General features: G+C 66.4%; 54 protein-coding genes and 4 pseudogenes (1 of these 58 cut by a window edge). 25 read left to right on the top strand and 33 right to left on the bottom strand.

Annotation, left to right across the window (positions count from 1 at the left end; genetic code table 11):
• Positions 1-96: 96 nt before the first annotated feature.
• The 6 genes from OQ789_RS15850 to OQ789_RS15875 form a co-directional block, all read right to left on the bottom strand.
• Positions 97-627, bottom strand: coding sequence for a maleylpyruvate isomerase family mycothiol-dependent enzyme (locus OQ789_RS15850; protein WP_324686937.1), 531 nt, complete (start codon positions 625-627; stop codon positions 97-99).
• Complete coding sequence (locus tag OQ789_RS15855; protein WP_324686938.1) at positions 620-1,081, bottom strand: MaoC family dehydratase; 462 nt, start codon at positions 1,079-1,081, stop codon at positions 620-622. Before OQ789_RS15855 ends, OQ789_RS15850 begins: the two co-directional genes overlap by 8 nt.
• On the bottom strand, positions 1,078-1,608 hold the full coding sequence (locus OQ789_RS15860; RefSeq protein ID WP_324686939.1) for a MaoC family dehydratase: 531 nt from the start codon (positions 1,606-1,608) through the stop codon (positions 1,078-1,080). Before OQ789_RS15860 ends, OQ789_RS15855 begins: the two co-directional genes overlap by 4 nt.
• A 13-nt stretch (positions 1,609-1,621) precedes the next feature.
• Positions 1,622-2,047 carry a nuclear transport factor 2 family protein gene (locus OQ789_RS15865; protein ID WP_324686940.1) on the bottom strand — a complete coding sequence of 142 codons (426 nt, stop codon included), beginning with the start codon at positions 2,045-2,047 and terminating at the stop codon, positions 1,622-1,624.
• 75 nt (positions 2,048-2,122) lie between these two features.
• A complete protein-coding gene (locus OQ789_RS15870) occupies positions 2,123-3,700 on the bottom strand; it encodes an AMP-binding protein (protein WP_324686941.1) in 1,578 nt (525 codons plus the stop codon).
• A gap of 13 nt (positions 3,701-3,713) precedes the next feature.
• Entirely contained in the window at positions 3,714-4,823 is a 1,110-nt protein-coding gene (locus tag OQ789_RS15875) for an aromatic ring-hydroxylating oxygenase subunit alpha (RefSeq protein WP_324686942.1), read from the bottom strand.
• Positions 4,824-4,916: 93 nt separating this feature from the next.
• Between OQ789_RS15875 and OQ789_RS15880 the strand changes: the two genes are divergently transcribed.
• Entirely contained in the window at positions 4,917-6,221 is a 1,305-nt protein-coding gene (locus tag OQ789_RS15880; RefSeq protein ID WP_420716126.1) for a cytochrome P450, read from the top strand.
• A gap of 22 nt (positions 6,222-6,243) precedes the next feature.
• Here OQ789_RS15880 and OQ789_RS15885 read toward each other — a convergent pair whose 3' ends face one another.
• Together OQ789_RS15885 and OQ789_RS15890 are read right to left on the bottom strand one after the other, a co-directional pair.
• Complete coding sequence (locus tag OQ789_RS15885) at positions 6,244-6,435, bottom strand: ferredoxin (RefSeq protein ID WP_324686944.1); 192 nt, start codon at positions 6,433-6,435, stop codon at positions 6,244-6,246.
• Positions 6,436-6,453: 18 nt separating this feature from the next.
• On the bottom strand, positions 6,454-8,847 hold the full coding sequence (locus tag OQ789_RS15890; RefSeq protein WP_324686945.1) for a CoA transferase: 2,394 nt from the start codon (positions 8,845-8,847) through the stop codon (positions 6,454-6,456).
• Positions 8,848-8,941: 94 nt separating this feature from the next.
• Here OQ789_RS15890 and OQ789_RS15895 point away from each other — a divergent pair, with 94 nt between their 5' ends.
• Together OQ789_RS15895 and OQ789_RS15900 are read left to right on the top strand one after the other, a co-directional pair.
• Positions 8,942-9,763, top strand: a complete 822-nt coding sequence (locus OQ789_RS15895) for a FadR/GntR family transcriptional regulator (RefSeq protein WP_324686946.1) — start codon at positions 8,942-8,944, stop codon at positions 9,761-9,763.
• A 19-nt stretch (positions 9,764-9,782) separates the two neighbouring features.
• Positions 9,783-10,499 (top strand): SDR family oxidoreductase, encoded by a 717-nt coding sequence (locus OQ789_RS15900; protein ID WP_324686947.1) that lies wholly within the window; start codon positions 9,783-9,785, stop codon positions 10,497-10,499.
• Between the two features lie 3 nt (positions 10,500-10,502).
• On the opposite strand, the gene OQ789_RS15905 is transcribed toward OQ789_RS15900, so the two are convergent.
• Positions 10,503-11,363 (bottom strand): LLM class flavin-dependent oxidoreductase, encoded by an 861-nt coding sequence (locus OQ789_RS15905; RefSeq protein ID WP_324686948.1) that lies wholly within the window; start codon positions 11,361-11,363, stop codon positions 10,503-10,505.
• 70 nt (positions 11,364-11,433) lie between these two features.
• Here OQ789_RS15905 and OQ789_RS15910 point away from each other — a divergent pair, with 70 nt between their 5' ends.
• The 7 genes and pseudogenes from OQ789_RS15910 (at position 11,434) to OQ789_RS15940 (ending at position 19,103) form a co-directional block, all read left to right on the top strand.
• Positions 11,434-12,504, top strand: coding sequence for an acyl-CoA dehydrogenase family protein (locus OQ789_RS15910; RefSeq protein ID WP_324686949.1), 1,071 nt, complete (start codon positions 11,434-11,436; stop codon positions 12,502-12,504).
• 5 nt (positions 12,505-12,509) lie between these two features.
• A complete protein-coding gene (locus OQ789_RS15915; protein WP_324687098.1) occupies positions 12,510-13,607 on the top strand; it encodes an acyl-CoA dehydrogenase family protein in 1,098 nt (365 codons plus the stop codon).
• A complete protein-coding gene (locus OQ789_RS15920) occupies positions 13,604-14,761 on the top strand; it encodes an acyl-CoA dehydrogenase family protein (protein WP_324686950.1) in 1,158 nt (385 codons plus the stop codon). The genes OQ789_RS15915 and OQ789_RS15920 overlap by 4 nt, the downstream gene beginning before the upstream one ends.
• Positions 14,758-15,693: an acyl-CoA dehydrogenase family protein gene (locus OQ789_RS15925; RefSeq protein ID WP_324686952.1), complete on the top strand. Its 936-nt coding sequence runs from the start codon at positions 14,758-14,760 to the stop codon at positions 15,691-15,693. The genes OQ789_RS15920 and OQ789_RS15925 overlap by 4 nt, the downstream gene beginning before the upstream one ends.
• Positions 15,690-17,186 (top strand): class I adenylate-forming enzyme family protein, encoded by a 1,497-nt coding sequence (locus OQ789_RS15930; RefSeq protein WP_324686953.1) that lies wholly within the window; start codon positions 15,690-15,692, stop codon positions 17,184-17,186. Before OQ789_RS15925 ends, OQ789_RS15930 begins: the two co-directional genes overlap by 4 nt.
• Before the next feature lie 77 nt (positions 17,187-17,263).
• Positions 17,264-17,722 carry a DUF2834 domain-containing protein gene (locus tag OQ789_RS15935; protein WP_324686955.1) on the top strand — a complete coding sequence of 153 codons (459 nt, stop codon included), beginning with the start codon at positions 17,264-17,266 and terminating at the stop codon, positions 17,720-17,722.
• Positions 17,723-17,959: 237 nt separating this feature from the next.
• Positions 17,960-19,103, top strand: a pseudogene (locus OQ789_RS15940) (IS3 family transposase).
• A gap of 23 nt (positions 19,104-19,126) precedes the next feature.
• Here OQ789_RS15940 and OQ789_RS26015 read toward each other — a convergent pair.
• The 3 genes from OQ789_RS26015 to OQ789_RS15950 form a co-directional block, all read right to left on the bottom strand.
• Positions 19,127-19,480, bottom strand: a complete 354-nt coding sequence (locus tag OQ789_RS26015; protein ID WP_420716129.1) for an SRPBCC family protein — start codon at positions 19,478-19,480, stop codon at positions 19,127-19,129.
• Positions 19,481-19,580: 100 nt separating this feature from the next.
• Positions 19,581-20,054: a nuclear transport factor 2 family protein gene (locus OQ789_RS15945; protein ID WP_324686957.1), complete on the bottom strand. Its 474-nt coding sequence runs from the start codon at positions 20,052-20,054 to the stop codon at positions 19,581-19,583.
• Complete coding sequence (locus OQ789_RS15950) at positions 20,051-20,617, bottom strand: hypothetical protein (protein ID WP_324686958.1); 567 nt, start codon at positions 20,615-20,617, stop codon at positions 20,051-20,053. Before OQ789_RS15950 ends, OQ789_RS15945 begins: the two co-directional genes overlap by 4 nt.
• A gap of 275 nt (positions 20,618-20,892) precedes the next feature.
• Between OQ789_RS15950 and OQ789_RS15955 the strand changes: the two genes are divergently transcribed.
• From OQ789_RS15955 to OQ789_RS15965, 3 genes are all read left to right on the top strand, one after another.
• Positions 20,893-21,924 carry a hotdog fold thioesterase gene (locus OQ789_RS15955; RefSeq protein ID WP_324686959.1) on the top strand — a complete coding sequence of 344 codons (1,032 nt, stop codon included), beginning with the start codon at positions 20,893-20,895 and terminating at the stop codon, positions 21,922-21,924.
• A 91-nt stretch (positions 21,925-22,015) separates the two neighbouring features.
• Positions 22,016-23,221, top strand: coding sequence for an amidohydrolase family protein (locus OQ789_RS15960; protein WP_324686960.1), 1,206 nt, complete (start codon positions 22,016-22,018; stop codon positions 23,219-23,221).
• Between the two features lie 93 nt (positions 23,222-23,314).
• Complete coding sequence (locus OQ789_RS15965; RefSeq protein ID WP_324686961.1) at positions 23,315-23,695, top strand: hypothetical protein; 381 nt, start codon at positions 23,315-23,317, stop codon at positions 23,693-23,695.
• Here OQ789_RS15965 and OQ789_RS15970 read toward each other — a convergent pair.
• Genes OQ789_RS15970 through OQ789_RS15980 form a run of 3 tightly spaced genes read right to left on the bottom strand, consistent with a single transcriptional unit; the run spans position 23,643 to position 25,968 of the window.
• A complete protein-coding gene (locus OQ789_RS15970; protein ID WP_324686962.1) occupies positions 23,643-23,966 on the bottom strand; it encodes a hypothetical protein in 324 nt (107 codons plus the stop codon). The genes OQ789_RS15965 and OQ789_RS15970 overlap by 53 nt on opposite strands.
• A 1-nt stretch (position 23,967) precedes the next feature.
• Positions 23,968-25,458 (bottom strand): molybdopterin-dependent oxidoreductase, encoded by a 1,491-nt coding sequence (locus OQ789_RS15975; protein WP_324686964.1) that lies wholly within the window; start codon positions 25,456-25,458, stop codon positions 23,968-23,970.
• A 12-nt stretch (positions 25,459-25,470) separates the two neighbouring features.
• Positions 25,471-25,968, bottom strand: a complete 498-nt coding sequence (locus OQ789_RS15980) for an oxidoreductase (protein WP_324686965.1) — start codon at positions 25,966-25,968, stop codon at positions 25,471-25,473.
• A gap of 259 nt (positions 25,969-26,227) precedes the next feature.
• Between OQ789_RS15980 and OQ789_RS15985 the strand changes: the two genes are divergently transcribed.
• Entirely contained in the window at positions 26,228-28,195 is a 1,968-nt protein-coding gene (locus tag OQ789_RS15985; protein WP_324686967.1) for a SpoIIE family protein phosphatase, read from the top strand.
• Here OQ789_RS15985 and OQ789_RS15990 read toward each other — a convergent pair.
• The 3 genes from OQ789_RS15990 to OQ789_RS16000 form a co-directional block, all read right to left on the bottom strand.
• Entirely contained in the window at positions 28,192-29,427 is a 1,236-nt protein-coding gene (locus OQ789_RS15990; RefSeq protein WP_324686969.1) for an acyl-CoA dehydrogenase family protein, read from the bottom strand. The genes OQ789_RS15985 and OQ789_RS15990 overlap by 4 nt on opposite strands.
• A gap of 10 nt (positions 29,428-29,437) precedes the next feature.
• Entirely contained in the window at positions 29,438-30,589 is a 1,152-nt protein-coding gene (locus tag OQ789_RS15995) for an acyl-CoA dehydrogenase family protein (protein ID WP_324686970.1), read from the bottom strand.
• A gap of 214 nt (positions 30,590-30,803) precedes the next feature.
• Positions 30,804-31,763: an alpha/beta hydrolase gene (locus tag OQ789_RS16000; protein WP_324686971.1), complete on the bottom strand. Its 960-nt coding sequence runs from the start codon at positions 31,761-31,763 to the stop codon at positions 30,804-30,806.
• Between the two features lie 332 nt (positions 31,764-32,095).
• On the opposite strand from OQ789_RS16000, the gene OQ789_RS16005 reads away from it, so the two are divergent.
• Both OQ789_RS16005 and OQ789_RS16010 read left to right on the top strand, forming a co-directional pair.
• Complete coding sequence (locus tag OQ789_RS16005; RefSeq protein ID WP_324686972.1) at positions 32,096-33,328, top strand: cytochrome P450; 1,233 nt, start codon at positions 32,096-32,098, stop codon at positions 33,326-33,328.
• The gene (locus OQ789_RS16010) at positions 33,325-34,482 is read left to right on the top strand and encodes a Zn-dependent alcohol dehydrogenase (RefSeq protein WP_324686973.1); all 1,158 of its coding nucleotides are present in this window, start codon (positions 33,325-33,327) and stop codon (positions 34,480-34,482) included. The genes OQ789_RS16005 and OQ789_RS16010 overlap by 4 nt, the downstream gene beginning before the upstream one ends.
• 19 nt (positions 34,483-34,501) lie before the next feature.
• Here OQ789_RS16010 and OQ789_RS16015 read toward each other — a convergent pair whose 3' ends face one another.
• From OQ789_RS16015 to OQ789_RS16025, 3 genes are all read right to left on the bottom strand, one after another.
• Positions 34,502-34,642, bottom strand: coding sequence for a hypothetical protein (locus tag OQ789_RS16015; RefSeq protein ID WP_324686974.1), 141 nt, complete (start codon positions 34,640-34,642; stop codon positions 34,502-34,504).
• Between the two features lie 89 nt (positions 34,643-34,731).
• Complete coding sequence (locus OQ789_RS16020) at positions 34,732-35,952, bottom strand: cytochrome P450 (RefSeq protein ID WP_324687099.1); 1,221 nt, start codon at positions 35,950-35,952, stop codon at positions 34,732-34,734.
• An 11-nt stretch (positions 35,953-35,963) separates the two neighbouring features.
• Positions 35,964-36,986, bottom strand: a complete 1,023-nt coding sequence (locus OQ789_RS16025; RefSeq protein ID WP_324686975.1) for an LLM class F420-dependent oxidoreductase — start codon at positions 36,984-36,986, stop codon at positions 35,964-35,966.
• 96 nt (positions 36,987-37,082) lie between these two features.
• On the opposite strand from OQ789_RS16025, the gene OQ789_RS16030 reads away from it, so the two are divergent.
• Positions 37,083-38,579 carry an acyl-CoA carboxylase subunit beta gene (locus OQ789_RS16030; protein ID WP_324686976.1) on the top strand — a complete coding sequence of 499 codons (1,497 nt, stop codon included), beginning with the start codon at positions 37,083-37,085 and terminating at the stop codon, positions 38,577-38,579.
• 34 nt (positions 38,580-38,613) lie between these two features.
• On the opposite strand, the gene OQ789_RS16035 is transcribed toward OQ789_RS16030, so the two are convergent.
• The 6 genes and pseudogenes from OQ789_RS16035 to OQ789_RS16055 all read right to left on the bottom strand — a co-directional run bounded on the left by OQ789_RS16035 (position 38,614) and on the right by OQ789_RS16055 (position 42,134).
• Positions 38,614-39,723: a TIGR03857 family LLM class F420-dependent oxidoreductase gene (locus OQ789_RS16035; RefSeq protein WP_324686977.1), complete on the bottom strand. Its 1,110-nt coding sequence runs from the start codon at positions 39,721-39,723 to the stop codon at positions 38,614-38,616.
• Complete coding sequence (locus tag OQ789_RS16040) at positions 39,720-40,100, bottom strand: nuclear transport factor 2 family protein (protein WP_324686978.1); 381 nt, start codon at positions 40,098-40,100, stop codon at positions 39,720-39,722. The genes OQ789_RS16035 and OQ789_RS16040 overlap by 4 nt, the downstream gene beginning before the upstream one ends.
• Positions 40,100-41,245: a PHB depolymerase family esterase gene (locus OQ789_RS16045; RefSeq protein WP_324686979.1), complete on the bottom strand. Its 1,146-nt coding sequence runs from the start codon at positions 41,243-41,245 to the stop codon at positions 40,100-40,102. Before OQ789_RS16045 ends, OQ789_RS16040 begins: the two co-directional genes overlap by 1 nt.
• A gap of 18 nt (positions 41,246-41,263) precedes the next feature.
• A pseudogene (locus OQ789_RS26020) lies at positions 41,264-41,464 on the bottom strand (cyclohexanone monooxygenase); the annotation flags it as partial.
• Positions 41,465-41,515: 51 nt separating this feature from the next.
• Positions 41,516-41,677, bottom strand: a pseudogene (locus OQ789_RS26025) (NAD(P)-binding protein); the annotation flags it as partial.
• Positions 41,664-42,134, bottom strand: a complete 471-nt coding sequence (locus OQ789_RS16055) for a nuclear transport factor 2 family protein (protein ID WP_324686981.1) — start codon at positions 42,132-42,134, stop codon at positions 41,664-41,666. The gene OQ789_RS16055 and the pseudogene OQ789_RS26025, both read right to left, overlap by 14 nt.
• A gap of 83 nt (positions 42,135-42,217) precedes the next feature.
• On the opposite strand from OQ789_RS16055, the gene OQ789_RS16060 reads away from it, so the two are divergent.
• The 8 genes and pseudogenes from OQ789_RS16060 (at position 42,218) to OQ789_RS16095 (ending at position 50,177) form a co-directional block, all read left to right on the top strand.
• Positions 42,218-43,225 (top strand): Rieske 2Fe-2S domain-containing protein, encoded by a 1,008-nt coding sequence (locus OQ789_RS16060; RefSeq protein ID WP_324686982.1) that lies wholly within the window; start codon positions 42,218-42,220, stop codon positions 43,223-43,225.
• Complete coding sequence (locus tag OQ789_RS16065) at positions 43,222-43,851, top strand: isochorismatase family protein (RefSeq protein ID WP_324686983.1); 630 nt, start codon at positions 43,222-43,224, stop codon at positions 43,849-43,851. Before OQ789_RS16060 ends, OQ789_RS16065 begins: the two co-directional genes overlap by 4 nt.
• Positions 43,848-44,468, top strand: coding sequence for a PaaI family thioesterase (locus OQ789_RS16070; protein WP_324686984.1), 621 nt, complete (start codon positions 43,848-43,850; stop codon positions 44,466-44,468). The genes OQ789_RS16065 and OQ789_RS16070 overlap by 4 nt, the downstream gene beginning before the upstream one ends.
• 8 nt (positions 44,469-44,476) lie before the next feature.
• Positions 44,477-46,141, top strand: a complete 1,665-nt coding sequence (locus OQ789_RS16075; RefSeq protein WP_324687100.1) for an acyl-CoA synthetase — start codon at positions 44,477-44,479, stop codon at positions 46,139-46,141.
• A gap of 39 nt (positions 46,142-46,180) precedes the next feature.
• Positions 46,181-46,333 (top strand): annotated as a pseudogene (locus OQ789_RS16080) (acetoin dehydrogenase); the annotation flags it as partial.
• A 244-nt stretch (positions 46,334-46,577) separates the two neighbouring features.
• Positions 46,578-47,786: a cytochrome P450 gene (locus tag OQ789_RS16085; RefSeq protein ID WP_324686985.1), complete on the top strand. Its 1,209-nt coding sequence runs from the start codon at positions 46,578-46,580 to the stop codon at positions 47,784-47,786.
• Positions 47,787-47,808: 22 nt separating this feature from the next.
• Positions 47,809-49,023: a CaiB/BaiF CoA-transferase family protein gene (locus OQ789_RS16090; protein WP_324687102.1), complete on the top strand. Its 1,215-nt coding sequence runs from the start codon at positions 47,809-47,811 to the stop codon at positions 49,021-49,023.
• Positions 49,020-50,177: a thiolase family protein gene (locus OQ789_RS16095; RefSeq protein WP_324686986.1), complete on the top strand. Its 1,158-nt coding sequence runs from the start codon at positions 49,020-49,022 to the stop codon at positions 50,175-50,177. The genes OQ789_RS16090 and OQ789_RS16095 overlap by 4 nt, the downstream gene beginning before the upstream one ends.
• Positions 50,178-50,209: 32 nt before the next feature.
• Here the strand turns inward: OQ789_RS16095 and OQ789_RS16100 are convergent, their stop codons facing one another.
• From OQ789_RS16100 to OQ789_RS16125, 6 genes are all read right to left on the bottom strand, one after another.
• Complete coding sequence (locus OQ789_RS16100; RefSeq protein ID WP_324687103.1) at positions 50,210-50,800, bottom strand: class I SAM-dependent methyltransferase; 591 nt, start codon at positions 50,798-50,800, stop codon at positions 50,210-50,212.
• An 87-nt stretch (positions 50,801-50,887) separates the two neighbouring features.
• Complete coding sequence (locus OQ789_RS16105) at positions 50,888-52,081, bottom strand: acyl-CoA dehydrogenase family protein (protein WP_324686987.1); 1,194 nt, start codon at positions 52,079-52,081, stop codon at positions 50,888-50,890.
• The gene (locus OQ789_RS16110; protein ID WP_324686989.1) at positions 52,082-53,128 is read right to left on the bottom strand and encodes an acyl-CoA dehydrogenase family protein; all 1,047 of its coding nucleotides are present in this window, start codon (positions 53,126-53,128) and stop codon (positions 52,082-52,084) included. It lies immediately after the preceding gene.
• 2 nt (positions 53,129-53,130) lie between these two features.
• Positions 53,131-53,961 (bottom strand): amidohydrolase family protein, encoded by an 831-nt coding sequence (locus OQ789_RS16115; protein WP_324686990.1) that lies wholly within the window; start codon positions 53,959-53,961, stop codon positions 53,131-53,133.
• Positions 53,958-55,583 (bottom strand): acyl-CoA synthetase, encoded by a 1,626-nt coding sequence (locus OQ789_RS16120; protein WP_324686991.1) that lies wholly within the window; start codon positions 55,581-55,583, stop codon positions 53,958-53,960. Before OQ789_RS16120 ends, OQ789_RS16115 begins: the two co-directional genes overlap by 4 nt.
• Before the next feature lie 31 nt (positions 55,584-55,614).
• On the bottom strand, positions 55,615-56,476 hold the 3' portion of the coding sequence (locus tag OQ789_RS16125; protein WP_324686992.1) for an amidohydrolase family protein. The gene runs 338 nt beyond the window's last position; only the last 862 of its 1,200 coding nucleotides appear in the window; its start codon lies off the right edge, out of view; it ends in the stop codon at positions 55,615-55,617.

Consider the following 56,476-nt stretch of genomic DNA (forward strand, 5'->3'; position numbering starts at 1 on the left):
CAACAGATGCCGTCGAAGAAGACACGACCACATCCTCGCAGCCACCCCCGACAAAAACCGGCCGCGCCCTCAGACGTGACGGGCGGCTGCTGTCCCCTATGACATCTCCGGCCTCCACCGCGGGTTGCGGCCAAGCCGTGCCAGAAGCCTTGCCTGCACATCGATGTCATCGCTCGCCCTGACCGGGGCATTGAACATGCCGGAGGCCAACAGGGCCTGAGGGTCCGCCGGTAAGCCGGCGTAAAACACTTCACAACACCCAGGGTCCAACCGATCGTCGGCACCCACCGCGCGGGCGAGGTCCCAGGTGTGCACCAGGACATCACGGGTCAGGTTCGGGATCAGCCGGTACTCGTCGAGCCGTGTCGCCGCGCCAGATTCAAGGGCCTCCGCCAGTGACTCATAGGTCAACTGCCATCGCGTCTGCGGGTCGTCGCGCGGCCGGAAGGGCTTCAGCCCCAAAGGCCGCAACAACAGGACGTCGTGAAAACCGATGACGTGCTCGAGCACATCGCGAGCGGACCACGCATCACACGGCGACGGGCGATCCCACTTGCCGTTCGCGGCGACGACCGCCTCTCCGAAGCGACGGCACACCGACAAGTGCAGTCCGGCCGCGTCATCCATTGCCGTCATCGAGGGATTCGGGCACCTGCAAGGTCAGCTCGACCGGACAGCACAGCGCGCCATGCTGATTGGTGACCTGGACTTCGACGTCGATCAGGCAGCGCGGCGGCTGCACCGAGGTGTCCCGCCGCTTGGCCACGGCACGGCCCCGGCCGATCATCGTGTCGCCGGCATACACCGACCCGGCCAGCCGCATGGACCGGCGCACCACCCGCGACCCCGGTCCCGCCCAGTCGGTCGCGACGCGGTCGGCGAACCCGGCCAGGTGCATCGTATTGACGTAGATCGTCGGGTTACCTTGAGCCCGAGCGTAATCCGGATCGAAGTGGCCGGGGAAATAGTCCCATGTCGCTCCGGCGTTCTGTACCACTCGCTGGTAGTCGATGTGGTCGATCACCTCGGGCAGGTCGACGGGAACGGTGATCTGGTGCCAGCCCAAGCCGTCGCCGCTCACGTGGACTCCCCCGGCGTGAACCGGAACAACGTGTTGCGGCAGGTGGCCACCACGGTCCCGTCCTGTCGGCGATAGGTCTCCAGCGTCTCGACGAAATGGCCGACCCCCAGCCGCGTGCGCTTTTCCGGTGACACCGAAACCAGCTCGTCGACGACGGTCAACACGTCGCCTTCGACGATGGGCTGGGGAAACTCAACCTCGTTGGCCGCGTTGATGAATGTGGTGCCCGGCAACGGCACCCGCAGCGCGATCAGCGACGCCGCCCTGCGACCTCCGGGCTGCCACGGCGGTGCGATGAGCCAGCCCATCAGCAGCGCCGGCGGCGCCAGCAGTCCTCCCCAGCGCAGCCGGGCGAATTCGGAATCCCAATACGAGCGGTTGCCGTCGCGGACCATCGCGGCGAACAACTGGATGCGCGCCGCGCTGACCGCGGTGGCCGCGGTGCGGGGCTCGCCTTTCGTGCCGACCATACGCAGCGCATCGTCGTAGGTGCCAAAGGCCAGCCGCTGACTGAAATCCTGATCCACGTATCGGTGCCGCTCACATGACGAGCGGATGGCGGCTCGGGGTCGAATCCCATTGCAACGTACGGGAAGTGAAATACCAGTCGCCCCGCTCGTAAATCAGCGTGTCACCGAACACCCCGGTGGCCCGCAGCACCGTGTCGCCGTACATGGAGGCGTAAAGCACGGCGACACAATGCTGGGTCGCGTTGACTCCGTCGACGCGGATTTCGTGATCGACCGTGACCAGTCGCTGGCCATCCCCGCCGTCGAAGGCCGAACGCAGGTCGTCGAAGAACTCGCCGTCGCGGGTGTAGCTGGCGCCGGAATGGCGGAATGTCGAAATCCAGCGGTCGCGGTCGCCATCCGAAAATGCCTGATTGTGCCGCGCATTCAGGTTCAGGATGGCTGCGCGTGCGGTGGCGGCTTGGAGCATTTGCTGCTCCTGATAGGTCATGGTCATCGCTTTTCCAGCCTCTCCGGGAGATAACTGCCAACCGCTGGGCCGACGGGGCCTCTTGGCTGACATTAGTGGAACCTAACGACTGACGACATACCCTCGGCTTTCACGATCCCACGTGCCCGCGGTGACGCCCCGTTCGCGCAACAAGTCTTTGCGTATCCGGCCGATCGCATTCTTCGGGAGCTCGCTGACCGTCTCCACGAATCGCGGCACGCAAAAGTAGGGCATGCGTGCCGCGCAGAAGTCCAGCAGCTCCACAAAATCCAGTGTGGCGCCGGGACGCAACACGATGACCATCAGGACGTCGTCCTCTCCCAGCCCGCTGGCCACGCCGACCGCCGCGGCCTCCGCGACGGCGGGATGGCGCATGACAACGTTCTCCACTTCGACCGAGGAGATGTTTTCACCGCGGCGCCGCAATGCATCCTTGAGGCGGTCCACATAGGTCAGGTTCTGGTCTGGGTCGAGTCGTCCCAGGTCGCCGGTGCGAAACCAGTCCGGATGCGGCTGTATCCGCGGATCGGCGCCGACGTAGCCTTCGCTCATCACGTGCGGATACCTGGGCCGGCAGGCGATCTCGCCCACGGTGTCGGCGGGCAGTGGGTTTCCCTGTTCGTCGAGGATGCGTACGTCGAAATTGGGATTGGGCCGTCCCGAGGTGCCGGGGAGCCCGGCGTCGTGCAGCGCCTTGACGGCGAGGGGGAACGCCTCAGTGAGCCCGTACATCGTGACGATGCGGCAGCCGTAACGCTTTTCGATGTCGCGGTAGGAATTCGCGTCGATCGGTGCGGCGGAAATGAACCGCAGCGGCAGGCGTGCGTCGCGCGGATCCGGGGATAGGTTGTGCAGCATCGAGACCATGGCCCCCGCGCCCGCGAATCCGATGGCACCCTGGGCACGTATGTCGTCCCACACCTCGCTCGGGTGAAAAGCGGCGGCCAGTACCGTCGTTGCGCCGACCAGCAGGGGCGCCAATATGCTGGGCGCCGCGCTGAGATGAAACAGGGGCATCGCCGTCCAGAGCACTTCGCCCTCGCGAAATTCCCAGGCCGTCGCGACCGTCGCGGCGACCGAAAACAGGTACTGCCACGTCGTGGCAACCGCTTTGGAAGGGCCGGTGGTGCCCGACGTGTAGAACAGGCAGGCGAGATCGTCCGCCCTAGCGGCGCTGCCGGCCGCCGCACCCTGACGCAGCGTCGCGGTCAATGAATCACCAAGAACTACAATATCTTTCAGGGTATCCACCCCGGCGGCGACCTCCGCGACTCGGGGTTCGCGATTGGCGTCGGTCAGCACCACCTTTGCCCGTGACAGCCGGAGGGCGTGCAGCAGGAAGTCGTCCTTGTTCGCGGCATTGATCGCCGCGCTCACGGCCCCGATCCGCGCGGCGCCGAGCCAGAAGTACACCCATTCCGGGCACGTGCCGGTGAACAACGCGACACGGTCGCCCGGCCCGACACCTAAGTCGGTCAACATCTTTGCCGCCGCACAGGACCGCTGGCGCATCTGCTCGAAAGTCACCCCGGCACCGGCGATGGACATCATCACGCGATCGGGATATTGCCGCGCGCGGCGATCGAGCACGGCCGGGACGGTGAAACCGTCGACGCCGAAATCGGAGGGCCGCGCCGGGCCGCTGCGGTCAGCGCACATCAGGCTGCTCTGATCAGGCTTTGGCGGCCGCCGGATCGGGCCGGCCGTCCGGGCCGTAGCCGAAGTCGGAGGGCGACGGTTCCTCGCCCGGGTAGAAGCGATGCGCCCAGCGGCGCAGGGCCGCATAGTCGTGCGCCTCTTCGGGGGCCAGGTTCGGCTTCTCCAGATATTTCATGTTCTCCCAGGTGAAGAAGTCCTGTTTGATGACCTCTTGCTGGAGGGCGAGGAAGCGAGCGGCGCGTCCGGTGGGCACGTCGCCGCTGTCGCCCGGTTCACGCACGGAGGCCTGCGTGTAGAAGTAGTCGGTGTAGTCCTCGTCGACGGGCGTCTGGCCGGTGACCTGCACGGTGGCCACCAGTTCGCTGGGGAAACGCACCACACCCAGGCCCAGCGAGTAGTTGTCATAGATGATCTTGGCGTCGACCGGGCCGTTCGGGGTCAGCCAGGTCTGCGCCCGCCCACCGCCGAAATGGGCGTTGACGGTGGCGTGCAGGTGATACCCGGCCACCTCGAACGACGCCGTGGTGGCCGGATTGGCGGCCTTGTGCACGTACTGAACGTGGTACGGGTCGGCGGCGTTTTCGATGATCATCTGCGGGTGCACCTTGACGCGGTTGAGCATCTGGGTGTGCGGGTGCAGCGGGTAGTACTCGTTGGTTTCCAGTTCCGGCAGCACCGGCGGCTGCCAGTACGGCGCCCGGCCATGCCGCTCGTGCCAGGCCAGGATGAAGCCGTACCACTCCATGCTGGGATAGGTCCGGATGCGGACGTTGTTCTTGCAGCCGATCTTGCTGTAGGGAATCAGCGCGTTCGTTCCGTCACCGCGCCACTGCCAACCGTGCCACGGGCAGACGATGTTTTCGCCCTCGACGGTGCCCCCGACCCCGAGGTTGGCCCCGAGGTGCTGGCAGTAGGCCTCCATCACGTGGACCTGGCCCGACTCGGTGCGGAATAGCACCAACTCCTCGCCGAAGTAGTGGGCGCGCCGGACCTGGCCGGGAGCCAGGTCGGTGCCGAAGGCGACGATGAACCAGCCCGTCGGGAACCGGTAGGTCGACAGCGCGATGCCGGCAGGCCCGAACTCCCGTTCCGACGGGTCTGTTTCTGGAATCGTATTGGTCACGAGAACTCCGTTTCCCACGCGACCGGGCGCGACTGGACCGCTCTTACCTCACCGCGTTTCGACGACTAAAGTCTATTTTTACTATTTTAGACATTGAACGTCAACGCGGCGCGGACCTGTGCCCGCGTGGTGCCCGAGCCGATGGGGGTTCGCATGACGGCCGCTGCAGTGGACCTTTCCGACTTCGCCTTGTGGCGTAACGGTTTTCCCGACGAGCTGTTCGCCGAATTGCGGCGCACCAGGCCGCTTTTCAAGCACGACATGACGCCGGGTGTCGCCGCCACCGTCCAGCGGCAATTCTGGGTCGCCACCAGACACCGGCACGCGGTCCGCCTGCACCGCGACACCGAGTCGTTCACCGCGGCCGACGGCCCGCTCATTCAGCCGGTCGCCATGTTCTCGTCGTTCCCGACCATCATCACGTTGGACCCACCGGATCTGAACAAGCGCCGCAAGCTGATCTCCAACGCGTTCAACCCGCGAGCGATCGCCAAGCTGGAGGACGGCATCCGGGCGCGGGCGGCGCGGATGATCGACAGCCTGCTCGCGCGCGGTGGCGGGGACTGGATCGAGGACGTCGCCGACGCGGTGCCGATGACCGTCATCGGCGACATCATCGGCATCCCCGACGAGGACCGGCCGCGGGTGTTCGACATCTTCGACCGCATCCTGGCGGCGCTTGCGCCCGAGGCGCGCCCGAGCGGGCACGCAGAACTCGAGCTCTTCGGCTCGGTCTTCGAATACGCGATGGAGCTCACCGCCGAAAAGCGGCGCAACCCCACCGACGACATCTGGAGCACGCTGGCGTCCGCGGTGATCACCGGTGACGACGGCGAGCAGTTCAGCCTGCCCGAAAACGAACTCGAGTTCTTCTTCTTCGTTCTGGCCTTCGCCGGTAGCGACACCACCAAGAACGCGTTGGCCATCGGGCTGCAGGCGTTCGTCGCCAACCCCGAGCAGGTGGAACGGTATCGCGAGAACGAAGGCCTGCGGCCCTCCGCGGTCGAGGAGGTGCTGCGCTGGGCGTCACCGGTGGCGTACTGGACGCGTACCGCAAAAATCGACGTCGAGATGGACGGTCAGCACATCGCCAAGGGCGAGCGGGTGGTGTCGACGCTGCGTTCGGCCAACCGTGACGAGGAGGTCTTCGAGAACCCGTTCACTTTCGACATCGGCCGCCAGCCCAACCCCCACGTGGCGTTCGGGGGCGGCGGACCGCACCACTGCCTGGGCGCGATGCTGGCCCGGGCCGAACTGCGCGCAGTTCTCGACGAGTTGCTGTTGCGCTGCGATGAGATCGAGATCGGCCCGGCGAAAGTGGCCCATCCGAACCTGGCCACCAACATGTCGATCTACGACGCGATGGCGATCAAGCTGACCGAGCGGCGGGCCGTCTGAGCGGCCGCGGTCGTCGGGCGGATCAGTCCTGCAACCACAGCGCGGCCTTGGGACATTGGTCCACCGCGGCGCGCACGTCGATTTCCAGGCGCGCCGGCACCGGCCCCTCCGCGATCTGCACCACATCGGCGTCGCCCAGCTCGAACACTTCCGGTGCCAGCGATTCGCAAAAGCCGTTGGCCTCACACAAGTTCTCGTCTACCGTCACCCGCATCGAATGCCCTCCACTTCTCTACAGGCCCTTGGGTCGGGTCCCGATCACGCCGCCGGCCGCGAGGCGCGCCAGTTCTTCGTCGGTCAGCCCGCACCGATAGCCCAGGACCTCCTCATTGTGCTCGCCCAGCTTCGGCGGCGGCCGCCGCAGCCAGTTGTCCTGACCGGCGAGCCGGGCGAAGGGCGGGCACGGGTACAGACCGAGGCCGGTACTCGCATGATGCAGCGGCTCGAAGAAGCCGCGCGCACGCAGCTGCGGGTTGTCGGTGACGAGCGACGGTGACACCGCCGGAGCCGCGGAAACACCCGCGTCCGCCAACAGCTCCACCGTCGGCTCAAGGGGCTGCCCGGCGAACCAATCCGCCAGCCCGCGATCGATTTCGTCGGCTCGGCTGCGGCGACCGGCGACGGTGGACAGCCCCTCGTCGTCGCGCCAAGCCCGTCGATCCATCACATCCACCAGCGCCCGCCACTGCGCATCGTCGCCGACGGTGATCGCGATCCAGTCGTCCGATCCGGCACACCGGTAGATGTTTTGAATCGCCGCGCTGTGACCGCGGTTGCCGTTGCGGCTCAGCGTGAAACCGAAGACTTCGGACTCGATCGCCTGGATCGCGGTGACGTTGAGCACCGTTTCGAGCATCGGCAGCTCGACCAACTGGCCCGTACCGGTCCGTTCGGCGAAGTCCAGCGCGGCCAGCACGGCGAATGCCGCGTGCACACCGGCCAGCGGATCGCAGGCCCCACGCGGTGTCACCGGCGGCGCCTCCGGCAGGCCGGTGACCCAGGCCAGTCCGGCGATCTGTTCCATGGTGGGCGCGAACCCGACCCGCTCCCGCCACGGCCCCTCGACGCCGAATGCCGGCATCCGGGCGAACACCAGTCTCGGATTGACCGTGCGCAGCACGTCGTCGGTGAGCCCGAATTGCTCCATCACCCGCGGTGAGAAGTTCTCGATCACGACGTCGGCGCCGGCGACCAGACCGGTGAACAAACTGCGCCCCTGCTCGGAGCCCAAATCCAGTGTGACCGAACGCTTGTTGGTGTTCATTGCGTGAAACACCCACCCGTACTCCCACCAGTCGTCCACGTCGGTGCGCATCCCGCCGGAGTATCGGATACCGTCGGGCCGTTGGATCGACTCGATCTTGACGACGTCGGCGCCGAAGGCGGCCAGCAGGTGGGTCGCGGCCGGACCGGCCCAGAAAGCGGTCAGGTCGACAATGCGAACACCGTCCAGCGGTAGCCCGCCCGGCGCCGGTTCGGCGTCGGATTGCCTAGGGCCCCAAGCGGGTTCGTCGTCTGCCTCGCCAAGTGAGGGTGTGTCACCCACTGGCGCGGGCGCGCACACCGACATCAGCCAGGGCGGCCGGGGCTGGCCGAACCCGGCGGGGTTGGGGGTGAAGGCGTGGCGCTCGCGCACGTATTCCAGATCCCGGATGGTGGAGCCGTTGCCCAGCGCGGCGATCGGCAGCCGGAACAGCTGCCCGAGTTCCACGATCTCGGCGACGGTCCGCTCCGCCAGCCACGGATGGATCTGCTCGCGGATCAGGTCGCGGTATTGCCAGCGGCCGATTTGAAACCGCAGCTGTTCGATCTCCTCCAGCTGCGGACACTCGACCATCGCGGCGAAGTCGAGCCACTGCTGACCGGTGACCATGGTGATCCCGACGTAGCCGTCCTTGGCCGGCTCGATCGACGGCACTTCCGTGGTGCGCCGTATCGGCGGGACCCGCAGCAGCTGCGAATGCAGCCATTCGCTGCTCTGCATCGTGGTCAGAGCTTCGAGCATGGACAGGTCCAGGTGTTCGCCGGGTCCGCCGCGCTCGACGCGGCGGCGCAGTGCGAGCACGCCGAACGCGGCGAACACGCCGCCCATGTACTCGCCGAGATCGCCGCCGATGCAGATCGGCGGCCCGGCGGGATCGCCGCGAAAGCCGGGCGAGCCCGCCCACGCTTGCAGGGTGAACTCGCTGGCTGCCCGGTCAGCGTAGGGTCCGGTCCAGCCGAAGTCGGAGATGGTGACGACGATCGCCCGCGGCGACTGTTCCAGCAGTCGGGGTGGGTCGACGCCCAGGGCCGCGGCGCGCGTCCGGCCGGCGGTGACGACGACGACGTCGGCACCGGCCAGCTCGTCGCGGAAGCGCTGCGTGCCCGGGGCGAAAGTCATGCTCCGCTTGCCCGCGTTGAGATAACTGAAAAACGGTCCGCTACGTTCCCGGGAAATCGAGGAGCCACTGGCGGAGTATCGCCGTAACCAATCCCCTTGCGGCGGCTCGATTTTATGTACCTGTGCACCGGCGTCACGCAGCAGCTTCCCGCAATAGCCGCCCGCTATCCGGTCACTGATCTCGACGACACGCAAATCGTGCAGCGGTGTCGGCCGGCTTTTGGACCGCTCGCTCAATTGCACCCGCCCTCCCGATCGACATGCGATCAGAGAAGCCATTTATACCATTACTGCTAAAATAGCTAAGCCAGCAAGTTGCATGTGCTTCGAGGATCGGATGACCGCCTTGGGAATTGGCCCCGACGCCCGGCGCCGGTTGTCCGCGCCGCGGATCGCCGAGATCGTAGCCGACGAGCTGCGGCGTCAGATCATCGACGGCGAACTCGCCGACGGAGATCTCCTGCCGCGCCAAGAGGTACTCGTCGAACAGTTCAACGTCAGCCTGGTCTCGCTGCGCGAAGCCCTGCGAATCCTGGAAACCGAAGGCCTGGTTTCGGTGCGCCGTGGCAACCGTGGCGGCGCCGTCGTGCATGCCCCGGCGAAAACCAGTGCCGCCTACATGCTCGGGCTGTTGCTGCAGAGCGAGTCCGTCGAGCTCGCCGACCTCGGCATGGCCCTGCAGGAACTCGAGCCCGCCTGCGCGGCCCTGGCCGCACGCCGCCCAGACCGGGCGGAGACGCTGGTGCCCGAACTCACCAGAATCAACGAGTCGATGGCCGAAAAGTTAGATGATGGAAGACTTTTCACCGAGATCGGCCGTGAGTTCCATGACCTCGTCGTCCGCGGCTGCGGCAACCACACGATCATCGCGGTCGTCGGCAGCCTGGAGACGCTGTGGAGCAGCCACGAACGGCAGTGGGCCGACGAGAGCGCGTCGCGCGGCACTTACCCGTCGCTGGCCCAGCGGCGCGCGGTGCTCAACACGCACGTCAAGCTGACCGAGACGATCGCCGAGGGCAACGTCGACCGGGCCCGCCGCATCGCGGGCCGCCATCTGGCCGACACGCAGACCTACGTCCTGTCCGGCCAGCACGACCAACGCATCTACGCGCTCTCCCCGCAGGCGTTGTCGCGGCCGCGGGACATGCGGCACTCCTGACGAGGGGCTTACAACGGTCATGCGAACCGCATTGGTCACCGGCGGAAGCGGCGGGATCGGAAAAGGGTGCGCCCGCACGCTGGTTGAGCGCGGCTACCGCGTAGTGCTCTCGGCGCGCCGCGAGGCCCCGTTACGCGCAGCCGCCGAGGAGATCGGTGCCCAGCACATCGTCGCCGACGCGTCGGATCCCAGCGGATTCGCCGCTGCGATAAGCACATTGGAGAGAATCGACCTCGTTGTGCACGCGGCCGGCGCGCTCGGCGGAACCTACGCGCGCAAGCAGACCTTCGAGCAGTGGCACGCCATCATGTCGGCCAACCTGGATTCGTGCTTCGTGGTGACGTCGGCGGTGCTGCCGAAAATGACGGCCGGCTCGCGGCTGGTGTTCATCTCGTCGTCGGCGGCACACGAGCCGATGCCCGCCCGCACCGCCTACTCCGCGTCGAAAGCCGGCATGAACGCGTTCGCGCGGGCCTTGGCGCTCGAAGTCGACCGCGACGGCATCAGCGTGCACATCGTTACGCCGGGACCGGTGGCCACCGAGATGCTGCAGGACGTTCCCTTCGAGATGTACGCGATCCAGGTCGCGGACGTGGCCGAGGCGGTCGCCTGGCTCGACACCGTCGACCCGTCGGTCGATCTGCCGGAGATCCGGTTGTCCGCCGTGCAGCGCGGGCCATTCGCGCGACCGCCCGTCGTTCCCACCGAAGCCCGGCGCCGCACGCAACGAGGGTGAGGCTTACGGGGCCGGGAAGGCCTTGATCACCGATTCGCCGAACTCGCGCAGGGAGTCCGCGGCGGCGAAGTCGGCGAACCACACGTAGAACCGTTCGACCCGCTGGGCGGCCAGACCACGGAAGTGCCCGATCAGCTCGTCGGCATCGCCGCACACCAGCCCCGACCCGAGGTTGCCGAATCTCCGGGTGCTCACCTCGCGCACGGTCTCGGGGTCGCTGCCCTGCCGCACAAAACCGACCATCTGCTGAATCGAGATCCTGGCCGTTCCCGCGGCCGGCGCGAGTCTCGGCAGCCGGTCGAGTTGGTTCACCGGCAGATTCCACCAATCCGCGTACCTGCGAACGAGTTCCATCATCTTGGGCCCGCTCCCACCCAGAACCAGCGGTATCGGGTATGAGCGGCGGGGGGCCTGCGGCGACGGACCGGACGACCCGCTGCCGTCGCCCCAATACCGCTTGATCAGTTCCAGGTCGCGGCCGAGTTGTTCGACCCTGGCCCGCGGATCCTGTTGGCCGACATCGAATCTGGCGAACTCCGACGGCCACGATCCCGCGCCGAGGCCCAACTCGAACCTGCCCTGCGACGCCTCGGATAACGTGACGGCCTGCTTGGCGAGCACGGCCGGATGCCGAAACGCGTCACACAGCACCAGATGGCCGATCCGCAGGCGTTCGGTCTTGGCCGCCACCCAGGTGGCAATGCCCATTGCCTCCCAGATGCTTTCGTCGGGCTGCCCGGGGGCCTCGAGGTGGTCGATGAAGGCGATCCCGTCGAAGCCAGCGGCCTCGGCGTGATGCGCCCGGTTCGCGATGTCGGCCGCCGACAACCTCACCTGCGGCAGGAACAAGTACCACTCAGCCATGCGCCACCTGTACGTCCGTGCGATTGCGACCGCATCGCTAGTTTATTATCTTTACTATGTTAGAGGTCTTATGGATGTCGGACTGAACTCGGAGCAGCTGTCGCTGCGCGACACCGTACGCGGAATCTTACGTACGGAGTGTCCGCCCGACGCCGCGCGTCAAGCGATCGCCGATCCCGAGCGCTGGCGCGCCCTGTGGAAGACCGTCGTCGGTCTCGGCTGGACCGAGCTCGCCGCCCCCGACAGCGGCGACTACGGACCGGTGGAGCTGGCCGTGGTGCTCGAGGAATGCGGCGCCGCCATCGCGCCAATTCCGTTGCTGGGCAGCGTCGGTCTGGCCGCCGGTCTGTTGCGCGACACCGGACTCGACTCGGTACTGACCGACATCGCCGGTGGCGTCGTGGCCACCTTGGCCGTCCACGCCCCCGGATTGCGGCTGCCCGCGGCACCGATGACGCTGCGCCGTGGACGGCTGTGCGGCACGGCCGTCGCCGTACCCAACGCGTCGCGCGCGGAGCTCGTCGTCACGCTGGCCCGCTCCGACGACGGCGACACCGTGGCGGCGGTCGCCCGCTGCGGCGCCGGCGTCACGGTGACGCCGGCCGCCGAATCCACCGATCCCACTCAGCCGTTGGCCGGCGTCGAGATCGACGCCGAGCCGATCGCGGTTGCGCCGGTTGACCTCGACTCGGCGCTGACGGCGCCCTGGGTGGCCTTGGCGGCCGACCTCCTCGGCGTGGCGGGCGCCTCGTTGCACCTCGCGGTCGAGTACGCGAAGTCGCGGCAGCAGTTCGGCCGGCCGATCGGCGCTTTCCAGGGCATCAAACACGCACTCGCCGACAACTACGTCAGCGTCGAACGTGCCCGCAGCCTGACCTACGCGGCGGCCGCCCGGCTCGCCGATCCGGCCACGCCACCCCCCGAGCTGTGGACCGCCGCGGCGCTGGCGAAGGCCGCGGCCAACGACGCGGCCACCGGATGCGCGCGCACCGCGGTCCAGGTACACGGCGCCCTCGGACAGACCTGGGAGCACGACGCCCACCTCTATGTCAGGCGCGCCTGGCAGGGCGCCGCCATGCTGGGCGACAGCCGGTCCCTGTACTACGAGGTGGGCCGCCGATTCTGTGGTGGTGCCGCGTGAGCGCCCTGGTGGCGGAATTCAGCGCGTGGCTGGCGGAGTTCCTGCCGGACGACTACTGCGCGAACTATCGGCAATACCGCTGGGACCTGGCGCTGCGACGCGACTACCAGCGGGCCTGCTTCGAGGCCGGATGGCTGCAGCCGACCTGGCCCCGCGAGCACGGCGGCCGATCGCTGGGCTTGCGCGACGCCATGGAAGTGCGGATCGAGGCGGCGCTGCGGTCCGCGCCCAAGCTGCCCAACATCGCCGGCCCCGGGGTCGCCGCCCCCGGCATTCGCCAGTTCGGCACGCCGGCCCAGATCGAGCGCCTGCTCGTTCCGCTGCTGCGCGGCGACGAGTGGTGGGCACTGGGCATGTCCGAGCCCGAGGCGGGTTCGGACTTCGCCGGCCTGCGCACCAGAGCGCACCGCGACGGCGACGTATTCCGGGTCAACGGTCACAAGATCTGGACCACCCAGGCGCATGAGTCGCGGTGGTGCACCCTCTACGCCCGCACGGATCCCGACGCCCCGAAACACCGCGGCATCTCCTGCCTCATCCTCGATCTGCATTCACCCGGGGTGAGAATCGAGCCCATCAGGATGGCGTCGATTTCCGACGAGACGTTCTGCGAGGTCTTCCTCGACGACGTCGAGGTGCCCGCCGACAATCTGCTGGGGCCACTCAACGGCGGCTGGAACGTCGCGCTGTCGTCGCTGCACCACGAACGTCAGATGATCTGGATCATGAACTGGGTCGAGATCAACCGCGGACTCGACTCGGTGCGTGACGCCGGCGCCGCGGACTCGAGCCAGGACGTGTATGCCGAACTCGGTTCACTGCTGGCCGACGCTGAAGCGTTGCGCGCCACCGGATATCGCGCCCTGGCCAACGAGCTTGCGGGCCGGCCCAGCCCCGAAGCCGATACCATGAAGCTGCTGGGATCGATTACCCTGCAACGTGTTTGGGAAATAAGTGCGGCCGCTGCGGGGCCTGATTCGGCCGCCGATCCGGATCTGCTGTTCGAACGCCAGGACGCGTTGGCCGCGACGATCTATGGCGGAACGTCAGAGGTTCAGCGCAACATCATCGCCGAGCGGCTGCTCGGGCTGCCGAAGGGATGACGACAATGGATTACAACCTCGGCGAGGATGCCGGGCAACTGCGCAGCCATCTGCGCAAGCTCGTCGCCAACCACATCCCGGCCGACTTTCTGGGTGCCTGCACCGAGAATCCGCAAGACCTCGCCACCACCGAGACGTTCTGCAAGTTGCTGGCGACCGAGGGGCTGCTGGCGCTGGCGTGGCCGAAAGAGCATGGCGGCGGCGGTGGTTCGGTCTGGCAGCAGACGGTGCTGCGCGAGGAGATGTGGGCCCAGCACGAGCCGCGCGGCCCGCAGTACATGGGCATCAACTGGGTCGGGCCCGCGCTGATGCGCTACGGGACGGCCGAGCAGAAGGCCAAGCACCTGGCCGCGATCGCGGCCGGTGATGTGATCTGGTGTCAGGGATTTTCCGAGCCGGAGGCCGGAACCGACCTGGTCTCGTTGCGCACCCGCGCTGTCGCCGACGGCGACGGGTGGCGCATCACCGGCCAGAAGGTGTGGACGTCATACGCGCTGATGGCATCCTGGTGCGTCCTGGCGGCGTGCACGGGTCCCGAGGCCCCGAAACACAAGCGACTCACGCTGTTTCTGATTCCGATGGACCGGACCGGCTTCACCGTGCGACCGATCCCGTCGATGCTGGGGCCGCACCACCTCAACGAGATGTTCCTCGACGACGTGCAGGCGTTCCCCGGCGATGTGCTCGGCGAGGTCGGCGACGGCTGGCGGGTGATGCGCGAAGCGCTGGCCTTCGAGCGCGTCGGCATCGCGCGCTACGCGCGCTGCGAATCGCTGCTGGAAAGGATGCGCGCTCAACTCGGCGACGACTGGGATCAATTGCCCGAATCGATCCGCACCCGGTGGGTGCGCGCACTCGTCGACCTGCGGGTCGCCCGACTGCTGGCCTATCGCGCCGTGTCACTGCAGGACGACGCGGCGGCGGGGGCGGCCGCCAGCGCCGCGCGCATCATCACCACCACGTGCGACCAACTCGTCGCCGAGTTGCTGTTCGACGTGCTGGGACCGGTGGCGCTGGACAGCGGAACCTCCGCGGCGCTGCACGGGGCCATCGAAGACCACTGGCGTTACGCGCAAGCGGCAACCGTCGCATCGGGCACCATCGAGGTGCAGCGCATGCTGGTGGCACGGGACGTGTTGGGAGAACACAGGTGAAAACCGATCTACCACAAGACATCAGCGACTTCGCCGCCGTCGCGGGCAAGCGGCTCACCCGATTGGGCGGACCGCCGGCCGCGCTGCGCGCCGAGACCGACGACGCCGTCCGGGATGCGGCGCGCGCCGCGCTGAACGATGTCGGCGCCTTCGACCTCGACGTGCGCTCGTCCGCAGATGACCTGCTGGCCGCGGCGGTGCTGTGTCAGGCCGCAGGCGCCACCGTGCTGCCCTACCCCCTGGTGGAGGAACTGCTGGCGATCGATGGCGCGCGCCTGGCGCTTGTCAATCCGGAGGCCCCGCGCATCGACCACGGCGATCTGGCCGGCGATTGGGTGGCGGCGGATTTGGACGGGAATCGGTACTGGCCGCGGCCGGCCACGCGGACCGGCGCCAAGCTGGGGCCCTTTTTGGTCCCGGCCACCTTGAGCGCGCCCGAGGGAACCGTGCCCGCCGCCGACGTTAATCTTCATCTCGTGCTGGGATCATGGCGGATTCTGGGAGCGGTGCAGCAGTCGTTGCGGATTGTCACCGGGCATGTGCGCACCCGGATCCAGTTCGGCAAGCCGCTCGCGGACTTTCAGGCCGTCAGGTTCGCCGTGGCGGATGCGGCCGTCGCGGTCCGCGGATTGCACGAGCTCGCGAAGTACACCATCTGTCGCCCCGAATCGACTCCGGCGCAGATCCATTCGGCCGACGCCCTGATTCTGCGACTCAGGGCCGCCGACACGGCGCGGCAGCTGATGCGCTCGTCGCACCAGTTGCTCGGAGCCCTGGGCTTCTGCGACGAGTCCGACGTCAGCGTGCTCGATCGGCACACCCAACCGGTGATGCGGTTGCCGCTGGGCACCGAGGAACTCGCCCTGCGTCTGGTCCCCTGCGTGGCCGACGGCTCATTCGAGACGCTGTTCAGCGACCCGGTCTCGGCGTGACCGAATCCCCCGCTGCCGCGGTGACGCCCAGTCCGTTTGACGACGGAATCCCCTTCGGAATCAAACTGCGACAGCTGGCCGAAGAACGGCGCGACGATCCGGCCGTCACGACTGTCGCGCTCGACGGCAACGCGACCTCGCTGACCTTCGGCGAACTCGATGCCCGGGCCAACCAGTGGGGCCGGACGCTGGCAGCCACCGGCGTTCAGACGGGTTCCTATGTCGCACTGGCCATTCCGAACTCACACCATCTGGTGCTGGCGACGCTGGGGTGTTGGAAGATCGGCGCGGTCCCCGTCCCCATGCACTGGGATCTACCCGAATGGGAGCGCGAGCGGGTACGGGCGGTCATCGACCCTGCCGTCGTCGTCGACGAACAGAGCCGATGGGAGCTCGACTCCCGCGCGGCCCGCGAGTCCGGCGACGCGCTGCCGGTCGCCATCTCCCCCACCGCCAACGGCATCTGCAGCAGCGGGTCCACCGGCGTGCCCAAGGTGATCCTCAACCTGGCGCCGTCGCTGTGGATCCCGGATCAGGGCGAACCGTTCCTGGCGAACTGGACACCGGTGGCCCAGCCGCAGACCATCATGGTCCCCGCGCCGATGTATCACACCAACGGCTTCGCCACCTTCTTGATGATGCTGGGCGGCGACCACCTGGTCATCCTCGAAAAGTTCGATGCTGCATTGGTTTTGGATGTCATCGAGCGATTTCGGATCACCAACTTCACCGCGACGCCCACGATGCTGGCGCGCATCGCGGCGCGCCCCGACGTGCGGCAGCGGGACCTGTCCAGCATCGTCTTCATCCTGCAGGGCGCCGCGGTGATGCCGCCGTCGCTGCTGCACACCTGGTTCGAACTGCTCAGCCCCGAGCAGATAGTGACGGCATACGGCATGACCGAAAACCTCGGGCTCACCGCGTTACGCGGCGACGAGTGGCTCGCCCACCCGGGCAGCGTGGGCCGCGGTTTCCGAGACACCGAGATCCGCATTCTGGACGCGAACAAACGACCACTGGGACCCGGCGAAGACGGCGACGTCTACCTGCGGGCGCCGATGAGCGCCGGCTATCGCTACCTGGGCGGGGCCCCGCCGCTGCCGTCGACCGAGGACGGCTTCCGCACCGCCGGCGACATCGGCCATCTGGACGAGGACGGCTTCCTCTACATCGTCGACCGCCGCGTCGACATGATCATCACCGGCGGCGCCAACGTCTATCCGGCCGAAGTCGAGTCCGCGCTGGCCGGCCACCCCGGCATCGCCGATGTGGTGGTCATCGGGCTGGCCGACAAGCAGTGGGGACGACGGGTGCATGCGGTGATTCAAGCAGCGCAGGGCGTGCCGCTGACCGAAGAGCAGGTCATCGAATACGCGAAGGGTCGGCTGGCGCCCTATAAGGCCCCCAAGACCGTCGAGTTCGTCGACGCCATTCCCCGTACCGCCGCCACCAAGGTCAACCGTTCGGCGATGATCGAAGCCCGCGGCGGTTAGGCGCGACGCCTGTCCGAGGCGGTGCCGTCCATTCGGAATCCCACCAGCCAGGGTTGGCGTTCCCCTAGCGTGTGTTCATGACAACGACCGAGACGGTTCAACCCGCATCGATGCCCCTCGCTCGCAAAGTGTTGTGCGCGGTGTACGCGCTGATTGCGCTCCTGGCGCTTGTTGCGACATGGAGCCAAACCGTCGCTTACACACACAGCGGCACCGCCTTCTTCGGCACCTTCTGGCAAGACACCAAGGTCAATCCCGCCTCGCGCAACATCACCGCCGATGCGCTGATGCTCAGCATGTCCGTCGTCATTCTCATGGTTGTCGAAGCCAGGAAGTATGGAGTGCGATTCGTCTGGCTTTACATTGTCGCCGGAGTCTTCGTCGCCATCAGTGTGACGGTTCCGCTCTTCCTCATCGCTCGGGAGATTCGGATCGGCGCTGCAGAACCTCCGCGTCTCCGTCCTTTCGATGCGATCCTATTGACCGTGTCCGGCGCTGGGGCTCTGGCCCTGACTAGCTGGGTCGACGTGGGCTGAAGTTACCTCACAATGTCTTTCGGCGACTCACTGTCACGGGGCTTCTAATGCCTTCGCACATCTGGCGAGGATCTTGAGGAAGCTTCGACGGATGAGCCGCGAGCTCACCGCTTCCATCACCTTGCCGCCCGAGCGGGCCGGATAGGTGAAGGTGGACTGGCGTGTTCCCCGTGATTGAGACCGGGAGGTTTTAGAGTCCTGTGGCCCGAGGTCGGGCCGGAAGGGACGATGAAACACATGGCTGGTCGTAAGCGGCATTCCGCGGAGGACATCGTGCGCAAGCTGCGCCGCGCGGATGAGCTGGCTGCTGAGGGCAAGACCGGTGAGGAGATCGCTGCCGAACTGGGCGTGTCGGCGGCGACGCTGTACAACTGGCGGCGCACCTACGGCGGGATGGACACCGACGCCGCCAAGGAACTCAAGGAGCTGCGCGAGCAGAACGCCCGCCTCAAGCGGTTGTTGGCCGAGGCCGAACTCGAGAAGGATGCGCTGCGGGAGGTCGCGAAGGGAAAATTCTGAGCCCAGCTGCCAAACGCCGCGCCGTGGACATGCTCAAAGACACGTTGAGCATGTCGGAACGGTTGGCGTGCAAGGCCGTTGGGCTGGCCCGCTCCACCTACCGCCGCCTGCCACTGGGGCAGACCCCTGATGATCCCGACGCCGAGATGCGGGCCTGGCTGCGTTCCTACGCCAAGAAGAACCCGTGTCATGGGTTCCGGCGTGCGTGGGCGGCGTTGCGCTACGACGAGCGCAGTGAGGTCAACAAGAAGAAAGTCCACCGGCTGTGGCGCGAGGAGGGCCTTCAGGTCCGGGTGCACAGCCCCCGCAAGCGGGCCGGGATCTCCTCGGTCCCACCGGTGGAGGCTGATGCCCCGAACGTGGTGTGGGCGCTCGACTTCCAGTTCGACTCCACCATCGACGGCAAGGCCATCAAGATCGCCTCGATGATCGACGAACACACCCGCCTGTCACTGCTGCATGTGGTGGAGGGTCGATCACCGGTGAGCGCTTGGTGTTTGAGTTGGAGAAGGCCTTCGCCGCCGCCGGCGGTCCGCCGAAAGTGCTGCGGATGGACAACGGACCGGAGATGGTTTCCCAAGTGCTGCAACGGTTCTGCGAGAACAAGACCGGCATGGTGTACATCCCGCCGGGCTGCCCGTGGGACAACGGCTACATCGAATCATTCAACAACCGCCTACGAAAGGAGTGCCTCAACCGCAACCACTGGAACACCCTGTTCGAGGCCCGCGTGGTCATCGGCGACTTCAAGTCCGAACACAACCACCGACACCGCCACTCAGCACTGGGCTACAAGACGCCCGCCGAGTACGCTGCGGTCTGCAGCTGCACCCACACCCCCGTGGCCTGCAGCATCACCTGAGAACGGATCAAACCAACCCGACTCTAGAACCGGGTGGACTCAGTAACGGGGACTCGCCAGGACGACCAGTCAACGCGCGTGCCGTCCGCTGAGGGACTGAAAGACATGGTGCCGCCCTCGTGGTCGATAGTGGGGACGGCGCGAATCACGCGGTAGGAGTAGCTCAATGGGAAATCGTAAGCGGTGATCTCCTCGCGAAACCAGGTGTTACCGAATCCCTCGACCTCCCTTACCGCGCCGACGTGGGGGTCCGACCTTTCTACATAACCGGCCTTGAAGCCGAACTGTGACGCCAAGGGGGACGCGAAGTTGGCTGGGTTGGCCAGCCAGTTGAAGACCCTATCCGGCGAAGTGGCAATAGCGCGCTCGACGTGAATTTGGACCGTGGGGTTGCCGGTCTTCCGGTGGTTTCATTTCCACGGAGATCAGCCCTTCCTGACCACGGGTCATGATCCCCGGTGAACCGATTAGGCGTTCTCACGTAGGAACGTTTAAGCCCGCGGCCTCGATCTGGTTCATGATCTGATGCAAATCGTAGGAATAACGCCAGCGGGTTATCAGGCCGTCGGCGTTGATGTCGAAGGCCCCTATGGTCTCCATGAAGAAGGGTTTGCCGCCGATGATGTAGTTTTCGACCCCTTCCATCATCACCGTGCCGCCGTCGGCCACCAGCGAGTTCACGTCGATTTCGATGCTCTCGAACCCCATGGAAAGCTCGGCGTCGAATTCGGACCTGATGGCATCTCTGCCGCGGTGCACTCCTCGCGGCCCGTCGATGAACACTGCATCGTCGCTGAAGTAGGCGACCAAGTCATCGACATTTCGGCTCGTAAAACTCGCAAGAAAATTGCGTACCGTCGACTCTGGTGAATTGCCCATTTTAATCGCCTCTCGGTACGGCCCGGACCCATGTCCGGTGGTCGCGGCCCGAACGATCTCCTCGGCACTCATCGTTTCGTCCATTCGCCCCGGCTGAACGGATGTTCTCGCCACACTCGCGCCACCAGCAGCAGAGCCACCAACGGGTAAGGCAGGTTGTAGGCGAGAGATTTTGCGGCGTCGACGAATTTGTAGTCATAGGCCGACCCCGGCCCGCATGCCAGGTGAAACAGCGGTGCATCGCCCAAGAGCCCAACGGCCAGGTACACGCCCGTGCCCATGACGACCATTCCCGCGTAAAAGACTGCCGGGAGTCGAATCCACTCGCGCCCTCGCACAAACGCATAGATCAACACCAGGTAGAAGACGCCGAACAGCACCGCGGACGTACCGACCATGACCTGGACGAAGCGTGGGTCCACCAAAATCAGAGAATCGGTCCCGGAATGGTAGACGAAGCGCGACATGAACCACCGCGAGTTTGGGTCCGGGCGACCAACCAGCGTCACCGGGTCGGTCAGAAACGACGTCGACGCAAACATCGCGAACATTGCGACGAAAAACCAGTCGCGTCGCCGTTCGCGCAGCGGAATAGGACCGGTTGAGGCAGGATCCTGAGCGACGTCGTCGGGCAACGCATTAGCGGTCGTTGACATGCTGCACCACCTATTGAGCCGTTGCGCAAGCAGAGCGCTCTCTACATCACCCGCGAGACGCCGGGTAGCTTTGCTGTGCGGTTAATAGACGACTCATAAATCGCCATTAAGCGGCCTTCGAGAAACAGCCGAAATCACCGGGCGAGCGCGGCGCACCCGAGCGGAGACCCCCGCAGGGCCCTGAGGCCCCACCGCGCGCGGTAACCTCATTCTCGTAGCGCATACGGCGCGCGACGGAAGGGGACCGATCGCTCATGGCCAACCCGAGCGAAGACGTGGAGATCACCCGCGGCGACCGCTTCATCAAGACGGCCGTAGCGATACTGGGCGAGACCGGGCGCACCGACTTCACCGTGCAGGAGATCGTCGCGCGCTCCAAGACGTCGCTGCGCGCCTTCTACCAACACTTCAGCAGCAAGGACGAACTGCTGCTGGCACTGTTCGATCGGACCATCGCCCAATCGGTGCAGGCCTGGCGCGCCGAGATCGCCGGACTGGACAGCACCTCGGCGCTGAAATTGCTGATCGATCGGCTCAGCCAGCAACCGGATTCGAGCACCCAGGACAGCCTCAACCGGGCACTCACCCTCTACAACCAGCACCTCGCCGAGACCCGGCCCCGCGAATACGCCCGGGTGCTCTCTTCCCTGCACGGCCTCATTCGCGACATCGTCGGGCAGGGCATCACCGAGGGTGTCTTCAACCCCGCCCTGGACATCGGCGCAACGGCCGCCGTCGTCATGCAGTCGATGATGGGTGCGCAGCGATTGCATTGGCTCGGTTCGGAATTGAACGGAACGCCGGTCGATGTCGGCCAGCTCTACGACTTCTGCATCCGCGCCCTCGGCATTCGCGACAGCGAAGAAAAATCGGCCGCACCGTCGCTGGCGGAGCTGTTCAGCCAGATCGGCATGCGCCCCAGCTCCCGCAATGGCGAATTCGCTATGACCATGCCGGTCAGTCCCGCGGTCGTCAACACCTCCGGCGCGCTGCAGGGCGGCCTGATCGCCACGCTCGTCGACGTGGCGGGCGGCCATTTCGGGCTGGATTATCTGCAGCCTGGCACCACGATGACCACCGCGGACCTATTCGTCCGATACCTGCGGCCGGTCCGGCAGGGCGCGGCGTTCGCGGTGCCCCGGATGCTGCGTTCCGGCCGGCGGGCGATGGTGATGCAGATCGACATCTTCGGCGACGGATACGACGAGCTCCTGGCGACGGCGACCGTGAACTTCGCCGTGATCGAGGGAACCACACCCAAGCTCCCCAGCTGGCCGGACGCCTGAGCGGGGGCGCAAACCCGGTATGCATGATTACGCGAAAGTGGTAACGTCGTTACCACGCCGTGAGAATCCAGCCTGTTTCAAGGAGATCACCATGCCCTCTCGCGAACTTTCCTTCCCCGTGTTCGACGCCGACAACCACATGTACGAGCCGCAGGAGGCGCTGACCAAGTACCTCCCGGACAACCGCAAGAACGTCATCGACTACGTGCAGGTCCGCGGTCGCACCAAAATCGTTGTGCGCGGCCACATCAGCGAGTACATCCCCAACCCGACTTTCGAGAAGGTCGCCAGGCCCGGCGCCCAGGAGGACTACTTCCGCAACGGCGCGCAAGGCAAGAGCTATCGCGAGATTCTCGGCGAGCCGATGAAGGCGATCCCCGCCTTCCGCGAGCCGGGCGCGCGCCTCGAGGTGATGGACGAGCTCGGGATCGACTACGCGCTGATGTTCCCGACGCTGGCCAGCCTGGTCGAGGAGCGCATGAAGGACGACCCGGAGATGACCCACGACGTCATCCACGCGCTCAACGAGTGGATGCACGAGCAGTGGTCGTTCAACTACCAGGACCGCATCTTCGCCACGCCCGTGATCACCCTGCCGATCGTCGAGCGCGCGCTCGAAGAGCTCGAATGGTGTCTCGAGCGCGGCGCGCGCACCGTGCTGGTTCGCCCGGCCCCCGTCCCCGGTTTCAAGGGCAGCCGCTCGTTCGGGCTCGAGGAGTTCGACCCGTTCTGGCAGGCCTGCATCAAGGCCGAGATCCCGGTGTCGATGCACGCCTCGGACAGTGGCTACTCCGAATTCGCGAACGTCTGGGAGCCGGGCGACGAGTTTCTGCCGTTCAAGCCGACCCCATTCCGCAGCTTCGCGATGGGCCATCGGCCCATCCTGGACGCGATGGGTGCTCTGGTGTGCCACGGCGCACTGTCGCGCAACCCCGAGCTGCGGATCCTGTCCATCGAGAACGGCGCCGACTGGGTGCCGGATCTGTTCAAGGGCCTCAAGGGCGTCTACAAGAAGATGCCGCAGTCCTTCCTTGAGGACCCGATCGAGGCGTTCAAGCGCTGCGTCTACATCACCCCGTTCTGGGAGGACCGGTTCACCGAGATCGTCAACATGGTCGGCACCGACCGGGTGCTGTTCGGCTCCGACTGGCCGCACCCGGAGGGCCTGAAGGACCCGATCAGCTTCGTCGACGAGCTCACCGACTTCTCCGAATCCGACATCGCCAAGATCATGGGCGGCAACTTGATGAAGCTCATGAAGGTCTCCGCCCCGGCGAAGAAGCCGGTCTCCGCCTGATCGCCTAGACCCGCGCCGGCCAGGAATGGCCGGCCAGCCGGAGGGTACTCGTCGACATGACCTTCGGCGAGTGGTCCAGCGGATGGAGGGCAGATGAGCGTGGCAGCCCACGACGGGACGCCGGTCAGCATCGATGACGACGTCGCGTTAATCACCGAACAGATCGAAGCGCTGCGCAGGCTCGGTCGGCGCGGCGACGTCGACGTCGACGTCGAAGAGATCTATGACCTGAGCATCAGGTGGGGCACCACGCTCGCGGGACGGCTGCCACGGATGGTCCATTACGATGCGCGGGGGCAACTCGGCGACGACGATCAGCGCCGGTTTCAGTCGCTGTGCGACCAGCTACGCGAATTGTCGCCTCTGATAGAACGATTCGACCTGGCCCGGCCGAAGCTTCCGGGACCGATGGGCGACCAGGCTAGCGGGGGGCGTCGTGCCCGGAAGGGGCTGCGTCGCCTCGGGCGTAGGTGAGAAAGTCGGTGTCGCGCAATCTGATCGCGGTCCGAGGTTTGAGGCAGTCGGGATTGCGGCAGGTCAGCGCGACCATGTACGCGTCGGAGTCCTCATTCAAAAATAGGTAACCCAGGTAGAAGGCCGCCCCGACAACGAAATCCATTGCGCCGCAGGACTCGCAGTGTCCGCCCTTCGCCGCGATCTGCTCGAGGACGCGATGCCGCGCCACCGTGTCCAAGCCGATCAGCTCGGCCCGTACCCCGACTCCGCCGGCCACCCGTTCGCTCATCTCAGATTTCTACGTCCTTGTCGTAGTACACGCGATCCTCGCGCCAGCCGCCCGTACCCATGCCGATCCCGGCGTAGTCCTCGACGAATTCGATCTGGTTGACCCATTTGGCCATCTTGAAACCCACCTGGGTTTCCACCCGCAGGCGCAAGGGCGCACCGTGTTGGATCGGCAGTGGCGCGCCGTTCATCTCATAGGCGAGCAGGGTCTGCGGCTTATCCGCGAACTCGAGGTCGAGCACCTCGTAGAACTGGCCCCCGCCGTGCGACGCCGGCTCGTCGGTGCTGTTGTCCTGCATGGTCAAAAAGCAGATGTAGCGCGCCTGCGGCAGCGGCCGCACCAAGTCCACGAGCTGACGCAGATGAACTCCGGTCCATTGGCCGATGCTCGTCCAGCCCTGGACGCAATTGTGCATCACGCATTGCGTTTCGGACTCGGCCAGCGCTCGCAGCGCACGAAGGTCCAGGGTCACCGGGTTTTCCACCAACCCGCCGACCCGCAGCCGCCAGTCCACGAAATTGTGCACCGCCATCACTTTGTATTCCGTGCTGGTGGGCGGCTTTCCGTTGATCCGGTGCTGCTTGGAGATTCTGCTCGTCGAATAATTCTGCCGTGAGTTCAGCGGGCGCAACAGCAACAGGCGAGCCGCGGTGACCACCGCGCCCAGTACGCGCTGCACCGACCGTGGGCTGCGCAGACTCCAGATCGTCGCCGCGACGTGGACGGCGACGATCGCCGCGATGATCAGGAGCGAGATTGTGGTCGCCCAGTACGTATTCCGGGCGGAACCGAAGATCATGGTCGCGGTGAGCCGGCCCCAGCCCCAGAAGAAGACCATCGACAGATGAATCACGATGAAGACCAGGAACGCGAGCAGCCCCAGGAAATGCAGGCTTCGGGCCCACTGCCGGCCGCCCCACATTCGGACGTACCAGGGGAACCGGGCCTCGACCGCTGGGGACTGGGCGGCCCCGGTCAGGATCTGAAATGGCGCAAGGACAAAGATGACGCCGGCATAGGTCAGCTTCTGCATGGCGTCCAGCGGCTCGCCGGGCAGCACCGGCGGCAACTTCAACGTCAGGTAGGTGACGATGCCGTCCCAGGCTTCGGAAAAGATCGACCAGGAGGCCGGCCAGTACCGATGCCACTGGCCGGTCGCGAACAACAGGATGTAGTACGACAGGCCCAGCAGAATCCAGCCGATCACCACGAAGAAGTGCCAGTGGCGGCCCAGCCCGAGCTGCGCGCGGCCCGGCAACGAGATGAAGGGGCTGTAGTCCTCCTCCTCGTCGAGGGTGTCGTAGATCCTGTCGCGCGGCATCACCTTTCGGGTGAAGCGCGCCCACTCCGTGCCCGGCTTGCTGTCGTCGTGCCAGTACAACTTCGGGTGGGTGGCCAGAATCTCGAGACCACTGCGAAGAATCAGCGTCACGAACAAGACGTTCAGCCAATGGTCGATGCGCAGCCACGCCGGATAGTCCAGAGGTGTCATGCCCGTGCTCCGTCAGTCATGCCACTGCCGGAGTTGTGGGTACGCCACGTTGATGCCCGACAGTACGGTCGCGTGCACGGCGAGAAATCCCGCCGCGCAAGCCATCCCGAATGTTCCGGGCGCGAAGTCCCATCGGGCGGTCACCGCGCCCAGCCCGGGCAGGCTGACCCAGCGGGTGGCCACGTACAAGGCGAGGAAGGCCGCACAGGCCGCGCTGCCGAGACACCAACCCGCTTGGGCCACCGCAGGTTTGCTGCCTACCATCAGCGCACCCGCGACCAGGCACACGGCTGCCAGCACCAGCACATAGGCCGCGAAATACCGGGCCAGGTTTGACCCGGTGATCAACACGGAGACGTGCACGGCGACCAGCCCGGTCAGCAGCGCCGCGCCCAGCGCGGTCACCGTACGCGGCAGGTTGAACGCCACCCAACCGTGCAACGTGAGTAGCGGTGATGACCAGAGACGCCGCCAGAGCGCCCCCGCGCTTCGCGCCACAAGATCGGCCACGGCTGCGAGGTACCCGCGCCCCGCGTTCACAAACGGGCCGCAATCGGTTCAGCAAATCGCGATTTTCGCAGTCGTCAATTTAAGTTGTCAGCGAATTCGCCGACAATCGACGAGCCCGGCATCAAACCGTGGCATTACGTATGCGACAACGATTGCTAATCTGAACAACTACGTGTGCAAATAGGTCAGCCCATTGACCCGGTTTCCCACTCGGCCTACTTTGCGGGCCGCTCGGAGCCCGCTAGGAGGACGGCGCCAGATGGTAGCCGAGAAGGACTGGGACAGAACCGTCGGTGCGGCAGACGACGTACGCCGCGTCTTCGAAAATGTCCCTACGCTGTTGGTCGGGCTCGAAGGACCCGACCACAGATTTATCGCGGTCAATGCGGCTTACCGCGCACTCGGCCCGCCGATTGACCCCGTTGGGCTTCTTGCGCGCGAGGTTTATCCCGAACTGGAGAGCCAACAGATTTTTCAGATGTTCGACCGCGTGTATGAAACGGGCGAACCCCAAACGGGCATCGAGTGGCGGGTGCAGGCCGACTTCGAAGGCGCGGGCCACGCCCAGGAGCGTTTCTTCGACTTCATCGTCACACCCCGGCGCGCGCAGGACGGCTCGATCGAGGGCGTACAGCTGGCCTTCACCGACGTCACGAGCCGGGTGCAAGCGCGCGTGGCCGCCGAAGCACGCCTCCAGGAGTTGTCCGAGCGGTATCGCAACGTCCGCGATTCCGCCACCGTCATGCAGCAGGCGCTGCTGGCACCGTCGGTGCCCATCGTCCCCGGCGCGGACGTGAGCGCCCAGTATCTCGTCGCTGCGGAGGACACCGCCGCCGGCGGCGACTGGTTCGACGCGATACCCCTGGGGGACCGGCTGGTGCTGGTGGTCGGAGACGTCGTCGGCCACGGCGTCGAAGCGGCGGCGGTGATGTCGCAGTTGCAGACTGCGCTGCGGATGCAGGTCGTGGCGGGCTATCCGATCGCCGAGGCGCTGGAGGCGGTCGACCGATTCCGCAAGCACGTTCCCGGTTCGAACACGGCCACGATCTGCGTCGGCTCGCTCGACTTCGGCACCGGCGAATTTCGCTACTGCACCGCCGGACACCCGCCGCCGCTGCTGGTGACGGCGGACGCGACCGCGCGCTATCTCGAGCCGTCCGGCGCGGGTCCACTCGGCAGCGGCACCGGTTTTCCGGTACGCACCGAATTCCTCGACGTGGCCGACTCGATCCTGCTGTACACCGACGGCCTGATCGAAAGACCCGGCAGGCCGTTGGGCGCCAGCACCGCCGAATTCGCCGAGCTGACCGCGAACATCGTAGGGGGCCAGCGCGGCTTCGTCATCGAGACTTCGGAACGGCCGATCGACCGAATCTGTTCGGAGACACTGGAATTGCTGCTCCGTTCGACGGGCTACAGCGACGATGTGACACTTCTTGCGGTGCAACGCCGCACACCGCCCGCACCGCTGCACCTGACGCTGGATGCGACGATCTGGACCGCACGCACGATGCGCGGCCGGTTGCGCCAATGGCTGTCGGACATCGGCGCCGACACCGACGACATCTCCGATGTGGTGCACGCCATGTCGGAGTTCGTCGAGAACGCCGTCGAGCACGGCTACGCCGCCGAGGTCGCCGACGGCATCGTCGTCGAGGCCGCGCTGTCCGGTGACGGCATGCTGCACGCGTCGGTGGCCGACCGTGGGCGGTGGAAGGATCACCGCGAGGGCGAGACGGGCCGCGGCCGCGGCCTCGCGATGGCCGAGGCCCTGGTTTCGGAGGCGCATGTCAGTCATGGAGCCGACGGGACGACCGCCACCGTGACGCACCGACTCTCACGACCGGCGAATTTCGTCACCGACTCAGTGGTCGCCCGGGCAACCGAACAACGTTCGGCCACTTCAGAATTTGCCTCTGAGGTCAGCGAGCCGGGCCGCATCGTGGTCAGCGGGGACGTCGACTCCAACACCGCATCCGCTCTGGACCGTCAGATCGCAGTGGAAAGCCGTTCCGGCATCGCACCAGTGACCGTCGATCTCACCGCCGTCACCCACCTCGGATCCGCGGGCGTCAGCGCGCTGGCCGCCGCGCGCGAGCGAGCGCTGCGGCAGGGCGCCGAGTACGTGCTGGTAGCCCCGCCGGGAAGCCCCGCGCACCACGTCTTGTCGCTGGTGCAGCTCCCGGTGGTCGGCGGTCTCGCCGAGAACCTCGTCGCCGAAGGCTAGGCGCGGTCGCCGTGCCGCACTTGGTTGAACGGCACCCCGCGGTCGGCGGCGTACTCCCGGGGAAAGCCCAGGACCCGCTCGCCGATGACGTTGCGGGCCATCTCCGTCGTGCCGCCGCCGATGGCGACGGTCTGCCGGGACAGATACCGTAGCCCCGCTTCGAGCCCGGCGCCCCGCTCCCCCACCACGCCGGCGCTTCCCGCGATCGCCAGCGCGGTATCGACGGCGGTAGTTGTGGTCTCGGCGTGAAACAGTCTGATCAGCGTTCCGGCGGCCGGCGGCAACACACCGTCCCTGACGCTGCGATACACGTGACCGATCAGTTGCTCGGAGACCGCGCGGTGCACCAGGGCGCGACCGGCCATCTCGTGCACGCGCTCGTCATCGGCTTGCCCGGTCTGCTCCGCGAGCGCCACGTAGTCGACCGGAATCGTATTGCCGCCCTCGCTACCGCTGCCGCTGGCGAATTCGGACCCCTGACCCACCGCCCGGCGTTCGTGATACAGCTGCCGCGACGCGACCGCCCAGCCACCGTCGACCTCCCCGACCACGGCGTCGTCTCCCACGTCGACACCGTCGAGGAACTCCTCGCAGAATTCGGTCGAGCCGCTGAGCATTGTGATGTGGCGCAACGTGATTCCCGGATGCGCGATGGGCACCAGGAACATCGTCAAGCCCTCGTGCTTGGGCGCGTCCCAGTCGGTGCGGGCCAGACACAGGCCGTAATCGGCCGCGAACGCGCTCGTGCTCCAGGTCTTGGCGCCGTTGATGATCCAGCGGTCACCACGCCGCTCGGCCCGGGTCAGGACACCCGCCAGGTCCGATCCGCCGCTGGGCTCGCTCAACAGCTGCACCAGCACTTCCTCGCCGCGCAGCGCCGCGGCGATATGCTGGCGCTTCTGCTCCTCCCCGGCGGTGTCGAGCAGCGTGGCGCAGCAGATGGCGAACGTCGGGGTGTTCAAAATCAATGGCATTTCGTAGTTCAGGGACTCGGTGTCGAAGGCCTTCTGGTACTCGTAGTCCAACCCGAGGCCGCCGTATTCGCGGGGAAAGCAGATGCCGGCGAATCCACCGTCATACAAGCGCTTTTGCAGTTCCCTCGCCCGCAGCCACGACCGTTCGTCGTCACGCGGCGCGGCCGGCGGGGCCGCACTGTCGATGGCGGGCATGTTGTCCGCCAGCCACGCCCTGGCCCGGGCAGCGAACTGAGCAACGGATTCCGTCGACGTCATCGGATAGTCGTCATCTCGCCGAACGACCCTCTTTCTCGGACTCGTATACGCGCAGATTGTGTTCCTCCGGCGTGCCGAACATGCCGCGGTACAAAGTGATTCGACGAAGGTACAGGTGCAGGTCGTGTTCCCAGGTGACGCCGATGCCGCCGTGCATCTGCACACACGCCTGGACGATCTGGCCCGCCATCTCGCCGACGTACGACTTGGCGATGCTGGCCGTCAGACTCGCGTCGGGCGCCCGGGCCCCCACGGCGGCAATCGCGGCCGAGGTGGTGGCGCGACAGGCTTCCAGCCAGAGCTTCATGTCGGCGAATTTGTGTTTGAGCGCCTGGTACGACGCCAACGGGCGGCCGAACGTGTGCCGGTCCAGCGCCCACTGCACGGTCAGGTCGAACACCGTCTGCAGGGCCCCGACCACCTCGGCGCATTGCAGCACCTGGGCGATCTGGCTCTGTCGGTCGACGAGCGCGGCCGTTTCGTCGGCGGTGCCGACCGCCGCCGACCGCGGCACCACGATGCCGTCGAAGCGCACCCGGGCATACTGCTTGACGAGGTCGACCGATTGCTGGGGCTCGACCCGGACACCGGGCGCGTCCGCCGGAACAAGGAATTGACGAATCTCGGCGGGGTCGGCGCCGCTGCGCGCCACCACCAGCAACGCCGCGCTCTGGGCGCCCGCCTCGACGCGATCCTTGACACCGTCGATGCGGTAACCGGAGTCGGTTTCGGTGGCCGTGACCGACGGTTGCAGCGGCGCCCAGCCCGCGCCCGGCTCGCACACCGCCCACGACGCCACGGCCTCACCCGATATCAGCGCCTCGATGGAGTCCGCATGCTCGTCGGAGTTCGTGCACTCGACAAGCCCGGTCAGCACGACGCTGACCGGGTACAGCGGTCCGGGTGCCACGGTCTTGCCGAGCTGCTCGGCGACCATCGCCAAATCGGCGAAGCCGTCCTCCGAAACGCTCCCGCCGCCCAACTCCTCCGGTACCAGCAGACTCGTCCAGCCGAGATCCGCGGCCCGATGCCACCACGCGGGGTCGAACGACGTGCCCGCGGCGTGCAGCTCCCGCACCCGGCGCAGCGGCGCTTCCTTCTCCAGAAACGCCTGGGTGGTCGAGGTGAAGAGGACCTTTTCGGGAGAGTCGAGGGTAGTCATCGTGCCGAGGGAATCCTTCTTGACATGCGATCGCTGCGGCTGCAACGGAAATGGTCCGGGTGTTCGATCATCCGCCCGATCGTCCTCGGTTGGCTGGATTCCGATGTTAGCAACGCGCAATACGGTAAGAGATACCGGAGGTCGGACGGGGACGGGCGCTTGGACCACGGGAGACCACGGGAGACGCCAGACCGACGGGTTACCGGCATGCGGGCTACATGGCGAACACGCGGCGCACGGCCTGCGCGTGCAGCGCCCGATTCTCCTGCGAAACAACCCAATCGGGGACCATCGAGTCGAAGCCGTTGAAGGCCGCGGCGATCACGTGCAATTCGGTGTGGACGTACGCGTGCAGCAACCGGTTGGCGTAGTCGATCGCCTCGTCGCGGCATGGATCGATCTCCGAGCAGCTGACGAACGTGGGCGGCAGGCCTTCGAGATTGGCGCGGTGCGCGGGAACGTGCTGACCGTTGGCGCTGGGGTGGCCGAGGTAGTGGTTCCACGCCCGGCTGACGGCCGGCCCGTTCAGACCGGGGGTCCGCTGGAATTCGCGGCGCGACGGCGTGGCGTCGGAATCGAGCATCGGCTGGTGCAGGATCTGCATCAGGATCGCCGGGCCCTCCTCGTCGAACATGCGCTGGGTCAGCCCGGCGACCAGTGCCGCGCCGGCATCGCGGCCCATCACCGCGATGCGGCCTGCGTCGGCGTCCAGCTCCGCGCCGTTGTCGACGGCGTAGCGGAAGGCCGCCTCGACATCATCGAGCGCCGCCGGGCACGGATTCTCCGGGGCCAGCCGGTAATCGACCGACACCACCAGGCAGCCCCCGTCGCGGGCCAGTTCCACGCAGTGCGCATGGTCGGTCTCCAGGTTCCCGGTGACGAACGCGCCGCCGTGGGCGTACACCACCACCGGGGCGCGGGATTCGGTGCTACCGCGATATAAGCGCAGGCCCAGCTGTCGACCGTCCGGTCCCGCGATGGATCGCGAATCGATCCGGACGCCAGTCGTGTCCGCCGCCGCGGCGCGCTGCGCCGCCAGCACATCGGCGTGTTCCCGCTCGGCCTGCAGTGTCTCGGTACGGAATTCGAAGGCGCCCAACTCCACGGCCGCGGCGCGCAGCACCGGATCGATGCGGTTGAGGCCATGCGGCCGGGCCAGGTTCGTCTGTGTCATGTCAACTCTTTGTTCGGGCTGTGCTGCGGGCTCATCGGCGGTCGCGGAAGGTGCGCCCTTTCCGAAGACCCTTACAACCTAGACGTGCACTTTTAGGCGATCACACACGAGGTGCTCGGTACCGCGAAACGAACACAGCGGACGCGGTTGACCCGTGGCCCACCGAACGAGGCGATCGCACGCCGCCGGGCCCGGCGATCCGACCATTGGGCTTCGTTGCTATCTATACTATGATAGCTATTTTCCGCTCGGTCACACCCGCCGTGGATTTCGCGGGCACTCGTAATCCGGTCCGTGCCAACGGCCTTATCGGTTGTTCAGGAGGAGCGCTGATGACGCTCAGCACTGACCCGAACGGTCAGCCCGTCGTACCCTCACTCGATTTCACCGGAGAAACCAGCCCATACCCGTTCTTCCACCACATGCGCCACACCGACCCGGTGTGGCACGGTTCGCTGAGCGATAACACCCAGTTGCCGGAAGAGCTGCGGCCCAGTGACGAGTGGGTCCTGTTCGATTACGACGGTGTATTTCAAGCCTTTCGCGACGACAGGATCTTCACGTCGGCCGCCTACGACAAGACGATCGGGCTGGTGATGGGACACACCATCCTGGCGATGGGCGGCAGAGAGCACCACGACCATCGCAACCTGGTGGCCAAGGCGTTCCGGGCGACCGCGCTGGAACGCTGGGAGCCGTCGGTCATCGGGCCGGTCTGCGAGCAACTGGTCGACGAGATCAAGAACGACGGCCATGCCGATCTGGTGAAGGCGTTGACCTTCGAATTCCCCACGCGCATCATCTCGACGCTGCTTGGTCTGCCCGCCGAGGACCTCGACCTCTTCCGGCGGCTGTCCCTCGACCTGATCTCGATCCCGACCGACATCGTGGCGGGACTCAACGCCGCCACGGAGCTGTACGACTACTTCCTCAAACAAGTCGAGCAGCGCCGGCGCAGGCGCACCGATGACATCATCGGCGACCTGGTGGCCGCCGAGATCGACGGGGAGAAACTCACCGACGACGCCATCATCGCCTTCTTGCGGCTGCTCCTGCCGGCCGGCCTGGAGACCACCTATCGCTCGTCGGGCAATCTGCTGTACCTGCTGCTGACGCACCCCGAGCAATTGGCGATGGTCAACCAGGACCGGTCCTTGATCCCGATGGCGATCGAGGAGGGGCTACGGTACGAGACACCGCTGACCATGGTCATGCGGACCACGACCGAGGAGGTCGAAATCGGCGGCAAGACCATTCCGGCCGAAGCCCAGATCGACATGTGTATGGGCTCGGCCAACCGCGACGAGAAACGCTGGACCGATCCCGACACATTCGACGTCCGCCGGCCCCGGCAATCCCACATCGCCTTCGCCGGCGGCATCCACATGTGCCTCGGGATGCACCTGGCCCGGCTGGAAACGCGGGTCATGCTGACCAGCCTGTTAGATCGCGTGGATAACCTCGAGTTCGCGGCCGACGACGGAACCGGGGAGGAATCCAAGATCGTCGGGCTCACCTTCCGGTCACCGAACAAGCTTCCGGTGACGTTCGTGCCCGCCGCATGAAAAGCCGCGCAGCGATCCTGCACGACGTCGGCGGCCCCTGGTCTGTCGAGGAATTCGAGCTCGATCCCCCCAAGGCCGGCGAGGTGCTGGTGCAGATGGCCGCCGCCGGTTTGTGCCACTCCGACGACCACATCCTCAAGGGCGACATGTCGGCGCCCAACGAGGTGATGCGATCGATGGGGCTGCCCACGATGTTCCCGACGATCGGGGGTCACGAGGGCTCGGGCATCGTGCGCGAGGTGGGGCCCGGTGTCACCGACTTCGCGCCGGGCGACCACGTGGTGATGTCATTCGTGGCCGTGTGCGGCCAATGTCGGTGGTGCGCAAGCGGAATCGAGTACCTTTGCGACGTCGGCATCGGCACCATGATCCCCGGGATGCCGACGGACGGCACGTTCCGACACCACACCGCCGACGGACGCGACCTCGGCCATATCGCCAAGATCGGCGCCTTCGCCGAACACACGGTGGTGTCGACGCATTCGCTGGTGAAGATCGAACCGCACCTGCCGCTGACCTCGAGCGCGCTGCTGTCCTGCGCCATTCCAACGGGTTACGGTTCGGTCACCAACCGGTCGAACATGCGCGCCGGCGACACCGTCGCGGTGATCGGTGTCGGTGGGATCGGCACGGGCGCGATCCAGGGCGCCCGGATCAACGGCGCCGCCCGAATCGTCGCGGTGGATCCGGTTGACTTCAAACAGAAGTCGGCACTGCAGTTCGGCGCGACGCACAGCGCGGCAACGATCGACGAGGCGATGGATTTGGTACGGGGTTTGACATACGGGGTGATGGCCGACGCGGTGGTGGTGTCGCCGTCGTTGATCACCCCGGAGGACGTGCGTGATGCGGTGAAACTCACCCGCAAGGGCGGAACCTGCGTGTTGACCGGCATGACGTCGCAGTTGACCCGATCGGTCAAAATCGATCTGCAGGAATTCATCCTGATGAACAAGACGTTGGCGGGCACCGTATTCGGGTCGTGCAACCCGAAGGCCGACATCGCCAGGCTGGCCCGGCTCTATGAGACCGGCCAGCTGCAGCTCGACGAGATGATCACCAGGCGTTATCACCTCGACGAGGTCAACGACGCCTACGACGACCTGCTGAACGGCAAGATCGTCCGGGGCATCATCGATTTCGGCGTCGGTTGACCGTCTCCGCGCTGACGCTCTAAGCCAGCCTGGCCATGGTGTGCTCCCACAGTCGGCGCGCCAGGACGGCATCGTTGGCGGCCCGATTAGCTTTGCCGACTTTGCCTTTCGCGTAATACTCGCCGGGCGCCCAGTCGACACCGGGCACGCTCGTCGCCAACCAGACCAGCTGATCGGCGCCCTGTGCCGGGGCAGTGTGGCGACGGCCGCCGAAGCGTCAGGACCCGCGATCGAAAGGGGTCGCCGCGCTCACGCCGGCGAGTACCGAACCGGCAGATGCTTGAGTCCGCCCACGAAGGTGGTGGCGACCAGTTGCGGGTCTCCGGTCAGTTCAATGGATTTGAGCCGGGGCAGCAGCTCGCAGAAGAAGCTGCTGACCTCCATGCGGGCCAACGCGGCGCCCATGCAAAAGTGCACACCGTAGCCGAAGGCCAGGTGCTTGTTGGGGTCGCGGCCGACGTCGAAGCGGAAGGGGTCATCGAAGACATCCTCGTCGCGGTTGGCCGAAACATAGGACAGCAGCACCGAATCCCCGGCGGCGATGGGCACTCCACGCACGGTGGTGTCCGTGGCGGCGGTACGCATGAACTCCTTGACCGGCGTCACCCAGCGGATCATCTCCTCGGTCGCCAGTGGCATCATGTCGAGGTTGTCGCGCAGGCGGTGGCGCTGGTCCGGATTCTCGATGAGAGCCTGCAGGCCGCCGGAAATGGTCGCGCTGGTGGTGTCGTGGCCGGCCGTGGCCACGATCAGGTAGTAAGAGACGGTGTCGATGTCCGAAAGGGGCTCGCCGTCGACGCGAGCGTTGGCGATCGCCGACGCCAAGTCCTCGGTCGGATGCTCACGCCGTGCCGCGGTCACCCCGTTGAAGTATTGGAACATATCGAGCAAAGCCGGCAGTTGATCGTTGGTCGAGGAGCCGCGTTTGAATTCGGAATCATCGCTGCCGAACAGCTCCTGGGTGAGCTCGAGCATGCGCGGAAAGTCGGCTTCGGGCAGCCCCAGCAGCGACATGATCACGTAGAGCGGGTAATTGACCGCGACCTCCTGAACGAAGTCGCATTCGGGACCGGTCGCCATCATCTTGTCGACGTAAGTCCTGGCCAGTTCGTTAACGCGAACCGTCAACGCCCGCATCGCTTTTGGGCGAAACCAGTCCGATCCTATCGCGCGCACCACCCGGTGCTGCGGGTCGTCGAGATGGATCAGCGTGCGCACCCCGGCGGCGGCCTGCATCTCGTCGCCCTCCGCGGTCGTCAGCACGGGCCGCGGCCAGTTGGTGAAGAGCATGTTCTCGCGTTCGATGTCCATGATGTCGGCATGTTTGGTGATCGCCCAGAACGGCCGGTAGTTCGGGACGTCGACCCAGGACACCGGGGCGTGCGCGCGCAGGTGCGTCAGCGCCGCGTGCAACCGCGTCTCGTCGGTGTAGGCCAGCGGGTCCGCCAATAACCGCGCGGCGTCGTCCATCGTCGGTGCGCTCACTGATGAAACTCCTTTAATGCGGCGGCGATACAGGGTGCGGAAGCGGTCAAGAAGATGGGCAGGACACGGTCGACCGCGCCTTCACAACGCCCCTTGAGCCCGGCGGCAATGGTGTCGAGCGGTCCGACGAGCGCAAAAGCCGCAAGCATCTCGTCGTCGATGAGCGACCCCATCGCGTCCCACTCCCCCGCCAGCGACAGGCGGTGCAGTTCGGTCTGCAGCTCGCCCCACCCATGCAGGTCGAGGACCTTGCGGTAGGCCGGCGTCGAGCCATAGAAGGCGATCTGCTTGCGCACCGCCGCGGTGGCGGTGGCCAATTCGGCGTCGTCGCGGCCGGTGGCGACGAGGACTTCGCATGCCACCTCGAAGTCGCGGCGACCCCGGCCGCTGCATCGCATGCCGCGTAGCAACGCGGGCATCGTCACCTCGTCGAGGTAGCGCCGAGAGACCATCGGGTGCCCCAGGTGACCGTCGGCAACCTCGCCGCACATCTCGGTCATCGTTTCACCGACGGCGGCCAGAAAGATCTTCGGCGGCGGATATGGCTGCGGCTCAGGGGTGAACATCGGGGTCATGATCTTGTGGGTGTAGAAATCGCCCTCGAACCCAAGCCTGGTGCCGTCCGTCCAAGCCGACCAGATCGCACGCAGCGCGGACACGAATTCGGCCATCCGGCGCGCCGGATGGCTCCACGGCATGCTGAACCGCTTCTCGATGTGCGGCTGGATCTGCGTGCCCAGCCCGAGGATGAACCGGCCCTTCGAGTACGCCTGTAGGTCCCAGGCGATGTTGGCGACGACCATCGGATTACGCGCGAACGCCACCGCGATGTTGGTGCCGAGTTCGAGCCGAGTGGTGTATTCGGCGGCGAGCAGCAGCGGGAGGAAGGGGTCGTGATTGGTCTCTGCCGTCCATCCCCCGTCGTACCCCTGCTCTTCGAGAGCGGTAGCCGCCCCGCCCGCGTGGGCGAGCCGGTTGGGAATGCCCCCGTCGACCTTGAGGCGGGTGGCGTCAGGCATGCGGGTAACTTTACAGTAAGCAATCCAGTATGTGACCCTGCAATCCCCGCCATGGGACACGTCGCGGGACGAATCTCCATGAGGTAGGACATAGACATGCCGAAAGCCCAGGATTGGGGAGAGACGCTCGACGATCTCGAGCGTCGCCGTCAGCAGGCGTGGGACATGGGCGGGCCGGAGCGGCTCGACAAGCATCGCGGCAAGGGCAAGTTGGACGCCCGCGCACGCATCCGGTACCTCCTCGATCCGGGCACGTTCCGCGAAATCGGCACCCTGGTCGGTGGCGAGATCGCGGCCGACGGCCTGGTGGTCGGTTCGGGCACGATCAACGGCTCACCGGTGATGCTGGGCGCCGAGGACTTCACCACCATGGCGGGCAGCATCGGACCCGGCGGCAACTCGAAGCGGTATCGCATCGCCGAATTAGCGCTGCGAGACAAGATTCCGCTGGTGATGCTGCTCGAAGGTGCCGGCTTTCGCCCCACCGGCGGCCATTACGGACGTACCCCCACCGACCTGCTCGCCCAGGCGCAGTGCTCCGGCCGCGTCCCGACCGTCGCGGCCGTGCTCGGCCCCTCGGCCGGACACGGCGCACTGGTGGCCCCCGTCTGCGATTTCCGGATCATGAGCAGGCAGGGCGCGATCTTCACCGCCGGACCGCCCGTCGTCAAAGAGTCCACCGGAGAAGAGATTTCGAAGGAAGACCTCGGTGGGCCGACCGTTGCGTTGCCCAGCGGGGTGATCCACAACGTCGCCGAGGATGACGAGGCCGTCCTCGACGATGTCCGGCGCTATCTGTCGTACTTCCCGTCGAGTGCGTGGTCCTACCCGCCGTCGCCACCCGCCGACGAGGGCGGCCGGCCGCGGCCGACGCCGGAGCTGCTCGACATCGTGTCGCGGGACAACCGCCGCGTCTACGACATGCGGGCGGTGCTCGATGTGGTCTTCGACAGCCCCGATTGGTTCGAGGTGCAGCCGCAGTTCGGCAAGGCGATCATCTGCGCGCTCGCCCGCCTCGGCGGCCATCCGGTTGCGGTGGTGGCCAACCAGCCTCAGGTGCTGGCCGGCTCCATTGACGCCGACGCCGCCGACAAGGCCGCGCACTTCATCATGGTGGCCGATTCGTTCCACCTGCCCATCGTCTTTCTCGCCGACAATCCCGGCATGCTGCCCGGCAGCCGCTCGGAGCGCACCGGGGTGCTGCGCGCGGGCGCGCGAATGTTCGCCGCGCAGACGGCCGCCACCACGTTGAAGCTGCACCTGACGCTGCGCAAGGCGTATGGGTTCGGCTCGATGGTCATGTCGCTGTTGGGCTTCGACCATCAGGTCGCGACCTTCGCGTACCCCGGCGCGACGATGGGCGCCATGAGCGCCGCGGCGCTGAGCCGGGCGTCACACGCCGGCGAAGACCTCTCGGTCAAGCTGCGCGACGCCGAACTGCAGGCGTCCTTCCGGTCGGCCGAGAACATGGGATTCGACGAACTCATCGACCCCCGCGAGACACGCGACGCACTGCTGAGCTCCCTGCTTCGGGGCCTGTCGGCGCGGCAGGCCGCCGCCGAGCCGGTGTTGCGCACCGTCATCATGCCGTGAGCCGCGCGCGGGCACAGTGGCTGTTGCCCGCCTTTTAGCGACAGCCTTCGTGGGGCGTCCCCCGAGGCGATGAGCAGTCGCTGCGAGGCGGGCAACTCCCCTGATCCCCCGCGCGGTAGGCCGCGACGATCGGCTCGAGCTCGTCGGGCGTGGCGCCGTGCATGATGACCGCGTCGGCCCCGTACTCGAATTCCTTGCGGATGCGATCCACACAATGCTGCGCTGACCCGGTGGCCGAGGGAGCGAGCCATTCGTCGGGAATCAGCGTCGCGATGTGTTCGATCTGCTCGGCCGTGCCCTTGTGGTCGATCCCGCCCGCGATCGAGGTAACCACCGGATCCTCCCGGAATCGTTGCAGCACAGCGGGATCCCAATTGTTGGTTTCGACCAGCAGATCGCCGTAGCCCTGCAGATAGGTGGCCAGACGCGCGACGGTCTTCTTCAGCCGCAGTTCTTCGGGCAGGTGGTCGCCGACGGTGGCGAAGCACGACCACACCCGCACGCTGTCGGGATCGCGTCCGGCCTTCTCCGCGGCTGACTTCACGGTGTTGACACTGCGCTGCAGGGTTTCCGGCGTGAAATACGTGTGCAATATGACGTCGTCGAACACGCGCCCCCCGAGCGCGAGCGTGTTGGGCCCGAAAGCCACCAGCGCCAGCCGAATGTCTTCGTTGAAGTCGGGATCGAGAAACAGGATGGGGTACTTGCCCATCGGGCCGTCGTGATTGAAGATCAGCTCTCCGTGCCAGAGCCGGCGCATGACCTGAGCCCAGTCCTCCATCTGCGCAGTCGTCACCGCGGGGATGCCGAAGGCCCCGTAAATCGCGGCGATACCGCGGCCGACACCCAAGGTGAACCGGCCGCCGGACAGCCGATGCATCGTGGTCGCCCACGACCCGGTGATGAGGGGATGACGGGTGTTGTGATTGGTTGCGGCGGTCGCGATTTGCATCCGGCTGGTCACCGCGCAGGCCGCCCCGACCAGAGACGACGCCTCCTTGACGTTCCACCGCTCGGAGATGAAGGCGGTGCCGAACCCGAGTTCCTCGCCACGACGGGCCTCGTCCATCAAGGTTGCAGGCCCCTCGCCACCGGCGCCGGCCAGCAGGTAGAAACCCAATTCATCGAGCGCACGGTCGGTCAATTCCAAACCCCTTGCTGGTAGCCGCAGTTCCAAACCTCGGCAATCTTGCCATCGACGACGCGGAACACCTCGATGCTGGCGATGTTGGTCTCGGTGCCGTCCCTCGTGGTGATCACCGAGTCGTAGACGATCGCCACATGCTCGCCGTCGTCGCCTTCGACCACGACGTTGAGGTCGAACCGCAGCGAATCGACCGCCTGCCACATGTCCACCACCCGCTGCACCGCTTCGGCGTGGGTCAGCGTCCGCGCCCCGCCGACCTCGTGCCGAATCACGCTGTCGGCCAACAGTTCGTCGGCCATGTCGATGTTGCGCTCGTTCCACACGACCAGGTTGTAGAGCTCGACCACCCTTCGCGCGGTCGATCGGGGTGCCATCAGTCGGGCACCACGTCGTCCGGCGTTCGCGCCGCCAGGTCGCGCAGGAATCGGTCGGTGATGCGCTGCACGCGGCGCGAGAAGATGTGCCCGACATGGCTGCCGTCGTACCAGTACAGTTGGCCGCCCCAGCGCTCCTGCAATGCATCGGCGGGCTCGCGCATCGCCATCCGGTCATGCCACGCCCCCACGATGAGCCGGCGCTCCGGCGGCGGAGACGGTGTCGCCGCCAGCGGGTCGATCACCGAGGTCAATTGGGTGACCACAGGCGATTCCAGCAATTCGCGAAATCCCTGACGGGATGCGCCCCGCCGCTTCAGGTGCCGCGCGATCATCGCGTTGAGTCCCAGGATCGGCGTGTAGAGGGCGACCGCGTCGATCTGCTTCTCCAGGTGGGAAACGAGCGCGGCCACCGGGCTCCCCATCGAAATCCCGGCCACCACAATGGCAGTGGCTTGCGGCCGCACCCAGCGCACCACGGCGCGCACCTCGGACACCACGCGCATCATTCCCGCCACATTGCCCAACGGATCCATGTCGGGATAGGCCGGCCATTCGCGCCGCCGGCAACCATGGCCGGGCTGTACCGGCAGCGCGACGTTGAATCCCAGCTTGTGATGTATCCGTCCGATCCGGGACAGCAACAGGTCCTCGGTGCCGCCCTGGCCGGCGCCGTGCACCCAGACCAGCCACGGCCGCGGCCCGTCGTGATGCCGGCACAGGTGCACCACCGCCCGCGCCGGGCCGCCGAGGCCGTCGGCCTCCAGCGTGGCCGGCAGCCCCGGGTCATGCTCGAAGGTCATCCGCTCGTACGCCAGACCCGCGACGCCGCGCTTCCGGATTGAGGTCGCCCGCAGCGGTTTCGGCTCGGCGTGCGCCCGCTCGATGCCCAGCGACGAGAGTTCCTCGGCCGCCGCGGTGCACGCATCCAGTGGCCGCATCGCCGCGGCACTTCCGCCCAACAGCGAAAAGCCGCTCAGCACCAGCTCGTCGAGCATCGCCTCGCCGAACTGCCGCGCGCCCCGCGCCGACAGCGGCGCCCAGCCGGTCGACTCGTGCAGCCCGGTCACCGTGCGCGGCATCAGCATTCCCAATTCGCGGGCCACATCTTTGGCCAGGCTCAGTCCGCCAAATGCCTTCGCCATGTCGCTCACCTTCACCAGCTAAGCCGGCGTGAACCCGGTGTATCCGGCGGCCGCGATTTCGTCGCAACGGCGCCGGTGTTCCCGTAATCCGCCGGTGTACCCCATGTACATCCGTTTCTTGCCGGGCACATTGCCACCGTGGTACCAGGAGTTGCAGGACGGGTGAACCAACACCGTCGGGGCAACGAGCGCGGTGGCATGATCGACCCACTTCTGCTGAATCTCGCCGGAGAAGCTGTAGGAGTATTCGATGCTCTCGATGTCGCACCGCGCACCTGGGTATCGGTTGAAAAGCCGGGTGCCCCCGACGTTTTCGGCCATCTCCAGCAGTCGGGTGCGCGGGCCGAGCCGGCGCAGCCGATGCCGCATGCACAGCCCGGAGAATCCGGCGCCGATGACGAGCACGTCCAACGGGGTATCAGGTTCCGCCATCGTCACCGCCGGTCATCCTCAGGATGGTTCGGGTCAGATGCAGGCTCTTGATCCGCCACGCGCCGTCGCGCTTCTCGTAGGTCTCGTGATAGTGCCCGGCGCCGTACAACTCGCGGGCCTTCCCATTGGTCGAGCCGAAGATCAGCAGGTCCTCCATCGCCCAGATGCCGGTCGCGGTGCTGGGCGACGTCAGGGTGAGCTCGGGAGTGTGGCAGTGATGTTTGGTTGCCACCCCCTCGAGGCCGCCCATCACCACCGGCGCGAAGTTGTCGACGCCTTCGATGGGGGCGGCGGTCGCAGCGTCGGCTCCGCCGGTGGACACCGCCATGTCCAGGGTGACGACCACGTCTTGGGTGAACACCTCGCGCCAGGACGCCAGGTCCTTGGTGTCCAGGAATCTGCAGTAGCGCGCCTTGAGCTGCCGGATGGCTTCCAGCTCGTCAGCCGCTGTCGTCATATCGCTCCTTGCCGCGCACGGGCCGAACTGCTGAAATCTATACTGTAACGAATTTAGTATCAACGATCACGGGAGGCGCTGCGGTGAAAGTCCCGTTCACCTGGAAGGTCACCGGCTGGTTCATGGTCGGCTGGTCCCCGGAGTTTCCCGTCGGCGAGGTCCGCCCCCTGCACTATTTCGGCGAGGACCTGGTGGCCTACCGCGACGAACAGGGCGTACTGCACGTGCTGGAGGCCCACTGCAAACACCTCGGTGCCCACATCGGCCACGGCGGCAAGGTGATCGGCGACTGCGTCGAATGCCCCTTCCACGGGTGGCGGTGGGGCCCGGACGGTACCAACCGATACATCCCCTACCAACCGGACCGGCCCAACCGTGGGCTGCGGCTCAAGGTCTACCCCGCACGCGAGCAGTACGACTGCGTGTTCGTCTGGCATCACCCGGACGGCAAGGAGCCGCAGTGGGAAATGCCGGACATCTTCCTCAAGTTCCCGCAGTTCGAGACCGATCCGGCGGCGTACTACCGGGCGTACCCCGAGTTCTCCCGGCGGGCCGAGCGCGAACCGGTCCATCCGCAGATCGTGGCCGAAAACGCCCCCGACAGCGCTCATTTCGAGTACGTACACCACGCCACCGTGACGCCCCGGGTGCTGGACTGGAGAATCGTCGACCACGAATGGCGGTTCATCGCGGGCTGGCCCGATGCGCGCAGCGACAGCCCGAACGATCTCGCGTTGCGGTTCCACAGCCACTTGTTCGGCCTCGGCGGCGCGATCAGCGTCTTCGAGGGCGCGCAGAATCATCGGTTGATCTTCACCTGTACGCCGGTCGACGACGGGTGTTCGGACCTGTTCTATTCGATCTGGTGGCCCAGACGCCCCGGGGACACAGCAGCGGTCCCGGAAGGCGAACTGCGTGAGGTCATCGAGAGGCAGTTCCTGTCCACCGTATTCGACGATCTGCAGATCTGGCGGTACCAGAAGTACGTGGAACACCCCGCGCTGTCCAAGACCGACGCGAAAGGCTATATGGCGCTGAGGAAATGGGCGGCGCAATTCTACGACGTCGAGCCGGTCGGCGCGCCGGCATGACAAACCGGCTGGCCGGGTTGGTTACACCCGAGCACACCGCGATCGTCACCCAGGAGTGTCAGGGCGCGGTGATGGGTCCCGACGCGGGGCTGGCAATGCTCGCGCAGGAAGCCCGCCGCGAGGCACTCCCCAACATCGCGCGCCTGCTCCCCGCGGCCCGGGCGGCCGGAGTGCGCGTCGTGCACTGCCTGGTGCGGCGGCGGCCCGACGGGTTGGGCTCGAACCACAACGCGAAGATCTTCGCGATGGGCGGCGGCAACCGGGTGGACATCACGCCCGGCACGCCGGGCGCGGAATTGCTACCCGAATTGGGGCCGGAGCCTTCGGATCTCGTGTTGCGCCGCTGGCACGGCGTGGGCCCGATGGGCGGCACCGATCTGGACGCGGTGCTGCGCAATCTCGGGGTGTCAACGGTGGTCGTGGTCGGTGTTTCGCTGAACATTGCGATACCCAATCTCGTCATGGACGCCGTCAACGCCGCCTACCGGGTGGTGGTCCCCCGCGACGCGGTGGCCGGCATACCCTCCGACTATGGTGCAGCGATGATCGCCAACACGCTGTCGCTGCTGGCCACCATCACCAGCACCGACGATCTGCTTCGGGGCTGGGACGAGGAAGCGCGATGACCGAGACAGCGCCGGAAGTTCGTGGCGGATTCCCAGACGTCCGACCCGTCGAGGACGCGCCCGGAGAATTGGGGCCGTTCGTCGCCGCGCTGCGCCGCCTGCAGGACCTGACCGTGTCCACCAAGCCCGACCCGTCGGCCTGGGCCGCCGCGACCGCCCACCTGGAGAACGCCTGCGCGGTGCTGGACGACCACCAGGTCCCGGAGACCGAAGCGGTGGCCGGCCGGGTGCTGAGCCTGCCCGGGCTGGCCCATCCCCTGATGCCACCGTGGCAAATGACCGAGTCCGGCCCCGACGGCGTGCGGATGGCCGGCCACTTCAGCACCGCGCACATCGGCGGGAACGGGGCCGTGCACGGCGGCATGATCCCGCTGTTCTACGACTGGCTGTTCGGCATGGTCGTGACCACGGCGAAGATCCGGCCGACGCGCACGGCCTACCTGCACGTCGACTTCCGCAGCATCACCCCCATCGACCAGCCACTCACCGCTCACGGCCGGATCATCGACGTCGACGGCAGAAAGGTTTTCATTGACGCTACTATGACAGCTGCTGATGAAACCCTGCTCAGCGAAGCCAACGGCCTGATGGTCCGTTTGCTGCCCCACCAGCCGTGAGAGGCATGATGTCCGACAGCACAACAACATTCACGGTCCCGGCCGTCGCGAAGGCCGTCGCCGCCGCGATCCCCGATCGAGAGCTGATCATCCAGGGCGACCGCCGCTACAGCTATCAGCAGGTGATCGAACGCTCCCACCGGCTGGCCGCGTATCTGCACTCGCAAGGGTTGGGCTGTCACACCGAACGTTCGGCGCTGGGCGGCCACGAGGTGGGCCAAGACCTGCTCGGGCTCTACGCCTACAACGGGAACGAATTCGTCGAGGCGTTGCTGGGTAGCTTCGAGGCGCGGGTCGCCCCGTTCAACGTCAATTTCCGCTACGTCAAGAACGAGTTGCAGTACCTGCTGGCGGACGCGGGGGCAACCGCGCTGCTCTACCACGCCGCGTTCGCACCGCGAGTCGCCGAGATCCTCCCGGATCTGCCAGACCTGCGGGTGCTTATCCAGATCGCCGACGACTCGGGCAACGAATTGCTGTACGGCGCAGTTGATTACGAAGCCGCTCTGGCATCGGTGTCCCCGGAGCCGCCGCCGGTGCAGCATTCCCCGGACGACCTGTACGTCCTGTACACCGGTGGCACGACGGGGATGCCGAAGGGCGTGTTGTGGCGCCAGCACGACATCTTCATGACATCTTTCGGCGGCCGGAATCTGGTGACCGGCGAGCCGTCGAGTTCCATCGAGGAGATCGTCGAACGCGCCGCATCGGGCCCGGGCACCAAGCTGATGATTCTGCCCCCGCTGATCCACGGCGCGGCCCAGTGGAGCGTGATGACCGCGATCACCACCGGACAGACCGTCGTCTTTCCCACCGTCGTCGATCACCTGGATGCCGACGACGTGGTGCGCACCATCGGGCGGGAAAAGGTCATGGTGGTCACCGTGGTCGGCGATGCGATGGCCCGCCCGCTGATCTTGGAAATTGAAAGGGCCATCGAGAAGGGAACCGCCGACGTGTCGTCGCTGGCGGTCGTCGCTAACGGCGGTGCGCTGCTCACGCCGTACGTCAAGCAACGCTTGATCGAAACGCTGCCGAACGCCGTCGTCATCGACGGCGTCGGATCGTCGGAGACGGGGGCGCAGATGCATCACATGTCGACGTCGGGGGCGGTGGCGACCGGCACCTTCAACGCCGGGCCGGACACTTTCGTGGCGGCCGAGGACCTGACCGCACTGCTGGCACCCGGCCACGACGGGATGGGCTGGCTGGCGCAGCGGGGCTATGTCCCACTGGGCTACAAGGGTGATGCGGCCAAGACCGCCAAGACTTTTCCGGTAATCGACGGCGTCCGGTACGCCGTGCCGGGCGACCGGGCCCGCCACCACGACGGCGGGCACATCGAGTTGCTGGGCCGCGATTCGGTGACCATCAACTCCGGCGGCGAGAAGATCTTCGTCGAGGAGGTGGAGACGGCCATCGCGTCGCATCCCGCGGTGGCAGACGTGGTCGTCGCCGGCCGGCCCAGCGAGCGGTGGGGCCAGGAGGTCGTGGCCGTGGTCGCCCTCGCCCCCGGCGCCGGCGCGGAGCCCGCGGAGTTGGTGGCCCATGCCGCGCAGACGCTGGCACGCTACAAGCTCCCCAAAGCGATCGTCTTCCGTCCGGTCATCGAGCGCAGCCCGTCGGGCAAGGCCGACTACCGTTGGGCGCGCGAACAAGCGGTGAATGGCTGACCTGTCCTGAGACAGGAGTGGGTGCGTGAGGAACTCGTGAACGGCCTCGCCGAAACGCAGGCCTCGTGTCCGCCCGGGCAGGTCACGCCGTACCGCGCGCACGTCGCGGACCGCTCCGCCATGCTGAGCTTCGCCGACGAGGTGCGCCGCCAACATGGACCCGCCTCAATGGTTTTCAACAACGCCGGCGTGGCGGACATTCGCCCGCTTGGCGCGGCTGACGAACTCGGGTTCCGCGCACGCCGAGCGCTGAATCGGTCCGGCTGACCGATTGTGCCCGGCGCGCGATCGTCCCGCGTCGGCACCGATCACCTTCGGCCTCCGGGTCGACCAGCAACGTCGCCCGCTCGCGCCCATATTGCCTACTGTAATAATTACAGTACGATCTTACGAAGTAGCGGTTCCACCGTGCTGCGCTCGAGATGCGGGAGATCAGGTGACGACCAACGTGCACACCGCCGCCGGTGCCGGTGACGAGACCGTCAGCCTGCGTGACCCTTATCCGTTTTTCGCCCGCAAGCGGCGGGCGGCGGGGGTGTTCGCCGGCACGGTCATGGACTACGCCAAGACACCGGAGTCCATGACACCCAAGCAGGAGTACTCCGCGATGTCGTTCGAGGCGGTCAACACCGTATTCCGGGATGGCCGGGTGTTCAGTTCCAAACCGTACGACAAGACCATCGGCCTGTTCATGGGGCCGACGATTCTGGCGATGGAGGGCAAGAAGCACCGCGAGCACCGCAACCTGGTGTCCGCGGCATTCAAGTCCAAGGCGCTGCCCCGCTGGGAGCCCACCATCGTGCGGCCGATCTGCAACGCCCTGATCGACGAGTTCATCGACGCCGGGAACGCCGACCTGGTCCGGCAGTTCACCTTCGAATTCCCCACCCGGGTCATCGCCCGGCTGCTCGGGCTGCCCGACGAAGACCTGCCAATGTTCCACACCCGCGCCGTCCAGCTGATCAGCTACCACATCAATTACGAAGGCGCCTTCGAGGCGTCGGCCGCGTTGAAGGACTACTTCGTCGAGCAGATCGAACAGCGCAAGTCCGCGCCCACCGAAGACATCATCGGCGACCTGGTGACCGCGGAGATCGACGGGGAAAAGCTTACGGACGAAGCCATTTACTCGTTCCTGCGCCTGCTGCTGCCCGCCGGCCTGGAAACCACCTACCGCTCGTCGGGAAACCTGCTGTATCTGCTGCTCACCCATCCGGAGCAGTTCGCCGCGCTGCAAGCCGACCGCGGACTGCTGGGACCGGCCATCGAGGAAGGGCTGCGCTACGAGACACCGCTGACCACCGTGCAGCGGTTCACCACGGAAGACAGCGAAGTCGACGGCGTGCAGATCCCCGCCCGTTCGGTGATCGGCGTGTGCATCGGTTCGGCGAACCGCGACGAGCGGCGCTGGGAGCGTTCCGACCAGTTCGACATCTTCCGTAGACACGTGCCGCACATCTCTTTCGCCGCCGGTGAGCACACCTGCCTTGGCCTGCATCTGGCGCGGCTGGAAACGCGCGTCGCCCTGGAATGCCTGCTGAACCGGCTGACCAACCTCACCCTGCTGGCCGACGACGATCCGCACATCCATGGTCAGCCCTTCCGGTCACCGACGGCGCTTCCGGTGACGTTCGACGCGAAGTAGGGTCCGACGAATGATTAAAGTCATGGCGGGCTTTCGGGTCCTCGAGCTTGCGCAATTCACCTTCGTTCCGGCGGCGGGAGCCATCCTGGCCGACTGGGGAGCCGACGTCATCAAGGTCGAGCACCCGGCGCGTGGCGACACTCAGCGCGGCTTCCTGAACATGGGTGGCATCCAGATCGATCCGGAGCGACACCCGCTGATGGAACATCCCAACCGCGGCAAACGCAGCGTCGGGATCGACGTCTCCACGCCGGGCGGTCAAGAGGTGATCTACGAACTGGCCAAGTCCGCGGACGTGTTCCTCACCAATTACATGCCCGCGCAACGCCAGAAGCACAAGTTCGACGTGGAGCACATTCGCGCGGTGAACCCGAACATCGTGTACGCACGGGGCTCGGCCTACGGCGACAAAGGGGCCGAACGTGACACCGGCGGCTATGACGGAACGGCCTTCTGGACGCGCAGCGGCATCGGGTACGCTCTGACGCCCGAGGCGCTGGGCGGCGCACTGGGACAAGGTATTCCCGCATTCGGTGACTCGATCGGCGGCATGTTCATCGCCGGGGGCATCTCGGCCGCGCTGCTGCATCGCGAGCGCACCGGGGAAGCCGTCGAGCTTGACGTGTCGCTGCTGAGCACGGCCTGGTGGGCAGCGGGTGCAAGCGTGACGCAAGGCATGGAGACCGGCGAGGTGATGCGCACGCCGATGCCGGGATCGCTTGCGCCCTCGGTGAATCCGTTCATGGGCAACTACGAGACCTCCGACGGCGGCACGATCAACCTGTGCATCATCAGCCCGACCGGATTGATCCGCGACACGTTCGAACACCTCGGCATTCCCGAGGCGGCCGACGATCCGCGCTTCGCCGACGTGCTGCCGCTGATCCAGAACGCCGACGCCGCCGCCGAGCTGATCGCAAAGGCCTTCGCAGCAAAGCCCTTTGACTACTGGCGCGTGCATCTCAAGACGATGAATGGCCAATGGGCGCCGTTCCAGAGCCTTCTCGATCTGGTAGAAGACGAGCAGGCGCTCGCCAATGACATGATCGCCGAAGTCGAGCTCGGCGGCGGGGGCAAGCCCTTCCGCGTGGTCCGCGGCCCCGTTCAGTTCAATCACGAGCCGTTGACGACGACGCGGGCGCCGCAGGCCAGCGAGCACACCGAGTTGGTCCTGATGGAACTCGGCATGGATTGGGACCGGATTGAGGAACTCAAGAATGCAGGAGCTATTGCGTGACCTCCACTAACAACGATGTCGCCATCATCGGCGTGGGTCTGCACCCCTTCGGACGCTTCGCGGGCAAGTCGGCGATGCAGATGGGCGTCGACGCCATCCTCGCCGCGGTCGCCGACGCCGGCATCGCGTGGCAGGACGTCCAGTTCGCCACCGGCGGCAGTTGGACGGTGGCCAACCCGGACGCGATCGTCGGCATGGTCGGCCTGACCGGTATCCCGTTCACCAACGTGTTCAACGCCTGCGCGACCGCCGCCAGCGCCGTCAAGGCCTGCGCCGACGGAATCCGGCTGGGCGACTACGACATCGGGATCGCCGTCGGCCTGGACAAGCACCCGCGCGGCGCGTTCACCGAGGATCCCGCACTGGTCGGAATGCCGCGCTGGTATGCCGAAAACGGCCAGTACCTGACCACCCAGTTCTTCGGCATGAAGGCCAACCGCTATCTGCACGAGCACGGTGTCTCCCAGCAGACCCTGGCTAAGGTGGCGGCCAAAAACTTCCGTAACGGGGCATTGAACCCCAACGCGTTTCGCCGCAAGCCGATCTCCGAAGAAGACATCCTCGGCTCGACGATGCTGAATTACCCGCTGACCCAATACATGTTCTGCGCGCCCGATGAGGGCGCCGCCGCCGTGGTCATGTGCCGAACGGACATCGCGCATCGCTACAGCTCCAGGCCCGTTTACCTGCGGGCGGTGGAGGTCCGCACCCGCCGCTACGGGGCCTACGAGGTCAACACCACCTGCGCGCCCGTCGAAGAGGACGTGGCCCCAACGGTTTACGCGGCGCGGGCCGCATTCGAAAAGGTCGGCATCGCCCCCGCCGATGTCGACGTGATCCAGCTGCAGGACACCGACGCCGGCGCCGAGATCATCCACATGGCCGAGTGCGGGTTCTGCGGGCATGGCGAACAGGAGAAGCTCCTGGCCGACGGCGCCACGGAGATCAACGGCGCGATGCCGGTCAACACCGACGGCGGGCTGATCGCCAACGGCGAGCCCATCGGCGCTTCCGGTCTGCGGCAGATCCACGAGATCGTGCGCCAACTGCGCGGCGAGGCCGGCGAGCGCCAGGTGCCCGGGGACCCGAAGGTGGGGTTCACCCAGCTGTATGGCGCGCCGGGCACCGCCGCGGCGACCATCCTCACGACCTGAGCGGGGGACCTCGCCGCGCCGGGTGACCGGCGTCAGCCCTGAGCGGGCGCGCGGAAGTGCACGGTATGGTCGCCGCGGTGCTGCGCGGCGGCCACGAACGCGAACCCTGCCGGTTCCGCGAGTTCGCGCAACTGCGCCACGCTGAGCCGATCGGGATCGAGAAGCATCTCCTCAAAGACGAGCCGGCCGCCCGGCTTCAGCACGCGGCGCAGCGAGCGCAGGCACGCATGCGCGTCGGGCACCTCCCCGATTACCGCCGCCAAAAAGGCCACATCGAAGGTGTGGTCGGCAAAGGGAAATTCCTCGCTTGCCTGCCCGCTGGTGAACCCCACGTCGAGGAACCCGGCTCGCGCGAGTCGCCGGTGCGCCTTCTCCAGCATCTCCGGTTGCAAGTCGAATAGCTCGAGCCTGCCGTCGGTGAGCCGACGGGCAATCTCCACACTGAAAAACCCCGGCCCAGGACCGAGTTCGAGCACCGATTCGGCGCCGGTCAGGGCCAGTGCGTCGATGACGCGTCCCGGCTTGAGCACGACCCGCCGAATCGGATTGTCGAGCAGAAACGTTGCCTGGTGCGGAAATGGTGACGGCGCCGGATCGCGCCGTTTCCGCAGCAGCGCAGTCATCCACGTTGTCGACATGAGACCTCCCTATCGTGAAGTTAGGGTACCCTAACTTCACGATAGGTCGCAATGCTTCGGGCCGGCGCCGCCTCAGGAGGCTTTTTTCGCGGCCGGCGCGTACGCCGGCTTGCCCAGGCCCAGCACATATTGCGCGATCATGTTGCGGAACACCTCCAACGTGCCGCCGTAAATGCCGACCAGTGGGGCGAATCGATAGACGTACTCCGCGGCCCCGTCGTCGGCCGCGCCGTCGGTGCCGACCGGCAGGGTGGATGCCGTGCCCAGGATGTCCATCAGGTCCGGGGAGATGTCACGCATCGTCTGCGCGAGGGCGACGCGCCCGAAGATGCTGGGCGCACTCAGCGACGCTTCCATCCGCGCGACGCTGCGGCCCAACCGATAGGCCACCGCGGAGTCGTCAATAATCTTGTGCCCGTTTGGATCTCGCTCCGCGACCTTGGCCGCCGCCTTATCCAGGGCGTCGGCCATGAAGCCGGCCTGATGCATCATGATCGAGACGTCCTGCAACCCGTCGGGGGCGGCCGCCACCGCCCCGTGCTCGGTGTTGAGAGGTTCGCGCAACACCGACCAGCCCGCATTCACGTCGCCCAGCCGGTACTTGTCGTCGACGCGCACGTCGCTGTAATAGACGATGTTGGTGCGGTCGCCGTCGACGGTGCGGATGCCCTGGATCTCGATGCCCGGGGAGTTCAGCGGGACCAGGAACATGGTCAGGCTCTTGTGCTTCTGGGCGCCCGGATCGGTGTTGGTGATGAGGAAGACGTACTGGCAGTTGTGCGCTCCGGTGGTGAACATCTTGGAGCCATTGACAATCCAGCCGTTACCGTCCCGCACCGCGCGCGTCTTGCAGGTGGCGATGTCGGATCCGCCCTCGGGCTCGGTGTAGCCCAGGCACAGTCGAACGTGTCCACTGAAGACGGCCGGCAGCACTTCGTCCTGTAGCTCCGCGGAGCCGAACCGGGCGACCGAACGGGCCACCATGGCGGTCGTCCCCCAGGTCACCCAGGGCACGTGCGCCCGCCGCTTCTCCAGCTCCCAGATCCGGCGGCGCACCCGGCCGAAGCCTCCATCGGACTGCGGCTTCCATTCGCGTTCGAGGTAGCCGGCCGCGCCCAGCGCCAGGTGGACCCCTTCGTCGAAGTTGTCGCCCGTTTCCCGGTCCCGCCGCCTGACGTCTTCTGTCACATGCGTACGCAGGAAATCACGCGCTTCTTCCAGGAAGCGGTGATCGCCTTCGGACAGCGTGACTCGTGAGAAATCCACTCAGGCGCCCTTTCCACTTTCGCGTGCCGCGACCAGCTCGCCGACGTACTTGGCGCTGGCGCCGGGATCCCCACCGGCCAATGCCCAGCCACGGGCACGCAACAGATACGCCGTCGCCGCCGCCTCCGCCGAAACCCCAAGTCCCCCTTGGATATGCACCGCCATGGTTGCGGCCTTTGCCGCCTCCTCCGCCATGAACACGAGGGCGGAGGGCGCCAGCTCCGGCCGCTCGCGCGGCTCGTTGTCCAGGAACCACGCCGCGCGCCGCGCCAGATTGCGGCCGCCCTGCACGGTGATCGCAATGTTGGCCAGCGGATGAGAAATGCCCTGCAGCGTCGAGATCGGCACACCGAGTGTGTAGCGGGTCTTGGCGAACTCGGCCGCGATGGTCATGGTCTCCTCCACCAGACCCACCAACGCCGCGGCGGTCAGTACCCGCCATTCATCGAGCGCGCGTTGGTATTCCGCCAGCGCGTCGGCTCCGCCGGTCAGCACGGTGCGGGTGTCGGCGGCCGCCGGATCGACCCAGGCCATCGGCAACCGGCCGATGTTGTCCACCTTGGCCGGGCGAGTGCCGAACGTGAGCGCGACGACCTGGTCGCCGTCGCGCACGATGATCTGGTCGGCGATCGATCCGGTGGGCAGGAGCCGGGTCCCGGCGACGTTGTCGTGCTGCGGGTCGAACGCCGCGAGTCGCGTGCCGTGCACGATGTCGGGTTCGGCCGCGCCCAGACGAGCCAGCAGTCTTGCGGTGCACACCTGGTCGATCCACGGCACCGGTGCCAGCGACCGGCCGATCTCCTCGGCCACCAGGGTCAGATCGACGAGCGTCGCCCCGTCTCCACCTGCGGCTTCCGGAACCGCCATGGACGTTGCGCCCATGGCGCACAACCGCTCCCACAGGTTCTTGTCGAAGCCGGTTTCCTCCGCGGCGCGCACCGTCTCGATCGAACAGTGCGTCTTGAAGAAATCGCGGTAGGCGGCCTGTAGCGCCTCATGATCCGGCGTCAGGCTGTAGTCGAGCCTACGTAGTTCGTAGCGGTCCATCCTTAGCCTTCCTCCTGGCCGCCGAAGAAGAATTCTTGGGCATTGTTGTAGAGATAGTTGTCGACCACATCGGCGGGCAGGTCCAGCCCGGCAGCTTCGGGAATGACGCGGTGCATCTTCAGCACCGGCCAGTCGGAGGCGAAGATCACCTTGTCCGGTCCGCGGGTCCGCATGTAGTGCAACAGGCTCTCCGGCAACCGCTTTGGCGACCACGCTGACGTCATCAACCGCAGGTTGGCGTATTTGAGCAACAGCCTGATCGCCACGTCCCACCACGGGTCCGCGCCGTGAATCATGCACAGCTTCAGTTCGGGAAAACGCACGCAGACCCGATCCAGGTGGATCGGATTCTGCACCTCCCCCGGGATGGGGGGCCCCGGGATGCCGGTGTTGACGCACAGCGGAAGTTCGAGCTCGGCGCACTTGGTATACAGCGGGTAATAGACGGCGTCGCTGGGCGGGTACTGCCCGTCACCCCAAAAGCTAGGTCCCACAGCGGCATAGGCGACGGGCAGGTCATCGACGAGGGCGGAGAGTTCCCGCAGGGACGGCATCGGCCGTAGCAGGTTCACCCCGCCCAACGCCAGGGCGAAACGGTCGGGCATGTCCTCGACGAATTTGCGCGCGGTCACCGACGGCTTGACGAGGCTGTCCATCAAGACGGCCTTGCGCACCCCCTGGGCGTCCATCTCGTCGAGCAGCTCCGGCAACTCGACCGGCGCGAACATGGACTCCGGCCCCTTGAAGTAGTCGTCACGCACCTTGAGCATCCAGGTGGGCTGCCGCTCGGTCTCACCGAAGTGCACATTGACCAGGCAATCGATAGCTCTCATGTCGACATCGGCGCCTTTGCTGTCGCGTGACGTTTCGCCCAACGGTAATCGGCCTTGCCATTGCCCAGCCGCTGGACCTGGTCGACGACTAGGAACTCCTTGGGTGCCTTGAATCGCGCCAGTCGCTGCGTGCAGAGCCTGTGCAGTTCTTCGGCGGGCCCGGCGGCTCCGTCGCGGAGTTCGACGAGGGCGACGAGTTCTTCGCCCCAGCGCTCGCTGGGGCGACCGACCACCAACGCATCGGCGATCGCCGGGTGGGCGCGCAGCACCTCTTCGACCTCCTCGACGAAAACCTTCTCACCGCCGGTGTTGACCACCAGCGAGTCACGACCGTACAGCCGCAACGCCCCGTCGGGTTCCAGACCGGCCCGGTCCCCGGATATCACCACCCGCTTGCCGTCGATCTCAGGGAAGGTCTTGCCGGTGGCGTCGGGATCGTCGAAGTATCCCAACGGTATTCGCCCTTCCCTGGCGACCCAGCCCACCTCCGATTCGCCGGGCGACAGGAAGTGGCTGTAGTCCTCGGACAGCACCAATCCGCCGTCACGCAGCGTGAAGGTGTCGGTCTGGGTGCCGTGCCGGCTATGGCCGAAGCCCATGTTCCCGGTCTCCGACGATCCGTAACCGTTGATGAGCGTGATGTGGGGTAGCAGCTCCAGCAGGGCTTGCTGATACTTCGGATTCGTTGCGGCACCGCCGGTGCCGATGGCGTACAGCGACGACAGCTCGTAGGAGCCGTGCTGCAACTCGGTCACCAGCGGGGCGGCATATGCGTCCCCGACCATCGTCATCAAACCGACCTTCTCGCGCTGCGCCGTCTCCCACACCGACCGCGGCTCGAGCTTCTTGCCGGTGTCATACATCACCACGGTGGTGCCCGCCATGATGGCCGAAAACGCCGTCCACATGCCGGCCGCGTGCATCAGCGGCGAGACGGCGAACCACGGCGCGCCGCCGGTGCCGCGCACCTTGTCGTGGATCTCCTGGGCGCAGGCGTGGTCGGCCCCCACCATCGACGACACGTAGATGTCGGACTGCCGCCACAGCACACCCTTGGGCCGCCCGGTGGTTCCGCCGGTACAGATCATCAACAGATCGTCCGGGGAATCCGTCCCGCCGTGGTCAGTATCCCCTTGCGCCAGTGCGTCATCCAAGGACACCGCGCCCGACAGCTCCGGGGCGCCGCTTGCGTCGTCGACCGACAGCAGCAGTTCGACGCCGTCACGGGTGAGCACGTCGGCGAATTTCTCGCCCAGCGCGCGGTGGTAGATGACCGTCCGGGGCCTGATGTAGTCGAACAGCTCGCCGACCTCGCGCGGCGTGTAGTGGTAGTTGATGTTGACCGGGACGGTCCGGGCCTTGAGGCAGCCGATGACCATGTCCGGGTACAGATCGTTGTGCATGACCAGCGCTACCCGGTCCTGCCCGCATTCCCAGTTCCGCAGGGCAAAGCGTTCTCGATGCGCCCCTAACCCGTTGGCCGCCAGGAAGTTCGCCAACCGCCGGGTGCGCTCCGCCGACTCTCCGAAGGTGCTGCGGCGGTTGCCGCACACCGTCATCGTCCGGTCGGGGATGACGGCGGCGATTTCGTCGAGAACCGCCCCGATGGTCCATTCGCTCACGGAAGTAACCGGCCCTGGGCAATCACGTCGATCAGGCGGGCGAGCCGACTTGGACACCGAGGAGGTCTAGCGCGTTGTCCCGCATGATCTTTCGAACATCGGACTCGCTGAAGGCTTTCAGCTCCTCGACGAACGACACCGGCGACTCCAGGCCCTCCCCGTGCGGCCAGTCGGAACCGAACAGAATCTTGTCGACGCCGATGGCCTCGGCAAGCTCGGCCAGGTCGTCCTCGTAGTAGGGGGCAATCCAGATGCTGTTGCGCAGCTGTTCCACCGGGTCTTCGGGGAAGTACCGGGGTTGGGTGTTCGCGGCCTTCTTCAGGCGCTTGATCAGCCGGTGCACGAAGTAGGAGCCGTTCTCGATGCTGACCGCCTTGAGCTTGGGATGACGGGTGAACACCCCGTGCACGATCATCGAGGCCATCGTGTCGTGGATGGCGCGGTCGTCGAGGAGAACCTGATCCAAGGGATCCTTGGCGCCGAATCCCTCGAACGTCGCCTTGCCGCCCCAGGCCGCCGCGATGTGCAGATAGCCGCTGTCGGACAGGTGGAATCCCACCGGCACCCCCGCCTCGGCCAGCCTGGCCCACACCGGGTCGTGGCCGGGGTCGCCCAGCGACCGCGGCTTGACCAAGCCGGGCACCGGCGCCGGCCGCACCAGCACCAGTTTCGCGCCGCGCGCCAACACGAATTCGACCTCTTCGACGGCCTTGGCCGGGTCCGCCAGCGAAATGATCGGCGCGGCAATGATTCGGTGATCGGGCCGGTCGAAACCCCAGTCCTCATCCAGCCACAGGTTGAACGCATGCACCGACGCCACGGTGGCCTCGATGTCGTGCTTGAGCGCCTCCTCGACCCCGCACGCGAAGGTCGGCAGCATGAACACCGTCTCG

Origin of the sequence: Mycobacterium sp. 94-17, assembly GCF_035617725.1 — a bacterium.
GTDB lineage: Bacteria > Actinomycetota > Actinomycetes > Mycobacteriales > Mycobacteriaceae > Mycobacterium.

Bases quoted from the DNA above. Each gene is read 5' to 3' on its own strand.
- OQ789_RS15850 (WP_324686937.1), bottom strand. From the start codon at position 627: ATGGATGACGCGGCCGGACTGCACTTGTCGGTGTGCCGTCGCTTCGGA.
- OQ789_RS15865 (WP_324686940.1), bottom strand. From the start codon at position 2,047: ATGACCATGACCTATCAGGAGCAGCAAATGCTCCAAGCCGCCACCGCA.
- OQ789_RS15870 (WP_324686941.1), bottom strand. From the start codon at position 3,700: ATGTGCGCTGACCGCAGCGGCCCGGCGCGGCCCTCCGATTTCGGCGTC.
- OQ789_RS15885 (WP_324686944.1), bottom strand. From the start codon at position 6,435: ATGCGGGTGACGGTAGACGAGAACTTGTGTGAGGCCAACGGCTTTTGC.
- OQ789_RS15895 (WP_324686946.1), top strand. From the start codon at position 8,942: ATGACCGCCTTGGGAATTGGCCCCGACGCCCGGCGCCGGTTGTCCGCG.
- OQ789_RS15900 (WP_324686947.1), top strand. From the start codon at position 9,783: ATGCGAACCGCATTGGTCACCGGCGGAAGCGGCGGGATCGGAAAAGGG.
- OQ789_RS15905 (WP_324686948.1), bottom strand. From the start codon at position 11,363: ATGGCTGAGTGGTACTTGTTCCTGCCGCAGGTGAGGTTGTCGGCGGCC.
- OQ789_RS15910 (WP_324686949.1), top strand. From the start codon at position 11,434: ATGGATGTCGGACTGAACTCGGAGCAGCTGTCGCTGCGCGACACCGTA.
- OQ789_RS15920 (WP_324686950.1), top strand. From the start codon at position 13,604: ATGACGACAATGGATTACAACCTCGGCGAGGATGCCGGGCAACTGCGC.
- OQ789_RS15935 (WP_324686955.1), top strand. From the start codon at position 17,264: ATGACAACGACCGAGACGGTTCAACCCGCATCGATGCCCCTCGCTCGC.
- OQ789_RS15945 (WP_324686957.1), bottom strand. From the start codon at position 20,054: ATGAGTGCCGAGGAGATCGTTCGGGCCGCGACCACCGGACATGGGTCC.
- OQ789_RS15955 (WP_324686959.1), top strand. From the start codon at position 20,893: ATGGCCAACCCGAGCGAAGACGTGGAGATCACCCGCGGCGACCGCTTC.
- OQ789_RS15960 (WP_324686960.1), top strand. From the start codon at position 22,016: ATGCCCTCTCGCGAACTTTCCTTCCCCGTGTTCGACGCCGACAACCAC.
- OQ789_RS15965 (WP_324686961.1), top strand. From the start codon at position 23,315: ATGAGCGTGGCAGCCCACGACGGGACGCCGGTCAGCATCGATGACGAC.
- OQ789_RS15970 (WP_324686962.1), bottom strand. From the start codon at position 23,966: ATGAGCGAACGGGTGGCCGGCGGAGTCGGGGTACGGGCCGAGCTGATC.
- OQ789_RS15975 (WP_324686964.1), bottom strand. From the start codon at position 25,458: ATGACACCTCTGGACTATCCGGCGTGGCTGCGCATCGACCATTGGCTG.
- OQ789_RS15985 (WP_324686967.1), top strand. From the start codon at position 26,228: ATGGTAGCCGAGAAGGACTGGGACAGAACCGTCGGTGCGGCAGACGAC.
- OQ789_RS15990 (WP_324686969.1), bottom strand. From the start codon at position 29,427: ATGACGTCGACGGAATCCGTTGCTCAGTTCGCTGCCCGGGCCAGGGCG.
- OQ789_RS15995 (WP_324686970.1), bottom strand. From the start codon at position 30,589: ATGACTACCCTCGACTCTCCCGAAAAGGTCCTCTTCACCTCGACCACC.
- OQ789_RS16000 (WP_324686971.1), bottom strand. From the start codon at position 31,763: ATGACACAGACGAACCTGGCCCGGCCGCATGGCCTCAACCGCATCGAT.
- OQ789_RS16005 (WP_324686972.1), top strand. From the start codon at position 32,096: ATGACGCTCAGCACTGACCCGAACGGTCAGCCCGTCGTACCCTCACTC.
- OQ789_RS16010 (WP_324686973.1), top strand. From the start codon at position 33,325: ATGAAAAGCCGCGCAGCGATCCTGCACGACGTCGGCGGCCCCTGGTCT.
- OQ789_RS16020 (WP_324687099.1), bottom strand. From the start codon at position 35,952: ATGGACGACGCCGCGCGGTTATTGGCGGACCCGCTGGCCTACACCGAC.
- OQ789_RS16025 (WP_324686975.1), bottom strand. From the start codon at position 36,986: ATGCCTGACGCCACCCGCCTCAAGGTCGACGGGGGCATTCCCAACCGG.
- OQ789_RS16030 (WP_324686976.1), top strand. From the start codon at position 37,083: ATGCCGAAAGCCCAGGATTGGGGAGAGACGCTCGACGATCTCGAGCGT.
- OQ789_RS16040 (WP_324686978.1), bottom strand. From the start codon at position 40,100: ATGGCACCCCGATCGACCGCGCGAAGGGTGGTCGAGCTCTACAACCTG.
- OQ789_RS16045 (WP_324686979.1), bottom strand. From the start codon at position 41,245: ATGGCGAAGGCATTTGGCGGACTGAGCCTGGCCAAAGATGTGGCCCGC.
- OQ789_RS16055 (WP_324686981.1), bottom strand. From the start codon at position 42,134: ATGACGACAGCGGCTGACGAGCTGGAAGCCATCCGGCAGCTCAAGGCG.
- OQ789_RS16065 (WP_324686983.1), top strand. From the start codon at position 43,222: ATGACAAACCGGCTGGCCGGGTTGGTTACACCCGAGCACACCGCGATC.
- OQ789_RS16070 (WP_324686984.1), top strand. From the start codon at position 43,848: ATGACCGAGACAGCGCCGGAAGTTCGTGGCGGATTCCCAGACGTCCGA.
- OQ789_RS16075 (WP_324687100.1), top strand. From the start codon at position 44,477: ATGTCCGACAGCACAACAACATTCACGGTCCCGGCCGTCGCGAAGGCC.
- OQ789_RS16090 (WP_324687102.1), top strand. From the start codon at position 47,809: ATGGCGGGCTTTCGGGTCCTCGAGCTTGCGCAATTCACCTTCGTTCCG.
- OQ789_RS16100 (WP_324687103.1), bottom strand. From the start codon at position 50,800: ATGACTGCGCTGCTGCGGAAACGGCGCGATCCGGCGCCGTCACCATTT.
- OQ789_RS16110 (WP_324686989.1), bottom strand. From the start codon at position 53,128: ATGGACCGCTACGAACTACGTAGGCTCGACTACAGCCTGACGCCGGAT.
- OQ789_RS16115 (WP_324686990.1), bottom strand. From the start codon at position 53,961: ATGAGAGCTATCGATTGCCTGGTCAATGTGCACTTCGGTGAGACCGAG.